We start from the raw sequence: 57671 nt of genomic DNA, 5'->3' as shown, positions 1-57671 counted from the left end.
CATATCTAGTTGGGACTATACCCATCAGGAATTAATGCCAGTTACCTACCAGCAGGGGTGGAATGATGCAGAAAAGTACCTGTTGGCAGGAATGTTTAATAGTTAGGGTTTTTCAATCTAAGCCGGTCTTGTAAGGCTAGAAATAGCCCCAAGTGGTATCCTTACGGTATTCCAATCACACTAACAGAACCATGAATCAACCTACGATGAAGGGTGTGGCCGCCCTTAATGTGCCATCTTATGTTAAACATCAGAAATTAATTGATTGGGTGGCTGAAATTGCTGCTTTAACCCAGCCAGACTCTGTTTATTGGTGTGATGGCTCTCAAGAAGAATATGACCGTCTTTGTGCCGGTATGGTTGCTGCGGGAACTTTAAAAAAATTAAATCCAAGTAAGCGTGAAAACTCTTATTTAGCCTGTTCTGATCCTAGCGACGTAGCTCGCGTTGAAGATAGAACCTATATTTGCTCAAAGAACAAGGCAGACGCTGGCCCAACAAATAATTGGATGGATCCAGCGGAAATGCGTCAAACGCTAAAACCATTATTCACAGGTTGTATGAAAGGCAGAACGTTGTATGTTGTGCCTTTTTCTATGGGGCCTTTAGGTTCTCCAATTGCTCATATTGGTGTTGAGTTATCTGATAGTCCGTATGTGGCTATCAATATGCGCATCATGACGCGTATGGGCAAAGGTGTTTTTGATGTTTTGGGTACAGATGGCAATTTTGTTCCTTGCGTTCATACAGTAGGTAAGCCATTGCAAGCCGGTGAAAAAGATGTTGCTTGGCCATGCAATTCAACTAAATACATTGTTCATTACCCAGAAACTCGCGAAATTTGGTCATATGGTTCTGGTTATGGTGGCAATGCATTATTAGGTAAGAAATGTTTTGCTCTACGTATTGCATCAACTATGGGTCGTGATCAAGGTTGGCTAGCTGAGCATATGTTGATTTTGGGTGTGACATCTCCAGAAGGTAAGAAATATCACGTGGCGGCGGCGTTCCCATCAGCATGCGGCAAAACAAACTTTGCTATGTTGATTCCACCACAAGGATTTAATGGTTGGAAAGTAACCACGATTGGTGACGATATTGCTTGGATTAAACCTCGCAAAGACCCTGTAACAGGTCAAACTCGATTGTTCGCTATCAATCCTGAGGCGGGCTATTTTGGTGTTGCGCCAGGAACAAACACATTAACAAATGCCAATTGCATGGCGTCTTTAAATAAAGACGTTATTTTTACAAACGTTGCTTTAACAGATGATGGTGATGTTTGGTGGGAAGGCATGACTGATAAAGCTCCAGATCATTTAATTGATTGGCAAGGTAAAGATTGGACGCCTGCTGATTCAGCAAATGGTCGCAAAGCATCTCATCCAAATGCGCGTTTTACAGTTGCGGCAACAAATAATCCAGTTATTGATCCAGAGTGGGACAACCCTGCTGGTGTTGCGATTGATGCCTTTATTTTTGGTGGTCGTCGCTCAACAACAGTACCTTTGGTGACAGAGGCTCGTAATTGGGTTGAAGGTGTTTATATGGCGGCTACGATGGGTTCTGAAACAACTGCTGCGGCAGCTGGTCAGCAAGGTGTTGTTCGTAGAGACCCATTTGCGATGTTGCCATTCGCAGGCTACAACATGAGCGATTATTTCCAACACTGGTTGGATATGGGTAAGAAGTTGGAAGCCGAAGGCGCTAAGTTACCAAATATTTATTGCGTTAACTGGTTCCGTAAAGATGAGAATGGTAAGTTTGTTTGGCCAGGTTATGGTGAGAATATGAGAGTTCTTGCCTGGATGTTGGGCCGTATTGAAGGCAAGTCTTCAGGACAAGAAAACATTTTTGGTACAACGCCTTCTCACGCTGATATTAACTGGTCTGGCTTAGACTTTAGTACAGCACAGTTTGATAAAGTAACTTCTATTGATAAAGCAGCTTGGCAGGCTGAGATGAAATTGCATGATGAGTTGTTTGATCAACTTTCATACCATTTACCAAAAGAGTTAGCTGAAACAAAGAATGCTTTAGAGGCTCGATTAGCCGGTTAATAATGAAGTGAATGAAGAAGTAAATAAAAAAGCCCTGAAATAGGGCTTTTTTATTGCGTGAAATTTGCTTGAATGCTTGTTGCTCGAGGGAGCATGTTGCTAGGGTTGATATTGGTTCCGGCGCGCAATATTTCATAGTGCAGATGGGGGCCACTTGAGCGCCCTGTATTGCCAACCTTCGCAATTAAATCACCGCGTTTTACTGTTTGCCCTACGCGAACGAGTAGCTGGCTAGCATGGGCGTATCGAGTTTTAAATCCTTCGGCGTGATTAATTTCAACCACATTACCGTATTGGGAGTCCCATCCCGATTTACTAACAACACCATTTGCTGAGGCAATAATGGGGGTTCCAACCGGCGCTGAGAAATCAATACCATCATGGCGTGCCATATTTTGTGTAAAAGGGTCAATACGCAAACCATATCCACTTGATAGTGAATACTCACCCTTCATTGGGATGCTAGTCGGAAGACTTGATAACCAAGTTGCTTGTTTTTGCCAAATTTGATTCGTTTCAGCAATGCTTTTTTTGAACTCACTAATATCTGCTAAAGAGTTATCTAGCGTTTCAATTAAATCAGCGCCGCTATCAACTTTTTGAGCGGGAAGTTTTAATGGGCCACCCTTACCGCTTCCACTGGGTATTTGAGACTTAACAGCGCTGGGCGTGGCTAAGTCCATAAAGTGATCTTTGAGCTTTTGCATTTGGGCAACTTCGCTTGCAGTTGACTGAAGTTTCTCTTGAATTTTTTCAAGACGCTCAAGATAACCGGCTTCAATTTTGTCTTGCTCGGCCTGGGTTAATACACCACCCATAACTCTAGCTAGCTCGGGACGTTTTTCAATGGCAATTCTTAGACCAACAAAATGCAATGCGCCACCAATAGCGATTAAACAAAGCGCAAAAAAGCAAACCGCTATGGAGACAGTTCTGAGGGTAATAGAGATTTTTCTAACTCGGCCCGTTGGACCGGAAACCCACATTAATTGCATGAATAGATATTCAAGTTGGTCAGATATGCATTATAAAGGCAGCCATGCATAAGCCAAATCTTGAACATGAGTACGACGCAATAGTCATTGGTGGCGGGATTGCGGGTACGGCGATTGTTAAGTCATTGAAAAATAACGGTATAAATAATTTTTTATTGATTGATGAGGGAGTTTCTCCGGCAACCGGGACAAGTAATCACTTTGCAGCGCTTTGTCATCCTTATATTGGTCGGGGGGCTTCGAGATTACAAAGATTAACCCACTTGGCTTTTGATGAAGCTAGGCTTGTTTGGGCAAATAATTGGTGCCAAGGAGGGGTATTTCATTTGGTCAAGAAAGGGGTGTCATTTAATAAATTCAAATTAAGTGAGCACTTGCTGTCTTTGGGATTCAATAATGATAATGCAATTGCATTAAGTGAAGATGAGTCAAAGCCTATTATTGGTATTCAAGCAGCTGGGACATGGTTCCCTAGTGGCGGGTGGGTCAATCTTAAAAAATCATGTGAAGAAGAGTTAAGTCGGCTGCTTCCTAGGCAGGTAATGTGGCAGACCAAGCTTACAAAAATAGATCGAGATGGAACGCTTTGGGTGGTTTTCGACCAGGATAAAAATCCCTTGGCGAAAGCTAAGAGAATTTTTTTAGCCGCTAGTTTGGGGACCAAGGGGTTAGCTGAAACGGCAGGGATTCATCTGCCTTTAAAACCGGTTCGGGGGCAGTTATCTACATTTGGATTTTCAAAGACAACTCCTTGGGCAGAAAATTTGCCTAAGGTGGCTTTATCCGGGAAAGCATATTGTTTACCTCCAACCCAATTATCGGGTGATGTATATGAGTGGCAGGTGGGTTCGACTTACGATGAAGAAGTGAGTGATTTAAGCCCCTGGGCTGTTAGTCATGAAGAAAATAGACATCAGCTGGCAGAGATGATTGGGGCAGAGCTAACAGAAGAAACACTCATGGCAAAGGATGCCTTTGTTGGTATTCGATGTGTCGCTAAAGACCGGCTTCCCATGATGGGACCAATCCCTGGCTATCCAGGTATTTATGTTCTTACGGCGTTAGGATCTAGAGGAGTGATGTGGTCAGCGCTTGCAAGCCAAATGTTCACGGAACACTTGGCTTACGAAATGGCTCAATCAGCTTTCTTAGATGCGCGTTTTTTTGCTGGTGCGCGTTTAACGGCGGCTGGTTTAACCGATGACTTAGCAGGAGCTTTATCCCCAGCACGCTTCTTAGCGGGCGTTTCAAATTCGAAACCAATTTTGCCATCAGGTTGCTTAGCTAAATAAGCTTTAAACCCTCTGCCTGTTCGCATAGATTTAAAGTTGCTGAGTAAGTCCGTCTTACCTTCATTTAACAACTTAGTTACTTGCTCTCGAGAAATTTCTTGCTGAAGAACAACTTTACCTGTTGAGAAATCGCAAGCCTTATTCGGCCCTACGCTTCGTTCACAAAGATATTTCATGCCATGTTCATAAACAGCAGCTGAACATTTAGGGCATGGACCCAACGCTGTTTGGCCCGTGAAATCAACTTCCTCGCCATCATCATCTTGGCTATTACCGAAATCAAATTCGAGTTTATAACCAGCGTTTGGATAATCTTTATCGTCTTCGGGGATAGATACCAACTTAATAATGGCTGCAAATGGGCGTCCCATTTTGCTGCGGAAGCCTTGCAGTGGACCAATTTCTTTATTAGCAATTAGCGTTTCGGCTTCTTCAGTTTCAAAGGCTCTGCCGCCTGGAATTTTGCTAATAGAAAAACCGCACTTTTCACAGGCAAATCGTCTGTAATTTTCTTTTACCAGGCCGCCACAGTGTGGGCATGGTGTTGCAAGGTCAGCATAATCACCCGGAATCGTATCGCTGTCATATTCTTTTGCGCGTTTAACAATTCGCTGGGTCATTTGTGCAATTTCTTGCATAAAGCTATTACGATCAATTTGCCCTTTTTCCATGAGAGTAAGTTTATGTTCCCAGTTACCGGTAAGGGCGGGATGCGTTAATTCTTCAACGCCTAACCCGCGTAACAACGTCATGAGCTGGAATGCTTTGGCTGTCGGAATTAATTCTCTTGCTTCACGAACCATATATTTTTCAGCGAGCAAGCCTTCAATAATGGCCGCTCTTGTCGCCGGCGTTCCGAGACCTTTTTCAGACATGGCCTCTCTGAAGTCATCATCATCAATTAATTTACCTGCGCCTTCCATGGCAGACAAAAGCGTTGCCTCGGTATATCTAGCAGGCGGTTTTGTTTTAAGAGCTACAGGCGTAATAGATTCCGTTTGAACTGTTTCATTAGGAGCAACTGCCACTAACTCTTTATCGTCTTGTATTGATTTGCCGTAAACAGTTAACCAGCCAGGGCTTGTTAAAACCTTGCCCTCAGTTTTAAATTGGTGGCCACTTACTTCTGTAATACGCGTTGTAACTTTAAATTCAGCGGATGGGAAAAAAATTGCCATGAAGCGTCGAACAACTAAGTCATATAGCTTTTGTTCAGGTTCTGAAAGATTTTTTGGCGCTTGTAGTGTTGGAATAATCGCAAAGTGATCAGATATTTTGCTGTTATCAAAAATCTTTTTATTTGGTTTAACCCAAGAATTTTTTAATATTTGAGAAGCAAATGGATAGTAATTGTCAGAGCTATCCGCCAACATTTCTAGCGTGTCTTTGACTGTTGGTAAATAGTCTTCAGGTAATGCTCTTGAATCAGTTCTTGGGTAGGTTAATACTTTATGTCTTTCATAAAGCGCTTGAGCCAAACCTAAAGTATTTTTTGCTGAAAAACCAAATCTAGCGTTTGCCTCACGTTGCAAACTTGTTAAGTCAAATAAATGAGGGGCTGCTTGCGTACTTGGTTTTGATTCTTCTGTTACCTTGCCGGGCTTGTCGTGACAGGCTGCGACAATGCTTGCAGCAGCAGCATCACTCCATAAGCGACTATCTTTTCTTTCAGGATCAGCGGCAACATCTTTGGATTCTTTTTTAAATTTAGGGTCAAACCATTTCCCTTGGTAAATGCCGGCAGCGCAAATAAATTCAGCGCTAACTTCCCAATAATCACGAGAAATAAATTTACGAATGAGTTCTTCACGCTCAACAACGATTGATAGTGTCGGTGTTTGAACGCGGCCAACCGTTGTTAGAAAAAATCCACCAGCTTTACTGTTAAAGGCAGTCATGGCTCGTGTGCCATTAATACCTACCAACCAATCTGACTCAGATCGACAGCGCGCGGCATTGGCTAAGTTAAGAAGCTCTTCATCACTGCGTAAATGTGCAAAGCCATCACGAATAGCCTGGGGAGTCATCGACTGCAACCATAGGCGCTCAACTTTTTGAGGTGCTTTGGTGTGTTGTGCAATCAGTCTAAAAATTAATTCGCCTTCACGTCCCGCGTCACATGCATTAATTAGGCGATTGACATCTTTTCTTTTAATTAACTTCTGTAGAACTTTTAAGCGAGCTTCTGTTTTTGGTATTGGCCGTAAGTCGAAATGAGGAGGGATAACCGGTAAGTTGGCAAAAGACCATTTCCCACGCTTAACTTCATAAGCATCTGGCGCAGCTATTTCAAGTAAATGGCCAACAGCAGATGACACAACGAACTCATCGCTTTCAAAGTAGTCCTCGTGCTTCGTGAATCCACCTAAAGCACGGGCAATATCCGCCGCTACGGAGGGTTTTTCAGCAATGATGAGGGCCTTGCTTGGGCCGGTTTGTGCACTTGTTTTTGCCACGTTACAGCTTTCCCAAAGGGTCAAATTAATTAAATTTCCTTTTTTTATTATTAACCGATAAATGAAAAATTAGGAAAAATTTCAAAAATTAGGTAATTAAGCCCCTGTTTTTAAAACCATTTTGCGCATCTAACCCCTTGATAAGGCTTAAGTTCATCTAATATGTCTGCGGTGTTTTGGGTTAGTTTGGCGCCATCCTTAATAAGATAGTGGCACCCTTCGCTTCCTTTTTCTTCAATAGATCTCGGGATGGCAAAAACCTCCCTCCCTAGCTCGGCAGCCTGCTTCGCTGAAATTAAAGAGCCCGATTTAATAGTGGCCTCAACGACCAAGGTGCCAATGGATAGTGCTGCAATCAGACGGTTTCTTTTGGGAAAGTGGAAGGGTTTTACGCCAGTTCCTAGGGGGTACTCGGATAAGAGGAGGCCTTTTTGAGCTATTTGATCAAATAGAGCCTGATGGTGTTTGGGGTAGCAAATATCTAATCCTGCACCGCAGATGGCTATTGTTGGGTAAAGAATATCGGCGCTAAGAGCGCCAAGATGCGCTGCCGCATCAATGCCCTCTGCAAGACCGGAGATGATGCAGAAACCTTCTTTAGACAGCTCCTGAGAGAACCTAAACGCTTGTTTTAAGCCTTGCCCACTTGCTTTTCTCGATCCTACAATGGCCAAGCCAACTTTGCTGAGAGTTTCCAGGTGGCCTAAGCAGTAAATTTGTTTAGGGGCATCGGCCAAGTCTAGCAATCTCCTTGGATAATAGGGGCTTAATTGATTGATGGTGATAATAGAGGGCATGGCTAATTGTCAAAGCTCTTTGTTCAACCCTCAATCAGCATTAACTGATTTTTTTGTAAGATATTTCTGAAATGGCTGTATTACCAATTCTTCATTACCCAGACCCTCGCCTACATACTGTTGCAAAGCCGGTAGGAGAAATTAATCAAAAAGTTCGCCAACTTGTGGCGGACATGGCTCAAACTATGTATGAGGCTCCGGGAATTGGCTTGGCTGCAACACAGGTTAATGTTCATTTGCAAGTTGTTGTTATTGACTTATCTGATGAGCGTAATCAGCTTCAAGTATTTATTAACCCTGAAATTATCTGGGCAAGCGAAGAAACTAAAGTTTGGCAAGAGGGGTGTTTATCTGTGCCAGATTTTTATGATGAGGTGAATCGTCCAGCTGAAGTTAAGGTTAAGGCGCTCAACTTGGATGGCGAGACGTTTGAGCTGCATGCCGATGGATTGTTAGCTGTTTGTATTCAACATGAAATGGACCACTTAAAAGGTAAAGTATTTGTCGAATATCTTTCAGCCCTAAAGCGCATGAGAATCGCTGGAAAGTTAAAAAAGAAATTAAAGGCGGGTGAGCTGTAATGCTAAAGGTTGTTTTTGCTGGAACACCTGAATTTGCAAAAATAGCATTGCAAGCGATTATTGCTGCGGGACATGAGGTTGTGCTGGTAATGACACAGCCTGACAGGCCTGCAGGTAGAGGTATGCAATTACAGGCGAGCCCCGTGAAAGCGCTTGCACTGACAAAAAATATTCCCGTATTACAGCCGACATCTTTACGTATCAATGGTAAATATGCAGATGAAGCTAAAGAGGCTTTAAAAGTTTTAAACGACACCAGTTTTGATGTGATGGTGGTTGCTGCTTATGGATTATTGTTACCCCAAGAAGTTTTTGATATTGCAGAAACATCAGGTCGAGCAGGATGTCTAAATATCCACGCATCTATATTGCCTAGGTGGCGAGGCGCTGCACCAATACATAGAGCAATAGAGGCCGGCGACAAAGAGACCGGTATATCCATTATGCAAATGGACTTAGGTTTAGATACTGGGGCCGTTATTGCAAAAAAAGCTATCGACATTTCTGAAGAAGACACGACTGAATCATTGCATGATCATTTGGCAATCTTGGGTGGAGAAATGATTGTGAATGCTTTGGCGGATTTTGAAAAAAATAAAGTATTGCCAAGCACACCCCAAGAGGAAGCCGGAACAACTTACGCCAATAAAATTTTGAAAGAAGAGTCTCGAATCAATTGGTCCGAGAGCGCGCAAAAAATAGATTTAAAAATTCGGGCATTTAATCCATTTCCCGGGGCAACGTTTCAAAATGGTGAAGAGTTAATAAAGGTTTGGCACTCTAAATATTTGGGTGATAAAACAAACGCCCCATCAGGAGCTCTATTAGCTATTGAAAAATCAGGGGTTGTTGTTGCGGCCGCGGGTGAAACAATACGATTAACTGAATTACAAAAACCGGGTGGAAAAAGAGTGGCTGCTTATCAGTTAGCGCAGTCAATGGGTTGGCAGGTTGGCCACCAATTTATTTAATTCCCACTTGAATATATCAACCATTCAACACATATATAGTTTTGTTAGACGTTTGAAACTAGAATGCTCCAAATAAATTATTAAGGACATAAATGTTTAATTGGTTTAAAACAGCTTTATTAATGGCAGCAATCACTGGTTTATTTATTGTGGTTGGTGGCATGCTTGGCGGTGAGCAAGGCATGCTCATGGCGCTGTTATTGGCCTTTGGCATGAATTTTTTCAGCTACTGGTTTTCTGACAGCATGGTTTTAAAAATGATGAATGCGCGTGAGGTTGATGAAACTACCGCACCGCATTTTTATCGCATGATTGCTGAACTTGCACAAAAAGCAAACTTGCCAATGCCACGTGTTTATTTAATTGAAGAAAGTGCACCGAATGCTTTTGCAACAGGAAGAAATCCTGAGAATGCTGCCGTAGCTGCAACAACGGGTATTTTGCAAATTCTTTCCGAAAGAGAAATTAAAGGTGTTATGGCCCATGAGTTGGCACATGTAAAACATAGAGATATATTAATTTCAACGATATCTGCGACTATGGCTGGCGCATTATCTGCTTTGGCAAATTTTGCAATGTTTTTTGGTGGTAGAGATTCTGAGGGTCGTCCAAGCAATCCGATTGCAAGCATATTGGTCATGATATTGGCGCCTTTGGCAGCCAGCTTAATTCAAATGGCTATATCTCGTGCGAGAGAATATGAGGCAGATAGAGGAGGCGCAGAAATTTGCGGCGATCCATCAGCACTTGCTAGTGCGTTAGAAAAAATTCATAACTACGCAACTGGTCGACAATTCGACGCTGTAGAGCATCATCCTGAAACAGCTCAAATGATGATCATGAATCCATTGTCAGGTGGCGGCATCGCTGGTCTATTCTCAACACATCCGCCAACTGAAGATCGCGTATCTCGTTTGATGGAAATGGCAAGAACAGGAATGTATCCTGTCTGAAATTAAACCCCAAGGCGTTAGCCTATCGAAAGCCCTCCTTGCTTCTGCAAAAGTACTTGAGCAGGTGCACGAGGGCGCCTCATTAACCGTAGCAATTCAGTCTGCACCTATAGCGTTAAGGCCCGCTGTACAAAGTATTACTTTTCAAGCATTAAGGCGTGGTTTTTGGGTGCAGGAAGTTCTTAATCAATATTTGCAAAAAACACCCCCAGGTCTAACCAAGTATTTACTTTGGGCAGCCATCGCATTGGTGCCAGAAAAAGATCGCGAGCCCATGTATGCGACGCATACATTAGTCAACGAAGCGGTGAATGCCACGCATTTAGATAAAACAATGTCTTATGCTAAAGGACTTGTGAATGCGATTTTGAGACGCGTTCTTAGAAGCCCTGATATTTACAAAGAAATTTCCGAGGATGAGAACCCGTCTTACCCTGATTGGTGGTTGGAAAAATTAAAACGAGCTTATCCATCCGAGTATCAAGAAATAATTCGTTGTTCTAGAGAAAAGCCACCACTAATTATTCGGTTGAATCAGCGACAGTTAAATACGCCGGAGAAAATGCAAAGTTATCAAGAGTCTTTGCGGGAGGCAGCAATTAATTTTGAACCTTTAAATAAGGTGGCAGGTTCTAAATTATTAAATGCGTTACATATTACAAAACCAGTTCCTGTAAATCAGTTACCGGGATTTTTTGAGGGAGCCTGTTCTGTGCAAGATGCGGGTGCTCAATTAGCTGCTTATTTGTTGGCTCCCAAAGCTCAATCAAGGGTATTAGATGCTTGTGCTGCGCCAGGTGGAAAAAGTGCTCATTTGTTAGAGTTATTTGATATCCAATTAGACGCTTTAGAAATTGATCCAGCCAGGGCTAAAAGAATTGAGGAGAACTTCTCTAGACTCTCTTTGTCAGGTGGGAAAGTATTGGTGGGCGATGCATCGAATCCGAAGCCTTGGTTTAGTGGTGAGCCCTATGATGCCATTTTGGCGGATGTGCCTTGTTCTGCCTCAGGAATTGTTCGTCGTCATCCGGACATTACTTATTTAAGGCAAGAGGCAGACATTAAGAATTTGCAAATTACACAAAGAAAAATATTGACTGCTTTGTGGGCTTTGCTTAAGCCGGGTGGTAAATTGCTATACGTAACCTGCTCAGTTTTCCCTGAAGAGGGTGAGTTGCAGGCTCGGTGGTGGTTAAATAGTGTGCCGGATGCTGTACGATTGGAGGCACCAGGGCAATTGTTGCCGTCAATGAACCACGATGGCTTCTTTTATGCGTTGTTTGAAAAGTCAAAAACACACTAATTGGTGAAAGATGCGCCAGATTAATAACTGGATTGCTAAGGTTGTATTTTTGATGGTCATCATGACCAGTGTCGCCTATGGTGATGATATTAAGTTTAAGAAAATAACCTTATCGCCAGGCGATAAAACTTGGTTATTGAATGCTGAAATTAATTTGGAATTAAGTCCTGCTTTGGAGCAATTAGTTAAAAAGGGGGTCACGCTTCATTTTGTTACAGAGTTTCAATTAACTAAGGGGCGGTGGTATTGGTTTGATGAAAAAATTGTTGATGTTCAGAGAACTTCAAAAATTTCTTATCAGGCATTGACCGACCAATATCGTGTCACGCTTGGTAGCGTGACACTAACGGCCGCTAATTTAAAACAAGCCATGGCAGCGGTTAGCACAATAGATGACTGGGCCGTAGTAGATCAGTCCGCGGTTAATCAAAACCAGAGTTATATCGCTGCGATTCGTATGAGGCTGGACACTAACCAATTAGCCAAGCCCTTTCAGGTTAATGCAATTAATTCAAAAGCATGGAATCTGCAAAGTGAGTGGAGTAGATTTGAATTTACGCCTAAAGCGGTGCCATTAACTCATGGGGTAAATGCTCAATGATGCGCTTTTTGGCTAAACCCATTTTGGTGGGGGTCGTTGTTCTTCTAGCGCTTATTTTATTGGTATTGTTGGCCACCGCATCAGCCAATACTTCTTTCTTTGAAGAGTATTTCGCCATGTTGTTTGCGGCAAATATATTTATTGGTATTTTATTTTTTGCCGTTATTGTCGGCTTAATCATTAGCATTGCTATGCGTTGGCGCAAAGGATATTTTGGAGCCAAACTTATTGCTAAATTGGCCCTGTTCTTTGCATTGGTTGGAGTCTTGCCTGGTGCTATTTTGTACGGTGTTTCGCTACAGTTCGTGTCGCGAAGTATTGAATCTTGGTTTGATGTGAAGGTTGAGCGTGCGTTAGAGGCGGGGCTTAATTTAGGCAAAGCTAGCATTGAAGTATCAAAAGATGATTTGTTGGGTAAGGGAAGAGAGCTAGCAAACTTAATCGGATCAAACTTAAGAACGCAAGGTGAGGGTGGATTAACCTTATTGCTTTCTCGGCAACGCCAGCAAATGGATTTAGAAGAAGTTGCTTTATTTGGCAGTGGCGCTAAATTAATTGCAAGTGCTAGCTTAGGTTTGACTTCGGCTGTTTCTGAGATGTCATCACAAGACAAGCTCAATCAGGCAAAGACTGTTGGAAATTTCACCCAAGTTGATGAGCCTAATAAAGCTGATAAACATCCAAGCTATGCAGTAAAGATCATTATCCCGATTCAGAGTGGCGCTTCACAAGGCAATCTAACTTCATTTAACTTGCGAACTCAATCGGAAGACAAATATCTATTGTTGGTTAAATATATGCCTGAGAGCATCAGTAACAATGCCTTATCTGTGCAAGAGGCTTATATCGAGTATCAAGAAAAGGCCTTAGGTAGATCGGGCCTTCGAAAAATGTATATCGGGACATTAACGATTACATTATTTTTAGCGCTCTTCATTGCAGTTACCTTAGCTTTGTTGCTGGGTCGCCAATTGGCCTACCCCTTATTGATGTTGTTAAAAGGTACAAAAGCGGTTGCTGAGGGAGACTTATCGCCAAAACCTGAAATTAATACGGGTGATGAGTTGGGCATGCTCACCAAGCAATTTAATGTCATGACTAGACAATTGCTTGAAGCAAGAAACTCGCTTCAAGAATCTAAAGCATTGTCTGAAAGTGTTTTATCTAATTTAACTGCGGGAGTTTGTGTTTTAGACGAATCCTTTAAATTGGTTATTGCTAATGCTGGCGCATCAAGAATTTTTGAAATTCCTTTAGAGAATTATGTTGGTAAGAGTTTAGGCTCGATTGATAAGCTTTTATCTTTTGAGCGTGAAGTTAAACAGGAGTTTGAGGCGTATCAAATTTCAAGCCAAGACCCTGATGAGCACTGGCAAAAACAAATTATTCTGGAAGACCAGGTGGAAATTGATCCACAACATAAGCAAGGTATTACTTTGTTGGTTCGAGGTACCCATCTTGCGAGCGGTTTATATATCGTTGTGTTTGATGATATTTCTGAGGTGATTACCGCTCAGCGTTCCATTGCGTGGGGTGAGGTTGCCAGACGACTTGCTCACGAAATTAAAAACCCATTAACACCCATTCAGTTGTCAGCTGAACGCTTACAGTTAAAGTTGGAAAATAATATTGCACCGGAGCAGCAAGAGTTATTAACTAAGAGCACTAGAACCATCATTGCTCAAGTTGAGGCCATGAAAAAAATGGTCAATGACTTCAGAGACTTTGCGAAAACTCCGGAAGCTAATTTACAGGCCTTGTCATTAAATGATTTGATTACAGAAATTCTTTATCTCTATGAAGGCAGTCCGGTATCTGCTGATTTAGATATTAAGTGTCCAGAGATTATTGGAGACTCGATTCAGTTAAGGCAGGTCATACATAACCTTATTCAGAATGCGATTGATGCAAGCATGGAAGCGCATGCGAATGCGGACTTTTCAATATTGGTTAAAACAGAGTTGCTGCCATATCCCAAAAATAGCGAAGTGGGAGTGGGTATTGTGAAGTTAAGCGTGATTGACTCTGGAACGGGATTTTCAGCAAGAATATTAAGTAGAGCTTTTGAGCCTTATGTCACGACAAAAGCAAAAGGTACTGGATTGGGCTTAGCAATGGTTAAAAAGATCGTTGATGAGCATGGTGCAAGAATTGAGTTACGTAATCGCATGAAAGAAGATGTGGTGATAGGTGCTGAGGTATCTATTTATTTCAATCAATTAGTGAAGCAAAGTTAGCCATGGCAAGTATTTTGGTAGTAGATGATGAAATGGGCATTCGTGAGTTGCTCAATGAGATTTTGACTGACGAGGGTCATTCGGTAATCTCTGCGCAAAATGCTCAAGAGGCTAGAAACGCTAGAGACAACCTAGAGCCAGATTTGGTTCTTTTAGATATTTGGATGCCGGATGTTGATGGTGTTACTTTATTAAAAGAGTGGTCGGTTGGTGGTCAGTTAACCATGCCTGTGGTGATGATGTCTGGCCATGCAACGATTGACACAGCCGTTGAAGCAACAAGAATTGGTGCAGTTAATTTCTTAGAAAAACCTATTGCACTTCAAAAGCTTTTAAAAACTGTAGAGCAAGCTTTAGAAAAAGCACCGCCTAAAGAATTATTTCAGGCAGAGATAAAACAAGAGGTTGCAGTATCTGCACCTAAAGTTGAAGAATTAGAAATTTACGAATCAAAAGATGTAAAAGATATGCCAGGTAATTTTGATTTGGCATATATTGATTTACCGCTTAGGGAAGCTCGGGATCTTTTTGAAAAAGCCTATTTTGAATATCACCTAGAGCAATTAGGTGGCAATATGACAAAAGTGGCTGATAAGACTGGCCTAGAAAGAACCCATTTATACCGCAAGCTCAAAATGCTAGGTATAGATGTCGGTAGTTACAAGGGAGATTAACGAGTAATTGGAGGCCTAGGGCAAGTTATTGGGCTTTCTAACACTTTCGTATATAATCTTGCTTCTTGGCCTGGTAGCTCAGTCGGTAGAGCAGAGGATTGAAAATCCTTGTGTCGGTGGTTCGATTCCGCCCCGGGCCACCAAGAAATACCAAAACCACCTTCGGGTGGTTTTTTCATTTGGTCTAGCGGGCTAGTTATACGATTGACAAGACGTACGTTATTACGTACTATGACCAAAAGAGGTGAAATTATGTCAACACTAACAGTCACGGAAGCAAGAGCAGATCTCTATCGCTTAATTGACCAAACGGCAGAAACACATAAGCCTGTGGTTATTTCAGGTAAGCGTACTAATGCTGTTTTGGTTTCTGAAGAAGATTGGAGCGCTATTCAGGAAACGCTACATCTATTGGCGATTCCAGGGATGCGTGAGTCTATTAAAGAATCCATGGCTGAGCCTTTGGCTAAGAGTAAAAGGACATTGAAGTGGTAACTTGGAATTTAGCCTATTCCAAATTTGCTCTTAAAGATGCTAAAAAACTCTCAGCCGCGGGATTAAAAGATAAAGCACAGGCGTTGTTGGATATATTAGAAGTAGATCCATTTCAAAATCCTCCGCCATATGAAAAATTAGTTGGTGATTTAAAGGGCTCTTATTCTCGGAGAATCAATATTCAACATCGTTTGGTATATGAGGTTTTCCGCAAAGAAAAGACGGTACGTGTTTTAAGAATGTGGACTCATTACGAATAAATTAGCTATTAACACTAAGTTGGTAGCTTAGCTGGTAGAGCAGAGGATTGAAAATCCTTGTTGTTGCTCAAATCCCCAGGGTCCTGTAATGTCTTTTAAAGTCACATTTAATTTAATGACATGTTTAATTTTTCAAAATTAGAAATTCCAATCATTCAAGCCCCAATGGCGGGCGGCATTAATAATCCCAAATTGGCTTCAGAGGTTACCAATGCCGGAGGTGTTGGTAGTTTTGGATTTGCTTACAGCGCACCGCAAAAAATTAGCGAAGACTTGGTAGCTACACGAGCTTTAACTAAAGGGCCCATTAATGCAAATTTCTTTGTCTTTAGTGCGGTTGATTTGCCCGCACAAGCAATTCAAGCGCAAGCAATAGATGCATTAAGAAATTTACCTATTGCCGGTGATTGTTCGGTATCCATACCGCAAGCCCCTTTTTATCCTGATGTTGAAGAGCAGCTCCATCCTGTATGGGAGCATTGCCCTGAAATTGTGACATTTCATTTTGGGATTCCCCCGCTAAGGGTGATAGAGAAAGCTCATTCACTAGGCATAGCAGTTGGTGTTACAGCTACCAGCGCTGAAGAAGCAATTGCTATTGAAACAGCGGGCGCTGATTTTATTGTGGCGCAAGGCATTGAGGCTGGCGGTCACCGCGGCATATTTAACCCAAGTGCTGCTGATGAAAAATTAACGGCAATTCATTTAACTAAAAAATTAGTTAAGTGTTGCTCTATACCAATAGTTTGTGCTGGCGCAATCATGGATGGGACAGATATAGCCAATGCTCTGAACGCGGGTGCTGTAGCTGCTCAATTGGGAACAGCATTTTTAAGTTGCGATGAGTCTGGCGCATCACCAGCCCATAAAAATTACTTGCTCAACCAACATGGCAGAGGCTCAGTATTTACGAAAGGTTTCTCAGGTAGGCTTGCTCGAGGCATTGAGAATGAATTCATTCGCCTCATGGAAGACAGGGTTACTTTGCCATTTCCGATACAAAACACAATGACAGCGTCTTTACGCCAATTGGCTGGAAAAACCAATAACGGTGAATATCAAAGTCTTTGGGCGGGTCAAGACTATTCGAGAGCCAGAAATCTTAGTGCCAAGGATTTAATGCTGACCCTAAAGAACGAGTTTTTAGTTGCTATGGGTTGATGTTGAGTCGAGCGCCTATATGCGCTTCCAGAAGGGTTTCATTTTTATCATCTAAAAGCCCCCTTTTTCTTCTGTAGAATGGTTTCATGACCAATCTTAATCAGCTGCCTATAGATCTTCCTATTCCAGAGGATGATGGTGCTACTGCTCATCTAAAAGGCATGCGCTTGCCTAATGTTTCTTTGCTGGCAACTAATGGTCTAAGTATCGATATAGGAGCAATTCAAGGCTGGTTAGTTATTTATTGTTACCCAATGACGGGCCAGCCTAATGTGGCATTGCCGGATGGTTGGGACCAAATTCCTGGGGCAAGAGGTTGTACGCCACAGAGTTGCTCATTTAGAGATCACTATCAAGAGTTACAAAATTTGGGCGCAGAAGTTATTGGTTTGAGCGTTCAAACAACTGAATATCAAAAAGAGATGGTTGAGCGACTGCATTTGCCATTTCCTGTGGTGAGTGATGCGAACTACCAATTTCAGAAGGCATTGAACATGCCAACGTTTGTTGCGGCAGGGATGACGCTTCTAAAGCGCGTAACATTAATTGCACATAACGGAGTGATTAAGGCTGTGCATTACCCTATTTTTCCAAGTGATAGTGATCCAGCATGGGTCATTAATTATTTGCAAACACAGCAGGCCTAGCCTTTGGTGGTATGAAGTGATGACGAATAAAAATCCAAAAATATTTGTAATGGGTGCAGGCTCTGTAGGATGCTTTTTTGGCGGCATGTTAGCGCGCGCCGGAAAAGATGTGACATTAATAGCACGACCCAATCATGTGGAAGCCATTCGTGAAAAAGGCTTATATATGGAGTGCATTAATTTTCAAGAATATGTTCCCGTTAAAGCCACAACAGATCAGTCTGTTGTAAAAGAGGCCGATATTATTTTGTTGTGTGTTAAGTCTCCTGACACTCAAAAAACAATAGAAGCGATTTATGGGTTTTTGAAAAAAGACGTCATTATTTTGAGTTTGCAAAACGGCGTTAGCAATTGCGACACTATTTCCCAAAAAGTTCCTAAGCATGTTTATCCAACGGTTGTGTATGTCGCGACGGGTATGGCCGGGCCTGGCCATTTAAAACACTTTGGTCGAGGCGAGTTATTAATTGGAGATTTAAATAACGAACATCTTGTTAATGACTCAATTCAAGATGAGCTTCAAATGTTGGCTGAGATATTTGGTTCATCAGGTGTTCCTTGTGACATATCAAAAAACATTAAACATGAGTTGTGGAGTAAGTTTTTGGTGAACTGTTGTTATAACGGTATTTCTGCGATTGGCCAGATTCAATATGGCAAGATGGCTGCGCAAGCGGAAGTGAGAGCACTCATTGAGCAGATAACAAAAGAATTTTTAGCAATAGCTCTTAAAGAAGGGGTTGATATTAGTCCTTCACAAGCAGCTAGTCTCAATTACCAAATAGCCACTAGTATGTCGGGGCAGCGCTCCTCTACTGCCCAGGACTTATCTAGAAAAAAACCTACTGAGATTGATTATCTTAATGGCTTGATTGTTAAAAAAGGGCAAGACTATGGCATAGACACGCCGGCGAACCAGAGCGTCTATGCCTTAGTCAAAATGATGGAATCCAATTATTGAGGCGTTGCCGGTACTACTTGCCAGCCTTCGTTACAACTAGCTGCATATGGATAGTATGTTCTGCTAGATTGGCAGTAATACCAAACAGGCGGTAAGTTTTGCGCCACTATTGGAGCTGGTGGCATCGGCGCTGGCACATGCATGGGCATAGTTTGAACATAAACAGGGGGTTGTGCCACATAAACAGGCCTAGGCTGCAATATGGAATACGTAATTAGACCTCCAATGATGGCTGGCCCTACCCAATAGTCACCATGACCACCGCCTCTGTATCCATAACCGCCATGTGCGCTAGCGTTATTTGATAGCATTGCCATAGTAGATAGGCTGAGAGTAAAGGCTATCAATTTAATAATTCTTTTCATATCATCATCCTTTAGCTTGATGTACCTCTATAACGCGGCAAAAGTAGTAAAGATGACAACAATAAGATGAATGATTTAGCGGTTTTGTATTCTTATCGACGTTGCCCTTATGCAATGAGGGCCAGAATGGCTTTAAGTTATGCCGGCATTCCTGTGGAAATACGAGAAATTTCTTTACGGAATAAGCCATTAGCCATGTTAGAAATTTCACCAAAAGGAACGGTGCCGGTATTGCAGGTTGGTGAATTAGTTATTGAACAAAGTTTAGAAATCATGAAATGGGCTTTGTCGCAGTCGGATAAAAATGGCTGGTTAAATAATTTGGCTGCTTCGGAAGCGTTAATCGCTACTAATGATGGGCCTTTTAAAAGGCTTTTAGATCAATATAAATATCCTGATCGATATCCGCATCAAACAATTACAGACACCCTCAATCAAGCATTAGAAATATGTTTATTGCCATTTGAGCAACGTTTGCAAAGTTCACGTTATTTATTGGGTGATCAAATGAGCTTGGCTGATGTGGCGACCTTCCCATTTATTAGGCAATTTTCAATGGTTGATGCCGCGTGGTTTGAAAAATCCTCTTTAGACCATCTTAAAAAGTGGTTAAATGAACGGATAGAATCAGATTTATTTTTAGGCGTTATGCAAAAGCATCCAACTTGGCATGACAAATAATTGGAGAAAAAATGAAGCGTTTCATGGCATTTTTGGTGGTAATAGCGGCTCTATTTAGTGCTTACACTTGGTTAACATTGAGCTGGAGTTATTCAAAGGGTGAGCGCGCTGGTTATGTGCAAAAATTTTCTAAAAAAGGGTGGGTTTGTAAAACTTGGGAAGGTGAGCTTGCCATGATTAATATTCCAGGAACCCTCACAGAGAAATTTAACTTTACTGTTCATGATGAAGCACTTGCTCAGAAAATTAATGAGAGCATGGGTAAACGTGTGGCCTTGGTGTATGAAGAGCACGTGGGCGTGCCGTCCAGCTGTTTTGGGGACACTGGACACTACGTTACCAACATCATGATTGTTGACTAAATTTATTTAGTCAAAATTAGCTTCTTAAGCTTTGTGATGCGAAGGCGATAAATTTCGCCTTCATGAGCAATATCTAAATAGTTAGATTGCCCCAGCAAAGACTTGCTGTTTACAGGGGATTGATTTTTTGATTTGTGGTCTTCCCTTTTGGGAAAGTTGATTTCATTTGTTGTCATGATGATTTCTTCTTTTGAAAGAAATTTCATCATAACAAATCAAAACCATTACTCATTACATGGGATTTGCCACGCATAAGACATGAGTTATTTTGCGCGTCGCTTTAGTTGGGAAATGATGATTTTCGCTAAATAAATAATAATTAAAATACCTACTAAATCACCAATAAACATCACGCCAACATGCTCAACAAAGTTATCGTTAATGCCGCGCGCAAAAAACCATAATTGATGTAACAGTGGGCTAATTAGTGAATAGATAAAGATGCAATTTAATAGCTTGTGGCCATCCAAGTTTTCTAGATTAGATGTTAAATCCATATTTTTAAAAACAAAGATTCTTGCTAAATAAGGTCCTAAGCCTCCAATTAGACCAGCGCCCAGCCCAGAAACGATGTCATGTTGAAAGTAAAAATTAAGCGCAATTAAGACCGATGCTAATGAAACCCCGAGTGCACCACTGAACCCAAAAAGTAGAGTTAACAAAAGCCTTAAACCTGCCGGTAAAAAAATCCAATTAACACCCAGTGAAAATGTCAGCGAGGACATAAGAAATGAATTGATACCAAAACACGCGCCATATAACAGGGCTGAAATTAAAATAAGCGTTGGATTGAAGGCGTTTTTTAGCATGGCGGATAATTAACTTTGCACTAGACGACGATGTCTGTGGATACTCATCAAGATACCAATACCAACGCCAAGCGTTACTAAGGCCGTTCCGCCGTAGCTAATGAAGGGGAGTGGAACTCCCACAACAGGCAAGATGCCACTAACCATGCCCATGTTCACAAAAGCATAGGTAAAGAAAATCATAGTGACTGAGCCACCCAAAAGGCGTGTAAATAAAGTTGGCGCATTAGACGAAATGGCTAACCCTCTTTGAATAAGTCCAAAGAATAGGGCGAGTAAAACAAGGTTTCCAATTAGGCCAAATTCTTCAGAAAAAACTGCAAAAACAAAGTCCGTATGTTTTTCGGGGATGAATTCTAAGTGCGCTTGTGTGCCTTGTAACCAACCTTTACCAAACAAACCACCAGAACCAATAGCAATCACAGACTGAATGGTATGAAAGCCCTTGCCTAATGGATCGGTACTGGGGTCTAACAGTGTACAAATGCGATGCTTTTGATAGTCGTGTAAGAATGGCCAAGACACATCGGGATCGCAAATAAAGCTACCAAAAATAATTACCAGCAATATGGCAACGCCGCCGACAGAGACGACGGGAACAATATATTTCCAGGGAAACCCAGCAAGAATAATCACATAAAGGCCTGCCGCTAAAACTAAAAGAGCGGTTCCTAAGTCAGGTTGTCTTGCAATTAAAGCTACTGGCAAGATAAGTAATATGGCCGCTATGCCATAGTCTAAATTTCTAAGAACACCTTCTCTTTTTTGAAAGTACCAAGCCAACATTAATGGCATAGCAATTTTCATAAGTTCTGATGGCTGAATTACTACCCCTATATTTACCCAGCGGCGCGCACCTTTTTTAATTAAACCAAAAGCTGCCACAGCTAACAGTAATGCAACACCAAAGCTATAGATCCAAACGGCTGATCGTTGCAACCATTTTGGAGGCACTCTAGAAACAAGCCACATCACAGAATAAGAAAGTAATAGATTTCTTAATTGATCGATTAATTGAATTGGGGTGCCACTACTAGCAGAGATAAAAGTAACAATGCTAATTAAAGCCAAGCCAAGAACAATAAGACCTAAGGTTTTATCGAAGCCCGACCATAAAAAATCAATGCGCTGAATTAAGGGGCGCTTTTCCATTCTGGAACCTCCTTCGGCCAGCGGCCTTCAATGAAATAATCAAGCGCTCTTCTTGCAATCGGCGCTGCTTGTGCAGCACCAAAGCCTGCATTTTCAACTACCATGGCAATAGCAATTTTTGGTTTGTCCGCTGGTGCAAAAACAATAAATAAAGCATGGTCTCTTAAAAATTCTGGGGTTGCACTATGACTATAGTTTTTAGAGTTCAAGCTAAATACCTGAGCGGTGCCAGTTTTGCCAGCTGCTTGGTAGGCCACCCCTGCAAAGGCTTGCGCTGATGTACCAAATTTGTTTACATCAATCATTGCATTTTTAATGACCTCAATGTTTTGAGGTTTTAAATCAACCCGATAACTTTCTTTAGGAGTTGTTAATTTACGTTCTTTAGTAATTGGATTCTCAATCGACTTAACTAGGTGTGGTTTCATTACGACACCTTTATTAGCTAAGTTGGCAGTGGCGTGAGCTAATTGAAGAATCGTGAAACTGTTATAGCCTTGGCCGATACCTAAAGAAATGGTTTCTCCGTCGTACCATTTTTGTTGTTCAGGTTTTTTAAATGTTTTTTCTTTCCAAGCGGTAGACGGTAGCGTTCCTCTTACTTCACCATCTAAATCAATACCGGTAATTTGTCCGAAGCCTAGCGGTTTCATGAAGTCATGCATCATGTTTACGCCCATGTCTCTTGCGAGTAAGTAGTAGTACGTGTCACAAGATTCAACAATTGATTTGGCCATATCGACCATGCCATGACCGCCTTTTTTATCATCTCTGAAAGTGTGGTTGCCAAAGGTGAAGTAGCCTGGATCCGAAATTGCTTGGCTTGGTGTTCGCTTGCCGGTCTCTAGTGCAGCCAAAGCCATGAAAGGTTTATAGGTAGAACCTGGCGGATAAATACCTTTAAGTGGCCTGTTATAGAGCGGCTTTTCTAAAGACTCGTTTAATGCTTTCCACGTAGTTGGATCAATGCCCTCTACAAAATCATTAGGATTGAAGTTGGGCTTAGAAACAAATGCTAATACGTCGCCAGATTCTGGTTCGATAGCAACAAAGGCACCTCTTCTCTTTCCATAGAGTTCTTCTACGAGGTGCTGTAGTTTGATATCAATGGATAGCACCAAGTTATTGCCAGGCGTTGATGAAGAAGTTGTGAGTGTCCGAACGGCTCTTCCACCGGCTGTGATTTCTACTTGCTCAAATCCTGGCGCACCACGCAGCGCGTATTCATAACTCTGCTCTAGGCCAATTTTCCCAACATATGGAGTGCCTAGTAAATTAATGTTTCTTCTTTGAGTACTATCGCTACCAGTTCTATTGTCGTCTAGTTCAGCAATTAATTTTTCGCGGTCACGTTGAGAAACTCGACCAATGTAGCCAATGACGTGAGAGCCTAATTCTCCATATGGATATTGTCTAAATAAGCGTGCGCGAATTTCGACACCGGGAAATCTAAAGCTTTGAGCTGTAAATCTTGCAACCTCAACATCGCTTAATAGAGTTCTAACCGGAAACGCGTCAAAAGTTTTTGATTCGTTTAAAAGTTTTAAAAAATTCTTTCTATCTTTTGGTTGAATATCCACAACGCTAGATAGTTCATCTAACAAATCATTCACATTGCCTTCAATTTGCGATGGATTGATTTCTAAGGTGTAAGCAGAGTAATTTCTAGCAATAACAATGCCATTTCTGTCGATAATTAATCCACGGCTAGCAGGTACAGGTACCAAGGCAATGCGATTGTTTTCAGCCGCTAAAGAGTGCCTGTTGTGTGTAATTATTTGTAACCAAACAAATCTAAGTAGCAATAGGCCAAAGCAGACCAATACAAATACCATGGCAACAGATAGCCTGTCTTGGAAAGACTTAACGGTCGGCTGAGTATTTTTAAAGCGATCCATAGAGTCGTCTAATTACAGAGGACGATTTAAATCGACATCGGTTGGTCTTCTTTGAGGCGCTAAAAGAATCCAAACTGCAATAGGCCACAGTGCAGCTTCAATAAATCCAGAAAACAGACTCGTCCATGCCCAAAATGGGATTTCTCCTGAGGCGATCCATTGAACGATTAGCGGCCAAATAGAGGCAGCTAAAAATAATGGAAGAAGGTGCAAGGATTGTTCTGGGCGAGAAAAGCCAAGAACACGACGCTGCCAGTTAATGCCGAAATACGCGATGATGGGATACATAAGCGCGTGCTGCCCTAAAAGGGTTGCACTATGAATATCCATTACTAAGCCTAGGCAAAATGCCCAAACAACGCCCACTTTTCTAGGTTGGTAAATCGTCCAAAAAACGATACAAATTAAAACCCAGTCTGGCACCCAAGGGGAGTTGCCTAGCGGTAAGAAATTTAGCAACAACGCACCTAACAAGCTAGCCCCAATAAATAGGGGATTAGCAGGTCGAAGTATGTACCCACTCTCGATCATTGCTTACCTCTATATAAGCGATTGGATTTTGTTTCAGAGGTCTTATTGTTTCGATCATTAGCCGGTTTAGGGCCAAATGCCGCATCATAAAACAGCACCATGACATGACGGAATCGGTTAACGCCGCCTACTGGAGAGCAGTAAACATAGGCAAAATTCTTATCAACATTACGGTCGATTTTGTCGATAGTAGCCACGGCAAATCCTGGGGGATAAACACCATCGATACCTGAAGTCATCAGGATATCGCCCACCTGTAAATCACTCACTGCAGCCATATGTCTTAATTCAAGAGGCTTACCCCTGCCGTTACCGTACAAAGCAGCTCTTAGGCCGTTTCTGGCCACTTGTACGGGAATCACCATATCTCTGTCATCTAACAAAGAAACTTCGGATTTGTTTTCCATGACCCGAACAACTTGACCAACAATGCCTTGGTGATCGGCAACCGCCTGGCCAGCCGTGATGTTGCTGCTAGCACCTCTATCAATAATGACCTTTTGAGAGAGAGGATTGGGCGGGTTATACAAAATTTGGGCAATGAGAATCTTGAACCTGGTTTGCTCTTGAATGCCGATTAATTTTCTAAGTTGAGCATTTTCAGACATGAACAGCTCAGATTGATTAGCTAAGAGGGTAAGTTCAGCAACCCGTTTTTCCAAAGCTTCGTTTTGTTGCTCAAGAGTGCCTTTGGTGGTGAGATAGTCGTAAGTACCCCTAATAAGGTCCCTGGGCCACAACATGACCGTTTCAACAGGCGTTAACAAGAAGCTAGCAATAGAGCGAACTTGATCAATGGTTCTGTATTGATAATCTAAAACCATTAAAGTCAGGCTAGCCAAAAGACAAACCGCCAGCTTGATTAAAGCTGGCGTGCCTTGTTTGAAGAGTGGTGGCGGACTAAGCTGCAATTAATGCTCGTGCTGCTTAGGGGCTTATTCTTGTGAGAAAACGCCGCCTAACTTATCCATGCGCTCGAGGGCCATGCCTGAGCCTCGGGCAACGCAAGTTAGAGGATCTTCAGCCACATGAACTGGCAAGCCAGTTTCTTCCAAAAGTAAGCGGTCAAGGTCTCTTAGTAGAGCGCCACCGCCTGTCAACATCATGCCTCTATCGGCGATATCTGAGGCCAGTTCTGGTGGAGTTTGCTCAAGAGCCACTTTAACTGCAGTAACAATTTGATTAAGTGGGTCTGTTAGGGCTTCAAGGATTTCATTGCTTGTCACCGTAAAGCTTCTAGGAATACCTTCTGATAGGTTGCGGCCGCGAATTTCCATTTCTTTTACTTCGGAACCTGGGAAGGCTGAACCAATCGTTTTCTTGATAGCTTCAGAAGTTTGTTCACCAATCAACATGCCGTAGTTACGGCGGATGTAATTGATGATGGCTTCGTCAAATTTGTCGCCGCCAACACGAACAGAACCCTTGTAAACCATACCGCCTAGGGACATAACACCCACTTCAGTTGTGCCGCCACCGATGTCTACAACCATTGAGCCTGAAGCTTCAGAAACCGGTAAGCCGGCGCCAATAGCAGCAGCCATTGGCTCTTCAATTAAGTAAACTTGAGACGCACCTGCGCCAAGAGCTGATTCACGAATAGCACGTCTTTCAACCTGGGTTGATCCGCATGGTACGCAAATAATGATGCGTGGACTTGGTTTTAGCAGTTTCGTTTCATGCACCATCTTGATAAACTGCTTCAACATTTGTTCGGTAATCGTGAAATCGGCAATAACACCGTCTTTCATAGGGCGAATCGCCTCAATATTGCCAGGAACGCGACCGAGCATCTGTTTGGCTTCTTTACCGACTGCCAAAATGGTTTTTTTGCCGTTGGGGCCGCCTTCTTGGCGAATCGCCACAACAGACGGTTCATCAAGGACAATACCCCTGTCACGCATGTAAATAAGGGTGTTAGCTGTGCCTAAGTCAATGGCTAAATCATTGGAAAAGTAGTTGCGAAAGAGACCAAACATAATTTAAGTAGGAAAATAGATTAATTAATACGTTAATGAACCCTTTAATGATACCGTAGCAGGCCAAATGAATCTTGAAGATGTTAAGCGCATAGCGCAATTATCCCGCCTAGCCATCACTGATGATGAGGCAGCTAGTACCTTGAATCAATTACAAAAAGTATTTGATTTGGTTGAGCAAATGCAGGCTGTAAATACAGATGGTATTGAGCCTTTAGCTCATCCAATTGAGCAAATTATGTCTATTGCCCAACCATTACGTGAAGACGTCGTGACTGAAATCGATCAAAGAGATGCTTATTTACAAAATGCACCCGCTCAGCATGAGGGATTATTTTTAGTGCCAAAGGTGATTGAATGAGCTGGCATACCAAAACAATTAAACAAATTTCAGACGCACTTAAAGCTAAACAAATTAGCAGTAAAGAATTAGCAGATTATTTTTTACAAAGAATTGCCAATGCGAAAGATTTGAACGCGGTTATTGATTTAAATGAAGCAAAAACTATTGAGCAAGCGAATCATGCTGATACGTTAATTGCGAAAGGTGCGGCATCTCCATTAATAGGCGTGCCAATTTTGCATAAGGATGTTTTTGTAACGAAGCATTGGAAATCAACGGCATGTTCAAAAATTTTGGGCGACTACGTTAGCCCATTCGATGCTCATGTAGTGGCTAAGCTAGGACCTGATGGTGCTGGCATGGTGTGCTTGGGTAAAGCCAATATGGATGAGTTCGCGATGGGCTCTTCTAATGAAAATTCTTACGTAGGCCCTGCTTTAAATCCGTGGGATAAAACTCGTGTACCCGGTGGATCATCTGGTGGTTCTGCTGTAGCAATTGCAGCCGGATTAAGTCCTGCTGCAACAGGCACAGATACGGGCGGATCCATTCGTCAGCCAGCATCATTGTGTGGCATTACAGGTATTAAACCCACATATGGCCGCGTATCGCGTTACGGGATGATTGCTTATGCATCATCTTTGGATCAGGGTGGGCCCATGGCGAAAACCGCTGAGGATTGCGCTATCTTGTTAAATGCGATGGCTGGTCATGATCACAAAGATTCAACAAGTTTGGATCGGCCCTCTGAAGATTACACAGCAAAATTAGGTAAGTCATGGACTCCTGGCGAAGCACAACTTTTAAAGGGTTTAAAAGTTGGTCTACCGAAAGAATATTTTGGTGATGGTTTAAGTTCTGATGTGCGTGCTGCCGTAGAGGGCGCGCTGGAACAATTTAAAAAAATGGGCGCTGAATGTGTGCCTGTTTCATTACCTAAAACAGAGCTATCCATTCCTGTGTATTACGTTATTGCGCCAGCAGAGGCATCAAGCAATTTAAGTCGCTTTGATGGTGTTCGTTATGGGCGTCGTGCCGACCAATATGGTGATTTGTTGGACATGTACAAACGTACGCGTTCAGAAGGTTTTGGCACCGAAGTAAAACGTCGCATCATGATTGGAACTTATGTGTTGTCACACGGCTATTACGATGCGTATTACTTGAAGGCGCAACGTATTCGCAGAATCATTGCGCAAGATTTTCAAGAAGCATTTAAACAATGCGACATCATTGCTGGACCGGTGGCACCAACAGTTGCTGGCAAGATTGGTGAGAAAACATCTGATCCAACGCAAATGTATTTAGAAGATATTTATACCTTATCACCTAATTTGGCTGGGTTACCTGCCATGAGTGCGCCTTGTGGTTTTGGTGACAATGGCATGCCTGTTGGCATACAGCTAATTGGTAACTATTTCTCAGAGGCAAGCTTATTGCAATTGGCACACGCATATCAAATGGAAACGGATTGGCACCAACGTCTTTCACCGGCTGCGCAGAAAGGTGGTGCAGCATGAAATGGGAAGTGGTGATTGGTCTTGAGACCCATGCGCAATTAAGAACTGTTTCTAAAATTTTTAGTGGAGCGTCTACTGAGTTTGGCGCAGAAGCAAATCGTCAGGCTTGTGCTGTTGACTTGGCTCTTCCAGGTGTTTTGCCTGTCTTAAATAAAGAGGCTGTGGCGCATGCTATTCGTTTTGGCTTGGCCGTTGGTTCAACGATTGCGCCATTTAGCGTGTTTGCACGTAAAAATTATTTCTATCCTGATTTACCAAAGGGTTATCAAATTAGTCAATTTGAAATACCAGTGGTGCAGGGTGGCAAGTTGGATATTCAAGTTGATGGCGTTGTAAAAACAGTCAATTTAACGAGGGCCCACTTAGAGGAAGATGCTGGTAAATCGCTGCATGAAGATTTCCGTGGCCCACATGGCGAATCATCTAGCGGTATTGATTTGAATAGAGCTGGCACGCCACTTTTGGAAATTGTTACTGAGCCGGATATGCATAGCGCCGCTGAAGCAGTTGCTTATGCAAAAGCGTTGCACACCCTGGTGGTTTGGCTAGGTGTTTGCGATGGCAATATGCAAGAAGGTTCTTTTAGATGTGATGCCAACGTTTCTGTGAGACCAGAAGGTCAGGCTGAGTTTGGCACACGTTGCGAAATTAAAAATTTGAACTCTTTCCGTTTCTTGGAGGAGGCTATTCAATACGAGGTGCGTCGTCAAATAGAACTCATTGAAGATGGTGGAACCGTTGTTCAAGAAACAAGGCTCTATGATCCAGATAAAAAAGAAACTCGTAGCATGCGCAGTAAAGAAGATGCTAACGATTACCGCTATTTCCCAGACCCAGATCTATTGCCTTTAATTATTTCTGAGGAATGGATTGCAAAAGAGCGCTCTGAGATGACTGAGTTGCCAGCAGAGAAGGCCGAACGTTGGCAGAGTGAGTTTGGGCTGTCTGCTTACGATTGCCAAGTGTTAACGCAAGAGCGTGCTACAGCTGACTTTTATGAGGCTTTGGTGGCGGAGTTGGGTAAAGATAATGCAAAAGCCGCAGCTAATTTAATGGCAGGAGATTTTGCTTCAGCACTAAATCGTGATGGTCTTAGTGCAACAGAGTCTCCTTTAACGGCTAAGCAAATTGCAAAATTAATATTAAGAGTTTCTGATGGAACAATTTCTAACAAAATTGCCAAAGAAATTTTTATGGCTATGTGGGATGAGCGTGCCACTGATTTAGATGCTGTTGATCGCATCATTGAATCAAAAGGTCTAAAGCAAATTAGCGATACCGGGGCATTGGAAGCAATCATCGATCAAGTATTGGCGGCCAATCAAAAGTCAGTTGAGGAATTTAGATCTGGAAAAGAGAAAGCCTTTAACGCGTTAATTGGCCAGATCATGAAGGCGACGCAAGGAAAGGCGAATCCTCAACAGGTTAATAAATTACTAACAGAAAAGCTGAGTTAAACATGTCTGATATGGAACAGTTGCAAGCAGATCAAATGGAGCGCGAAAACTTGGTGGCCGAGTGGTTAAAAGCCACGCCAGGGTTTTTTGAGCGCCACGCTAGTCTGTTGGCTGAAATTTCTCTTAAAAATCCACATGGCGATCGAGCCATTTCATTGCAAGAGAGACAGTTAAGTGTTTTGCGTGAGCAGAATCATGCATTGAACAAAAGACTTTCTGACATGCTTCGTTTTGGCAGTCAGAATGACAAGACTCAAACCCTGATGATTAATTGGTTAAAAAATTTACTTCAGGCAAAAGATGAAGTACAAGTGAATCAAATCATCACAGATGGCTTAAGTGAGATATTTGGCGTTGAGTTGGTAAAGCTTACGCAAGAAATATCTGAGCCTGATTTCTGTGGTGGTATTAGCGCTGCCCCAGAAAGTTTGAAAAAACTATTGCCCGAAAATATTGCAAGTCTTGCCTTAATTAATTTAACGGCCATTGGCACGCAGCTGATTTTGGGCAGTCAATCCATTGAAAAATTTACTGCTGATATGGGGCATTTTTATTTGTCTCAAATTGGTCAGTTAAGTGAAGCTGCTATTGGCAGAGTTAAAGGCTAAAGATACTTGCCATGAATGACGCTCTCGCGCAAGAATATCTTCGCGAACTGCATGTTGTTAGGCAGGTATCTAAAAATACGCTTGAAGCTTATCAGCGCGACATTTATGTTCTTTTGAAAAAGCTGGAAGAAGGCGGTTTTAAGGTTACAGAATTGAATTCTGATCAAGTGCGCGTTTGGGCTGCTAGATTGCACGCACAAGGTAGCTCACCTAGAAGCATTGCAAGAATACTTTCAGCTTGGCGTGGTTTTTACACCTGGCTTGCTAATCAGAAAGGCTTAATTCAAAGTAATCCCTTAGACGATGTTAGGCCGCCTAAAAGAACAAAACCTTTGCCTAAGGCGCTCTCCGTTGAGAGTGCGATTAGCTTGGTAGAGCAATCATCTCAAGACAATATTCAGGCGGATTCTTTTTTAAGAGCCAGAGACCGCGCAATCGTGGAATTACTGTATTCATCGGGGCTACGTTTGTCTGAGCTGTTAGGTATTGATGTTGCCCCATTAGAAAGTAAAGACTATCAGTCTGCAGGGTGGATTGATTTTGATTTGTCTGAGGTGATGGTTTTAGGTAAGGGCAATAAACGTAGGACCGTGCCGGTTGGTTCCGCAGCTATTGCCGCTATTAAAGAGTGGTTGATTGTTAGGGCGGCCAACGTGAAAGAAGTCAATGCTCTTGGTCAGCCATTATTTATTAACAAGCAGGGGCGAAGAGTTTCTGCGAGAACAATACAAAAACATTTAGCGGCTTTAGCTTTGAAAGCGGGATTGCCAACGCATGTTCACCCGCATATGTTGAGGCACACATTTGCAAGCCATGTTTTGCAATCTTCAGGCGATTTGCGAGCCGTCCAAGAGATGCTTGGTCATGCAAGCATCTCTAGTACTCAAATTTATACTGCGTTAGATTTTCAACATTTGGCTCAGGCATATGATCAGGCGCATCCTCGCGCAAAAGGTAGAAAATAAAGCAATGCAAGCAACTATAGTTTTAAAAGCCGGTAAAGAACGCCCTCTTCTTAGGCGCCATCCTTGGATCTATTCAAATGCTGTTGACTCCGTAGAGGGTAAAGTTTATCCAGGTAGCACCGTACATGTGGTGGATCATGGCCGAAAATTTATTGCTAAAGCTTTGTATAGCCCGAGCTCTCAAATTCGCGCTCGAGTTTTAACTTGGGATGAAGCCGAGCCAATTGACCATGCTTTTTTTAAGCGCAGAATTTCTAAGGCTATTGAACATCGTCGGACATGGATAAAAAACACCAATGCAATTCGTTTAATTTTTGGCGAGAGTGATGGCTTGCCCGGGTTGATCGTTGATCAATACAACGATACCTTGGTGTGTCAATTTTTATTTATAGGCGTTGAGTATTGGAAAGATGCAATTGTTGCGGCACTTGCGCAACAAACTAATTGTTCAGCTATTGTTGAAAGATCTGATGCGGCGGTGCGTGCACGTGAGGGTCTAGAAAAACATATCGGTGCGCTTAAGGGGGATTTGCCTGCCGAGCCAATACAAGTTAATGAGTGCGGGGTGCTTTATACCGTTGATGTCTTGCAAGGACATAAAACAGGTTTTTATATTGATCAGCGCGATAGCCGTGAGTTGGTTGGGCAGTTATCAAAAGATAAAGAAGTGCTCAATATGTTTTGTTATACCGGGGGCTTTTCCTTGGCGGCACTTAAGGGCGGCGCCAAACATGTAGCCTCTGTTGACTCATCTGGTGAGGCTTTAGCAATGGCTCAGCGTCAGATGAAATTAAATCAATTTGAGGAATCTAGGGCCACTTGGATAGATGATGATGCTTTTAATGTTTTAACTAAATTTAGAAAAGAAGAAAAACGTTTCGATCTAGTAGTGTTGGATCCGCCTAAATTTGCCCCTTCATCACATCACTTGGACAAGGCTTTGCGCGCGTATAAAGAAATTAATCGCGCTGGCATGCAGTTGTTAAATCCAGGCGGATTATTATTTACATTCTCTTGTTCTGGTGCAGTAGATGCTGCATTGTTTGAAAGAACCATTGCTATGGCATCGGCTGAGGCGATGAGTCATAGTGGCGATAAGAGTATGGATTTCAGGGTTTTAAAGCGATTATCTTCAGGTTTAGATCATCCTTTGTTGGCGAGTTTCCCAGAGGGGGACTATTTGAAAGGCCTTTTGTTGCAAAGGGTATAGCGCGAAATCTTTAGCGAGAAGATAATTCAAGGTTAGTTAATAAGGAATTTAATCATGGCATTAATACCAGTCACCATACTTAGTGGTTTTTTAGGAAGCGGTAAAACGACGCTTTTAAAGTACATCTTGAGTGAGAATCACGGCAAAAAAATTGCAGTGATTGAGAATGAGTTTGGCGAAGAAAATATTGATAACGATATTTTGGTTCAAGACTCTAATGAACAAATTGTTCAAATGAGCAATGGTTGTGTTTGTTGCACGATTCGTGGTGACTTGGTTGAGGCGCTCAATAATTTATGGGAGCAACGTCATCATAAGAAGATTCAATTTGATCGCGTTGTGATTGAGACAACCGGTGTTGCAAACCCAGGTCCGGTGGCGCAAACCTTTTTCATGGATGAAGAAGTTGCTAGCCATTACATCTTAGATGCTGTGGTTACCTTGGTGGATGCAAAGCATGGTAATCAACAGTTAGATCAACATGAAGAAGCTCAACAACAAGTGGGATTTGCCGATAGAATTTTTATTACAAAAACAGATTTGGTTGGTGAGCAAGATGTGGCTGCTCTGAAGCATCGTTTGATGCATATGAATCCAAGAGCACCAATTATGGGTATTAGCCAAGGGGTTGTGCCGTTGGAGAAGGTTTTAGATTTGAGGGGCTTTAATTTAAATGACAAGCTTGAAATCGACCCTCATTTCTTGGAGCAGGAAGATCATGACCATGAAAACTGCGGACATGACCATCATGAGCATGGCCCAGATTGTGGACATGACCATCATCATCATGATCACGCAGCTCCTCAAGTGGTCCAGTTTGCTCGTAAAAACCACACAGATAAGATTCAGTCCTTTGTTTTTAGAAGTGATAGACCGTTTGACTCTAAAAAATTGGAAGATTTTTTGGGTGGTATTTTGTCTGTTTTTGGCGCTAAGTTGTTGAGGTATAAGGGAGTTTTGTATATCAAGGGCGGCGCCCGTAAAGTGATTATTCAAGGCGTTCATGAAATGATGGGTTCAGATTTGGGTGCGCCGTGGGGTAAAGATAAAAAAGAAACCAGAATGGTATTTATTGGAACAGACCTACCTAAAGATGTTTTATTGGGGGGGCTTGAAACATGTTTGGTGTAATCTATTGAGATTAGGGTAGAATCCGCGCCCGAGGTTGTTTATATATTTAAGTAGTTTTTTTGGTGCGCGGAATTAAGCGTGAAAAACAATAAGTCCCGAAAGGACAGGAAATGAGCAAGAAACCATTGACCGAAGCAGATCTTTTAAAAGCTCCTGAAAAGGATTACATGAATGCTGCTCAATTGGAATTTTTCAAAGAAAAATTATTGGCTTTGAAATCTGATTTGTTAAAACATGCCAACGAAACAACTGAGCATCTTCGCGAAAATGTTTTAGTGCCTGATCCTGCGGATAGAGCTACGATTGAAGAAGAGCATGCTCTTGAATTGCGTACTCGCGATCGTGAGCGTAAGCTTCTTAAAAAGGTTGAACAATCACTAGCAAGTATTGAGTCTGGTGATTATGGTTGGTGCGAGGAGACTGGTGAGCCAATCGGTATCCCACGTTTATTGGCACGTCCAACCGCGAATTTATCGCTTGAAGCTCAAGAGCGCCGTGAATTACGTCAAAAGTTATTTGGCGATTAATTAGATGAGCGAATCACTGACACAGTTGCATGATGTTTCTCCAGCCGTTAAAGCGGAGGTTCTAGCTCAAGCTTTGCCCTATATTAAGAAATATCACGGCAAAACAATTGTTATTAAGTACGGCGGCAACGCTATGACTGAGGAGCGCCTAAAAGAAGGTTTTGCTCGCGATGTTATTTTGTTAAAGCTTGTTGGCATGAACCCTGTGGTTGTGCATGGCGGTGGCCCGCAAATTGACGATGCTTTGAAAAAAGTTGGTAAGGCTGGAACTTTTATTCAAGGCATGCGTGTAACAGATGAAGAAACCATGGAAGTGGTTGAGTGGGTTCTTGGTGGAGAAGTTCAGCAAGATATCGTTATGCTCATTAATCATTTCGGTGGTCAGGCTGTTGGATTAACGGGTAAGGATGGCGGTTTAATTCATGCTCGCAAAATGATGATTCCCAATAAAGAAAAACCAGGCGAAATGCTAGATATTGGTTTTGTTGGTGAAATTGACTCGATTAATCCCGCGGTTGTTAAAGCGTTGCAAGACGATGCGTTCATTCCAGTCATCTCCCCAATCGGTTTTGGTGAAGATGGTCAGGCATACAACATCAATGCTGACTTAGTTGCCGGAAAAATGGCAGAAATTCTGAAGGCTGAAAAATTAGTCATGATGACTAATATTCCAGGTGTGATGGATAAAGATGGCAAATTGTTGACTGATTTAGCAGCTAAAGAGATTGATGCTTTATTTGCTGATGGCACTATTTCGGGTGGTATGTTGCCTAAGATCTCTTCTGCGTTAGATGCGGCAAAGAGTGGCGTTAACTCTGTGCATATTATTGATGGTCGCATTGAGCATTCATTGCTTTTGGAAATTTTGACCGAGCAGGCATTTGGCACAATGATTCGATCACATTGAGGATGGCATGCGCCAGCCTTTGTGGTTTTTTGATTTAGACAATACCTTGCATGACGCTTCAGGCGTCATATTCCCTTATATCAATCAAGCGATGACGACTTATGTCGCCCATCGCTTAGGCTTAAGCCATCAAGAAGCCAGTCAAGTGCGTGAAGGCTACTGGCGTCGATATGGCGCAACTTTGTTAGGGCTGGTGCGCCATCATGAAATCGATCCCCATGAGTTTTTGAGAGAAACTCATAAGTTTGATGAGGTAACAGGCCGGCATTTGCATGATTTGGCACACATTATTTCTGGTGAGAAAAATTTACGTTTTGTGCTTAATCGTTTGCCTGGTAAGAAAGTATTATTAACAAATGCCCCCAAGGCTTATGCTGAAAAAATCATGAAAGAGTTGGGGATTCATCAGTGCTTTCATGCGGTTGAGGCCATTGAGGATATGGTAATTCATCACAAATGGCGACCTAAGCCAGATACCCTGATGCTTCGGAGAGTGCTTCAAAAGTATAGGGTGGCACCCTCAAAAGCGGTTCTAGTGGACGATACCCTAGGGCATTTGTTGGAGTACTCTAAACTAGGCTTAAGGACCGTATGGTTTAAAAGACATGTTAGGACTCACACCCATAATCGAGGTAGAGTTTCTCTAGAAGTACAATCCATACATCAATTATTTAAAAGATGGCAAAAAATCCGATGAATTCACCATTTAATCAAACATCTTTGGCAGAAAATGTAGACCAAGAGGCGGTTGTTGCTCGCAAGCGCCCAAAGCCGGGTGAGCGAAGAGTTCAGATTTTGCAGGTATTGGCAGAAATGCTCGAGAACCCAAAGGGTGAGCGTGTGACTACTGCTGCACTCGCAGCTCGTCTAGAAGTGTCAGAGGCGGCTTTGTATCGACACTTTGCTAGCAAAGCCCAGATGTTTGAAGGATTAATTTCTTTTATTGAACAGACGATTTTTGGGCTTATTAATCAAATTACTGAAAGAGAAGAAGCTGGCGATCGCCAGGCTCAAGAGATTCTGATGATTTTGTTGGGTTTTGGTGAGAAAAATCCAGGTATGACAAGAGTTCTTTTGGGCGATGCTTTATGGCTTGAAGATGATCGTTTACAAGATCGAATTGCGCAAATTTTTGAGAGAGTAGAAGCATCATTAAAGCAGTCGTTACGTATTGCACAAACGCAAGGTCGTTTGCCACAGTCTGCTGATGGCAATGAAGTGGGCGCTCGCGCTGCCATGATGCTGAGCTATGTGATTGGACGTTGGCACCGTTATGCAAGAAGTGGCTTTAAGAAGATGCCAACGGAGTTGAGTGAATTACCAATGAGGGTTTTATTCTCCGTATGAGTTTAGGAGTTGTAACCCCTGTTCGTTTGAGCTTTGCAGAACCATTAAGTTTGCAAAGTGGGACAAGTATTGCCAATTACGATTTGGTCGTAGAAACCTATGGCCAATTAAATGAGAAAAAAGATAACGCAGTTCTTATTTGTCATGCTTTAAATGCATCACATCACGTTGCTGGTATCAGCGCTGAAAATCCTGAGAATATTGGTTGGTGGGACAACATGGTTGGCCCAGGCAAGCCAGTAGATACGAATCGGTTTTTTGTTATTGGCGTTAATAATTTGGGATCCTGTTTTGGTTCAACGGGTCCAATGAGTATTAATCCAGCAACTGGCAAGCCATATGGCGCTAGTTTTCCCGTAGTAACAGTGGAAGATTGGGTGAATGCTCAGGTGAGGGTTGCTGATCATTTTCAAATTAAAAAGTTTGCGGCTGTCATGGGTGGAAGCCTTGGCGGTATGCAGGCGATGGCTTGGGGCATGATGTATCCAGAGCGCGTAGCGAACTGTGTTGTAGTTGCATCAACGCCCAAATTATCTGCGCAAAATATCGCATTTAATGAGGTTGCTAGAAGTGCTATTTTGAGTGATCCTGATTTCCATGGTGGTGATTACTACGCTCATGGTGTCGTTCCTCGCCGCGGCCTTAGAGTTGCTCGCATGATTGGACATATCACTTATTTATCTGATGATGATATGGCTGAAAAGTTTGGCCGTGAATTGCGCCGCCCTGAAGGCGCTTCAGATGAGTACAACTTTAGTTTTGATGTTGAGTTTGAAGTAGAGAGTTACTTGCGATATCAAGGTGAAAAGTTCGCTGATTATTTTGATGCAAATACTTATTTACACATTACCCGCGCGCTTGATTATTTTGATCCAGCTAGAGCCTATGGCAATAACTTAAGTAAAGCCATGGAAAACGTTAGCGCTAAGTTCTTAGTAGTTAGTTTCTCGACGGATTGGAGATTCTCTCCTGAGCGTAGTAGAGAAATCGTGAAAGCTTTATTGGATAACAAGCTAGATGTGACATATGGTGAGATCGATGCACCCCATGGCCATGATGCATTTTTGCTAGATGATTCACGTTATCACAATCTTGTTCGAGCTTATTTTGAGCAAATTGCGGGAGGGCTTATTAATGCGCGCTGATTTTTCTGCGATTGCTAAATGGGTTGCTCCTGGAAGTCAGGTGCTTGATGTCGGTTGTGGTGATGGTGAATTGCTAAGTTATTTAAAAACACTCAAGCATGCTCATGTGTATGGTGTTGAGTTGGCCGATGACAAGGTATTAGCTTGTGCTGAAAAAGGTCTAAATGTTGTTCAGCAAAACCTGGAAAGTGGTTTAGCTCTATTTGAAGATAATAGCTTTGACACAGTAGTCCTTTCTCAAACTTTGCAAACGATTCATCAAACAGCGCGTATCTTGAGCGAGATTGCTCGGGTGGGGAAAGAGTGTGTGGTTTCATTTCCGAACTTTGGACATTGGTCGCACCGTGCTGCTGTGGCTTTGGGTCGCATGCCTGTCTCAAAATCTCTACCTTACCAGTGGTATGACACGCCTAACGTGAGAGTTTTAACGATTGCCGATTTTGAAGCATTGGCACCCGCAGTTGGGCTAAAGCTCTTGGATCGTGTGGTTTTGCATGATGGCGAGCCCATTCAATTTTTACCTAATTTAAGAGGTAGTCTTGCTATCTACAGAGCGCGTAGAGCCTAGTAAAGCGAAAGCTCTACTTGTATGTGTTTTCCTTGGATTTTCTAGTGGCCTGCCGCTATTTATTCTTTATAACCTCTTGTCCGCATGGTTAAAAAGTGAGGGCGTTGATTTAAAGGCCATTGGCTTATTTGCTTTAGTCGGCATTCCTTATACATGGAAGTTTTTATGGTCTCCGGCGATGGACCGATTCCAGTTGCCCTTCTTGGGGCGCCGTAGAGGCTGGATGGTTGCCACTCAAATAGCCGTGATGTGTGCCGTGATATTGATGGGGCAATTTAATCCTAAGTCTGATATTTGGATTGTGGTGATGTTAGCGGCAGTGGTTGCCTTTTTTTCAGCCAGCCAAGATATTGTTATCGATGCTCACAGGCGTGAGTGGTTAACTGAAGAGCAAATGGGTTCAGGCACTGCGTTATTTGTTAATGCTTATAAGCTGTCTACTTTAGTGCCGGGGTCTTTATCCCTCATTCTTTCGGATGTTATTTCTTGGCAGTGGGTTTTTTTTATTACCGGGTTATTCATGTTGCCAGGAATTCTGACAACACTGTTGGTGCCGGAACCAAAGCTTTATGGGCCAGCACCTAACTCTTTGCGTGAGGCGGTCATTGAACCCTTTAATGAATTTATTCATAGAGAAGGTTGGAAGCATGCGTTATTAGTGCTGGCATTTATCTTTTTATATAAGTTGGGCGATTCGATGGCAACGGCTTTAGCAACGCCGTTTTACATAGAGTTAGGATTTACGCGCACTGAAATTGGTTTGGTCGCAAAAAATGCTGGTTTATGGGCAAGTATTTTGGGCGGCATTTTGGGCGCCTATTGGATGTTAAAAACAGGGGTTAATAAAGCCTTGTGGTTATTTGGCTTTTTGCAGGCTCTGGCCATATTAGGTTTTGTGGCGTTATCAACAACCGGCGCTAATCTTTGGGTGTTAAGTTGGGTGATTGGTTTTGAAGCCTTGTCTGTGGGCCTTGGGACCGCAGCCTTTACGTCTTATATCGCGTTAGAAACAAATCCAAGATTCACCGCTACCCAATTTGCGTTATTTACAAGTTTGTCTGCAGTACCAAGGACATTTATTAATGCTTTAACAGGGTACATTGTGGAAGTTACTGGATGGACTAATTTCTTCGTGCTTTGTTTTATTTTGGCGATTCCTGGATTATTGTTGTTACCTAAGATTGCTCCTTGGGCACAATCAAAAAAATCCCAATTTAATTAAGTTACATAAATAATTTTTACAACATATAGCCGCTATATTTTCAAAATGAAAAAATATCTTTTAACGCTCACTTTTGTTTTTTTAGGCGCTTGTGCATCGAGTGGCCCAAAACATCTTGCCCCAACAGATGGGGTGAAGGTGGGTGAATCATCGAGCTTAAGAAATCTTGTGCCGGCGAGTCAGTTGGAGCAAACAGCCGCGCGCCAATATCAAGATATGAAGAGGCAAGCAGCTAATAAAAATGGATTAGCACCTGACAATAATCCGCAGGTTATTCGTTTGCGTGCGATTGCTAAAAAAATATTACCTTATGCCCAGGTATGGAATCCTGATGCCCAAAATTGGAAATGGGAAATCAATTTATTTGTTTCTGAAGAGGTGAATGCTTTTTGTATGCCAGGTGGCAAGATTGCCTTTTATACGGGGATCTTGGAAAGGTTAAAACTTAATGATGATGAAGTGGCAACTGTGATGGGGCATGAGGTTGCCCATGCTTTACGTGAGCACGCCCGTGATCGCTTAGCCAAATCTCAATTAGGTAATTTGGGGGCTAATGTTTTATCTCAGGCATTAGGTTTGGGAAGCTTAGGTAGTCAGGCGATTAACCAAGGAGTTCAACTGGTGGGCCTGAGTTTTTCTAGAGCGGATGAAAAAGATGCGGACTTGGTGGGCATGGATTTAGCAGCAAGAGCTGGATATGACCCTCGTGCGGGAGTATCTCTATGGCAAAAAATGGGTCAGTTATCTAAAGAGCGACCTGCTGAATGGTTATCTACCCACCCATCTGGCGAATCTAGAATTTATGAAATACAAAGAAATTTATTTGACGTTTTGCCGCTTTACGCTAAAGCAAAAAATACAACCGTTGATCAACTGCCTGATTACAAGCCATAAGGTTTAATAGATTTATGTTTCGTAATCAATGATGAGCGGGGCGTGATCTGAAAATTTTTCAGATTTATAAATTTCAGCGCGTTTAGATTTTTTCGCTATGCCTGGCGTGCCAATTTGATAATCGATTCTCCATCCAACATTCTTGGCGTAGGCTTGCCCTCTTTGACTCCACCAGGTGTAACACTCATCTTCTGTGAGAGGGTGTAGCTGCCTATATACATCCATGTATCCAACTTGATCAAACAGATGGGTCATCCAATCGCGCTCTTCTGGCAGGAAGCCAGAATTTTTAATATTGCCCTTCCAATTCTTTAGATCAATTTCTTTATGGGCAATATTGATATCGCCACATAGCAAGATTTCTAAATTTTGCTCTTTAAGTTCTTTTAGATGCGGCAAAAATACATCTAAAAATCTAAATTTAGCTTCTTGTCTTTCGGGGGCGCTAGAGCCAGAGGGGAAGTAGGCGGAAATAATAATGAGGTTTCCAAATTTAGCCTCCACATATCGACCTTCAGCATCGAATTCTGGGCAGCCAAAACCAATTTTTACCGCATCGGGCTTTTGTTTTGAATATAAGCCGACACCGCTATAGCCTTTTTTGGCCGCATATTGAAAAAATCCGTGGTATCCGGGAGGGCTTAATAAATCTTGCTCCAAATCAGCTTCCTGAGCCTTAAGTTCTTGAATACAAAGGACGTCAGGGCTTTGTGCTTGTACCCAATTAAAGAAGCCTTTTTTAGCGGCTGAACGAATACCATTGAGGTTGGCGGTAATGATGCGTAACATCTCGGTTATGACTTCCAATCAAGAAAACTTTAAAAACGAATTTATTCACTTTGCTTTAGATGCCAAAGTTTTGGCTTTTGGAGAATTTACAACAAAAGCAGGCAGATTATCGCCATACTTTTTTAATGCCGGTGGATTTAATGACGGCGCCTTGTTAAAGGCTTTAGGCGAGTTTTATGCAAAAGCGCTTATTGATTCAGGCATTGAATTTGATATGTTGTTTGGCCCGGCCTATAAGGGCATTACATTGGCGGCTACCACGGCGATTGCTTTGGCCGCTATGGGTAGGCCAGTACCATTTTGTTTTAACCGCAAAGAAGCTAAAGATCATGGCGAAGGCGGCACGCTGGTTGGCGCGCCATTAAAAGGCAAAGTCGTCATTATTGATGATGTGATTTCTGCTGGTACCTCTGTACGCGAATCAGTCAATATTATTAAGTCAGCAGGCGCTACGCCAGGTATGGTGTTGATTGCCTTGGATCGGATGGAGCGCGCAGGTACAGCTACCGAAATTGCGGATAGCTCAGCTGTCCAAAATGTTGAAAAAGAGTTTGGTATGCCAGTGGTTTCAATTGCTAACTTGGCTAGCTTGATGAGCTTTTTACAAGAAAGCCAAGACCCATCATTGCAAAAGTATTTACCAGCTGTGAAGGCTTACCGAGATAAGTACGGTGTTTAAACCATAACTAGGTGTGGTTTAAACGTCTAACGTTACTTCACCTTCAAATACAGTTTGAGCTGGCCCTGTCATCATGACGGGGCTTTCTTTTTGGCTCTGGCCTTGCCAGTCAATAGATAGATCTCCGCCGCGCGTATGGACAAGTACTGGTGAACTTAAGAGACCTCTACGAATACCTGCCACAACGGCAGCGCAAGCACCTGTGCCGCAGGCGAGTGTTTCGCCTGAGCCGCGTTCGAATACTCGTAATTTAATTTCATGAGGATTTACTATTTCCATAAATCCTGCATTAACTCGTTTAGGGAATGATGTGTGATTTTCTATTTGTGGGCCATCTTCAGCGACAAAAGCTTTGTTTACATCTTCAACCACTTGAACAGCATGAGGGTTGCCCATTGAAACTACTGAGATCCAAACGGAACGGTTTAAAAGGGGTAATTCGTATAGCGTATCGTCACCCTCTGGTTTTGTATTGAGATGACTTGGAGCGAATGGAATTTTTTCGGCATCAAAAATAGGCGCCCCCATATTGACGGTTACTTGCCCATCATCGTTTTCGGTCAGGCTCAAAATGGTATGTGCCACTTGTACCAAAACAGTGGAATTTTTAGTGAGGCCTTTTTCGCGCACAAATCTTACAAAGCAACGGGAGCCATTGCCACACTGTTCAACCTCTCCGCCATCCGAATTAAAAATTCTGTAGCGAAATTCAGCATTTGGTACGGTTGGTTTTTCCACTAGGAGGATTTGATCTGCGCCAACGCCAAATTGTCGATGCGCTAACTGTTGCCATTGGGCTTTAGTTATTTTTGATAAATCTTGAGAAATGCCATCTAAAACAATGAAGTCATTGCCAGCGCCGTGCATTTTCGTAAAGCGTAATCTTGTGCTTGTCATAGGGGTAAATATACAGCCTTGTGCAATAAAACGAGAATGTTATAAAATTTAGGGTATTCGCCGAGTTAAGACAACTTGCGGGGCGAATTAAAAATATCCGCTAAAGCGTCGCCGTAGTTAGTAGTCGGCACGTGTTGTCGGCAAACTTAAGGAAAGCTAACTATGTCAAACAATTATTTTTTTACTTCAGAGTCTGTGTCCGAAGGACATCCAGACAAAGTCTCAGATCAAATTTCAGATGCCATTCTTGACGCTATTTTGGCGCAAGATCCTACTGCGCGCGTAGCAGCTGAAACCCTATGTAATACAGGCTTGGTTGTGTTGGCGGGCGAAATCACAACAACTGCAAACGTGGATTACATTCATGTGGCGCGCGATACGATTCGCCAAATTGGCTATGACAATACTGAATACGGTATTGATTACAAGGGTTGCGCCGTATTGGTGGCGTATGACAAGCAAAGTCCAGATATCGCGCAAGGTGTTGATAAAGCCCATGATGATGGTTTAGATCAGGGCGCGGGTGACCAAGGCTTGATGTTTGGTTATGCCGTTGATGAGACCCCTGAGTTGATGCCTTTGCCAATTCATTTGTCACACCGTTTAGTGGAGCGTCAAGCAGACTTACGACGTGATGGCCGTTTAAATTGGTTGCGTCCAGATGCAAAGTCTCAAGTAACTTTGCGTTATGTAGACGGTAAGCCGGATTCAATTGATACGATTGTTTTATCAACGCAACATTCACCAGATATTGGCTTAGACACACTTCGCGAAGCGGTTATCGAGGAAATTATTAAGCCAGTTCTTCCAAAAGAACTGATTAAGGGCGAGATTAAATACTTGGTGAACCCAACTGGTCGTTTCGTTATTGGTGGCCCGCAAGGTGACTGTGGTTTAACAGGACGTAAGATTATTGTTGATACATACGGTGGTGCCGCTCCCCATGGCGGTGGCGCGTTTTCAGGCAAGGATCCATCTAAGGTAGACCGTTCTGCGGCTTATGCTGGTCGCTATGTCGCTAAAAATATTGTTGCGGCAGGTTTAGCAAGTAAGTGTTTGGTGCAGATTTCTTATGCGATTGGTGTGGCTCAACCAACGTCTGTGATGGTTAGCACTTTTGGTACGGGCAAGATTTCTGATGAGAAAATTGCTGAGTTGGTGCGCACTCACTTCGATTTAAGGCCAAAAGGTATCGTTAAGATGCTAAATCTTTTACGTCCTATTTATCGTAAAACTGCCGCTTATGGTCACTTTGGTCGTGAAGAGCCTGAGTTCACATGGGAAGCAAGGGATAAGGCTGCGGCATTAAAAGCTGCTGCTGGTTTATAATTTTTCAAAACCTCTAAGGAGCGTTGCGAGGTATTTGGTTCAACCAAGTACCCTAGGCTTAGAGGGAGGCATTAGCCTTTAGCAACGACGCTCGCTAACCTGAGAAGTGATTGGTTGGCGAGCTTTTTTTTGCTCTCCAAGATCTTCTTTACTAGCTTGGAGTGCAAATGAATAAACCTACTGATTTAACTATTCCACAAGATTGCGCAATCGCAGATATTTCTTTGGCGGCCTGGGGTCGTAAAGAAATTGCTATTGCTGAAACAGAAATGCCAGGTTTAATGGCAATTCGTGATGAATTTGCTGCCAGCCAGCCATTGCGTGGCGCACGCATTACTGGTTCGTTGCATATGACGATTCAGACGGCCGTATTAATTGAAACATTAGAGGCATTGGGTGCTGATGTGCGTTGGGCCTCATGCAATATTTTCTCTACACAAGATCACGCTGCTGCGGCAATTGCAGCAAATGGCACGCCAGTGTTTGCAATCAAGGGTGAGACTTTAGAGCAGTACTGGGAATTTACGCATCGCATTTTTGAATGGCAAGATGGTGGTTATTCAAACATGATCTTGGATGATGGTGGTGACGCTACGATGTTGTTGCATTTGGGTGCTAAAGCTGAAAAAGATCAGTCAGCCTTGCATCATCCAACTAGTGAAGAAGAAACAGTACTGTTCGCTTCAATTAAAGCTAAATTAAAAGTGGACCCAACTTGGTATTCTGTTCGCCTAGAAAAAATTAAAGGTGTTACAGAAGAGACAACAACAGGCGTGCATCGTTTATATCAAATGCACGCTAAAGGCGATTTAAAGTTTCCAGCAATTAACGTTAATGATTCAGTAACAAAGAGTAAATTTGATAACTTATACGGATGTAGAGAATCGTTGGTAGACGGTATCAAGCGTGCTACAGATGTAATGGTGGCTGGTAAGGTTGCTGTTGTTGCTGGTTATGGTGACGTAGGTAAGGGTTCTGCTCAAGCCTTGCGCGCTTTATCAGCCCAGGTTTGGGTAACAGAGGTTGACCCTATTTGCGCATTACAAGCAGCAATGGAAGGTTATCGCGTTGTGACCATGGATTACGCTGCTGATAAAGCTGATATTTTTGTTACGGCAACTGGTAACTATCATGTGATTACACATGATCATATGGCTAAGATGAAAGATCAGGCGATTGTTTGTAACATCGGCCACTTTGATAACGAAATTGATATTGCCGGTATTGAAAAATACAAATGGGAAGAGATCAAGCCTCAAGTAGATCATGTTATTTTCCCAGCAAGCAATGGCCAACCAGAAAAACGAATTATTGTTTTGGCTAAGGGCCGCTTAGTTAATTTGGGTTGCGGCACAGGCCACCCTTCCTACGTGATGAGTTCATCATTTGCTAATCAAACAATTGCTCAAATCGAATTGTGGACTACCGCTGGCACGAATAAGTATCCGGTAGGTGTCTATACTTTGCCTAAGCACTTAGATGAAAAAGTTGCACGTTTGCAGTTGAAAAAACTAAATGCTCAATTAACAGAGTTGACTGATCAGCAGGCGGCATACATTAGCGTGAACAAAGAAGGCCCTTATAAGCCTGAAACTTACCGTTATTAAAAGTAAGGACAGATGAAATGGAATTGAGCGTTGAGTTTTTCCCACCTAAGACCGTAGAGGGCGCGGCTAAGCTGCGTGCCGTGCGCGAGCAGTTGGCGGCAACGCTCAAGCCAGCGTTTTTCTCTGTAACTTTTGGTGCTGGTGGTTCGACACAAGATGGAACTTTGTCGGCCGTTAAAGAAATACATGAAGCCGGAGAAGCAGCTGCGCCTCATTTGTCTTGTGTTGGCAGCTCAAAAGGTAATGTGCGCGATTTGCTAGCCCAATATAAATCGATAGGTATTAAGCGAATCGTGGCTCTGCGTGGCGATTTGCCTTCAGGTATGGGGCAATACGGCGAGTTTCATCATGCGGATGAATTGGTGAGTTTTATTCGTGCTGAAACTGGGGATCATTTTCATATTGAGGTAGCTGCTTACCCTGAGATGCACCCACAGGCTAAATCAATGAATGATGATATTTTGAGATTTGCCAACAAAATGAAAGCAGGCGCCAACTCAGCTATCACACAGTATTTTTTTAATAGCGATGCTTATTTCAAATTTGTGGAAGAGGCGGGTAAGGTTGGCGTGACGCAGCCGATTGTTCCAGGGATCATGCCGATTACTAATAGCACGCAATTATTGCGCTTCTCAGAGGCTTGTGGAGCAGAGGTTCCTCGTTGGATTCGTTTGAGACTGCAAGCATTTGGTGATGATGTTGCATCTATCAAATCATTTGGTTTAGATGTTGTGACGGATTTATGTGATCAATTGCGTAGCGCTGGAACTCCCGGGCTGCATTTTTATAGCTTAAATCAAGCTGAAACAACTATTCAGATTGCTAAAAATTTGAACTTGGTTTGATTAAGCTTTTAGCAAATCACTCAGTGGGTGATCATGGGTTTGAGGGCGCCAGTCGCCCTCTTTTACTTCTTGCGCCTTAAATGCTAAGCCAAGAGCCTTGGTGGGCAATTGAAGTTGGGCATAGCGTTCTAAGGTTCGATCATAGTAGCCTCCGCCGTATCCAATACGCCAAAACTGATTGTTTTGATAAGACCAACCTAAGCAAGGTAACAAAAGCAAATCTGGGATGATTTCTTTAGAAGATTCTCCAAGGAGAGGTTCTGGAATAGACGCGTGGCCTTTTACAAGCGTTGTATCTTGCTCCCATGTGCCGTATGTCAAAGGTTTTCCAACAGTAACAATTGGTAAGGCCAGTTTTCTAGATGCGGATTTTTCCACCCACTCGAGTGCGCAAGGCCTGGGATCAAACTCACCTTTGATGGGCCAGTAAATTCCAAGACAGCTCACTTTATGCGTGGCCAAGTAGTCAGAAAGCATTTTTTCAAGTGACTGGTGAAGCTCTGCGTGATGACTCAGAGCCAGTCTCTTTTCCAATAACTCTTGTCTTAAGGCGTTGAAAGTTTTCACGGGGGGTTCAAAAATATGAAAAATAAGGCATGATTAGGGATATGCTACATCGAAAAAATATGAAAGTTCTAAATAAATTATTGATAGCCACTTTTGTGGGGCTTGTGGTTGTTTCCGCACCTGGTTTTTCTAAAGTGAAAAGTGGCTCTAATGGCCCAGTTAAATCTACAAAAAAGATAGAGCCAGATAAATCTCTTAGCGAGCGAGATCGTTTATTTGTTGAATTAAGAGAGGCGGCTAAAAATAATGATGCCGCTCGAGTAAATGCATTGGTTCCTAAATTAGAGGACCACGATTTGGCTGACTATGTTATTTACTTTCAATTAAAGCCACAGCTTTATGACAAAGGCGGACAAATTAAGGCTGATGCTTCAATGGATGCCGCTGTTGAGGGTTTTTTAAGAGTTCATGCAGGTAGCGCTATTGCTGATCGACTAAGGAATGATTGGCTACTATCGCTTGGCAAAAGGAAGGCTTGGAGTGTATTTGATCGAGAATATGCCCAGTTTGTCTTGGACGATGACACCCAGGTGAAGTGCTATGCCATGCAATCAAAGCTTGCTAAGGGGGAGGATGCTAAAAAAATTGGTGTGGATGCGAGAAATGCATTATTAGACCCACAGTATTTTGGAGAGGCTTGCCCTGAGCTTGTTCAATCATTAGTTCAATCTGGCGGGCTTACTAAATCTGAGGCTGCCGCAATTGGCAGAATTGCTTTAGAAAATAATTTGGAAACGCTTGCAAAAAAAACAGGTGGTGATGACTCAATCGCCGATGTTGTTCGTAAAGCCAGAACGGACCCTAATCAAGCATTTAAAGATTTTGATAAAAAGGCTTGGCGTACCGGTCGGGAAAATACGGCCGCTGCTTGGGGTGTTATTGGCCAATTCTTGGCAAAAAAATTAGATAAAGATGCCATCAAGGCCTATCGTTTACAGCATGAGCAAGGGCATCACCAACTTTTATCACCTGAATCTCAAGAGTGGAAGGTGCGTGTTGCTTTGAGAGAGGGTGACTGGAAGTTGGTCAAAGAGTCTATTGAGACTATGACGCCAAGTGTTCGCAAACGTGATCCGGCGTGGTCATATTGGTTTGCGCGCGCGCAAAAAGAATTGGGGGGTGAGTCTCTTGCGAAAGAAACATTCCAAGCGTTATCGGAGCAATTTAATTTTTATGGTCAATTGTCTCGAGAAGAATTGGGCTTACCTATTTATGTCCCGAAAAAACAGTCGGCAGATGAAGCAACCGTTAAACAAATGGCTGCAAAAAAAGGTTTTGCGAGGGCTGTTCGTTTTTATGACATGGGGCTTCGTTTTGAGGGAAATAGAGAGTGGAATTGGGAATTAAAGGGTTTAACAGATAAGCAACTCATTGCTGCTGCTGAATATGCTAAACGGATTAATTTATATGATCGTGCAGTTAATACAGCGGATAGGACGAAGGTTGAACATGACTTTAGCCTGCGTTACCCAACACCATTTAAGGATTCTTTATCTCCAATTGCACATGACATAGGATTAGATGTTAATTGGGCATATGGTTTGATTAGACAAGAGTCTAGATTCATCATGTCGGCTAAATCTAATGTTGGTGCATCAGGTTTGATGCAAGTGATGCCTACGACTGCTAAATATGTGGCCAAAAAAATTGGCATGAATAATTTCAAAGTAACTCAGTTAAGTGATATGCATACCAATTTAACCTTGGGTAGCAATTACTTGAATATGGTGCTTCAAGATCTTGATGGTTCTTGGGCTTTGGCATCTGCCGCTTATAACGCTGGTCCTGGTAGGCCCAAGGCGTGGCGAGAGAAATTAGTTAGACCTGTTGAGGGGGCTATTTTTGCAGAAACAATCCCATTTAATGAAACAAGAGGCTACGTTAAGAATGTTTTAGCCAACGCTAATTACTATGCTGCGTTATCAAGTTCTAAGCCGCAATCTTTAAAGCAGCGTTTAGGTGTTGTGGTTCCCAAGACTGCGGTCTTGTCCGAGTTGCCTTAATGAGATTGGAATATAGCTAAGTGAAGATTTATGTTGTTGGGGGTGCAGTCAGAGATAGGTTGCTCGGGCTTCCTGTCAAAGATCTCGACTATGTTGTTGTTGGGTCGACTCCTGAAGAAATGATTCAGAAAGGTTTTAGACCAGTTGGTCAAGACTTCCCTGTGTTTTTGCACCCCATTACAAATAGCGAATATGCATTAGCAAGAACGGAAAGAAAAACAGCTCCAGGTTATAAGGGTTTTATTTTTCATGCCGATGCCGAAGTTACGCTTCCCCAAGATTTAGCCAGGCGAGATTTAACAATCAATGCTATGGCACAAGAGATTGATGAGCGTGGCGAGTTGGTTGGTCCTGTGATTGATCCATATGGGGGTCAAGCGGATCTCAAGAATAAAATTTTTAGACATGTTGGCCCGGCTTTTGTGGAAGATCCTTTACGTGTTTTGCGGGTGGCTAGGTTCGCTGCAAGATTTGTTGATTTTTCAATTGCGCAAGAGACATTAGATTTGCTGAAAAAAATTAGCACGAGCGGAGAGCTAAAGGCATTAGTTAAAGAGCGCGTGTGGCAAGAGTTAGTTAAAGGACTGAGTGCCGAGAAACCGTCTAAGATGTTTACGACGTTAGCATCTTGTGGGGCTGATGGCGAACTATTTGAGAGAGCTTTTGATTCTGGATATTCAGAAAAGTTTTTTAAGTATTTGGATGCTTCTGCTAAGCGGAGCATGAAATTGCCGCAACGCTACGCTGCTTTATTGCATGGTTTAAACAGTAACTTGATTGAAGAGTTATCTGCTAAGTTAAGCGCCACAGTTGAATGTAAAGACTATGCTGTTTTAACAAATCAATTAGTTGATGGACTATCTCGTTACAAGGCATCTCCTAGTGCAGAAATTCTTTTGTCGATATTAGATCGTATTGATGTTTGGAGAAAGCCGGAAAGATTCTTGGAGCTACTTGAGATTGTGAGGTTGGTGCCTTGTGAAACATCTTCACTGCAAAAAGCATATGAGCTTGCTAAAACGGTTGATGTTGCGAATATTGCCAAATCAGTTCAGTCGGGCCCTGGTGCAGGCGATATGATTAAGTTGGCGATTCAGCAGGCTCGAGTTAATGCGATAAAGGCAGGAGAGGACCTTGCTTAAGGTGCCTAAGCACCAAGTACCTAAAGTGCTCTAGGTCTGCCTCTAAAGCCAGGTAGATCGCCCTCAGAAAATGGTAGATCAATGCCTAGGCACATCACTTTAAATAGCTCACCCATTTCAGCTTCTGAAAGTAATTTTTGAAGAGCGTTTGATATAGGCATAAATTTCAAAGTGTCACTTGGGTCTGTCATTGCTAACATTAATTGGCTAATGCCTGCATCCAACAGATAGCTGGCTTGGTTGGTGTAGCCCAATAAATTAAATCCAGCAGCATGTGCAGAGTTAGCTATAGAGCTCCACTCTACGTGAGCAGTTAAGTCGCAAACGCCTGGGTAGAAAAAAGGGTCTTGTATCGCATGATGTCGATAGTGGCCCATTAATGTGCCTTGGGTTCTTTGAGGATGGTAATACTCATGTCCAGGAAACCCATAGTCAAAGGTAAGTAAGGCGCCTTTTTTAAGGCATGTGGCAAGACTAGCAACCCAACCCTGCGCATTTTGATGAATTTCTGTTGTGTAGCCGTCTAGCAAAGATTGCTTTTGGAGTGACTCTGGCAATAACGAGGTTTTTATTTTTTCGCCATCGCAAAACATAAACCGAATATCTTTTGTTGAGGATGGATCAATGGTGACATCACGGTAATGCCAGGCACCATTTTTTAAAGTAACGATATCTATAGGCATAGCATCCAAAACCTCATTGGCTAATATGATTCCAACAAAATCAGTCGGAAGTTGATTTAGCCAATGGATATTTTCTTTGCGATTGCTCAAGCGCTCTTGTTGGCGCTTGGAGAGGTCAGCAGATAGGTCGAGGATGTTATAGGCATCAATAGAGATGCCCGCTTGGTGAAGGCCATCTAAAACAGATTCGGCTAATGCGCCTGAACCCGCTCCAAACTCTAAAATTTGTAGTGGTGCCCCTGTTTTTTCTAGCTCATTAAAAATAGGGATTAATGTCTCTACAAGGGTATAGCCAAATAAGGGGCTAATTTCTGGTGCCGTAGTGAAGTCTCCGGCAGTACCTAGCTTGGTTTTTCCTGACGAGTAATAGCCTAACCCTGGCGTATAGAGCGCCATTTCCATATACTTAGCAAAAGGAATATGGCCCGCTTGGGCTTTGATTTCTTGAGAAATTTTATGAGCCAAAAGCTGGCTTTGAGACGTTTCTTCTAGGCTAGGGGTAATATCCATACCTTGTGAGTCTACAACTCTTATAAGTGAAGTTGCAAAAATGATTAAAACTAAGAAGGTTGCCTTGGTGACTGGGGCTGCCAAACGTGTGGGACGAGCTATTGCGCTAGCTTTGGCAAAAGATGGCTGGGATGTTGCTATTCATTATGGAAACTCAAAGGATGCAGCCGAACAGACCGTTAGAGATATCGAAGCGACTGGGCAAAAAGGCATAGCATTACAAGCAAATTTGGCGGAAGAGTCCGAGGCAAACAAATTAATTGCGCGTTGCACTGAAGCATTAGGGTTACCTGTTTGCTTAGTTAATAACGCATCCTTGTTTCAGTATGACGTCGCTTCAAGTTTTAGTTATGCGGCATTAGATCGACATATGTTGACGAATGTTGCAGCTCCTTTGATTTTGTCTCGAGACATGTATCGTCAGCATGCAAAAGCGCGAGCTGAAGATGCTGATGCACCTTCTGGCGTTATTGTTAATTTGCTTGATCAAAAACTGGCAAATTTAAATCCTGATTTTTTATCTTATACCTTGTCTAAATCAGCCTTGCACTCAGCCACAACCTTATTGGCACAGTCATTTGCTCCAGTTCTAAGGGTCGTTGGTGTCGCGCCAGGTATCACAATGGTTTCTGGTGAGCAAAGTGAGGATGGATTTATGAAAGCTCACGCTATGACGCCTCTTGGGAAATCATCTACACCTGATGACATCGCTGGAGCGGTTGTTTATTTAGCCAACTCTCAAGCGATAACAGGAACAACACTTTATGTGGATGGTGGTCAACATTTGTTGCCAACTGATCGTGATGTGATGTTTTTAACGGAGTAATTATGCAAGCCCTACTTTCCCACCCACGCTTGATGGATTGTCGAAGACTTTTCTTAAGTAACTATGAGGTGTATATCAATATTGGCGTCCATGATTTTGAAAAACGTGGTGAGCAACGCGTATTAATTAATGTTGATTTATTTGTTCCGTTAACCGAAAACACGCCTAAAAAAGACAGCTTAGATGAAGTAGTTGATTATGACTTTATGCGCCAGAGTATTGTGCAAAGAGTTGCAAAGGGACATATCCATTTGCAGGAAACCCTTTGCGATGATGTTGCCAAAATTATGTTGGCGCACCCAAGCGTTCGTGCTGTACGTGTATCAACAGCTAAGCCAGATGTTTACCCAGATTGTGACGCCGTGGGCGTAGAAATATTTCTGATTAAAGAATGAAAGATCCTCGCAAAATCGCTTACGAAGAAAATAAGTTAGACAAGAAGCTTTGTCGTCTAACAGGGCAGGCTATTGTTGACTACAACATGATTGAAGATGGCGATAAGGTCATGGTTTGTCTATCTGGTGGTAAAGATAGTTATGCCATGCTCGATATCTTGATGAAGTTGCGTGATCGGGCGCCTATTCATTTTGATTTAGTGGCTGTTAACTTAGATCAAAAACAGCCTGGCTTCCCAGAAGATGTATTGCCTAATTATTTAAAAAAATTGGGTATTCCTTTTCATATTGAAGAGCAAGATACTTATGGGATTGTGAAGCGGGTGGTACCTGAGGGTAAAACAACTTGCGGATTGTGTTCTAGATTGCGAAGAGGTATTTTGTATAGGGTTGCCGGTGAGCTTGGGGCTACTAAAATTGCCTTGGGGCATCATCGAGACGATATTCTTGAAACACTTTTAATGAACATGTTCCATGGGGGCAAATTAAAAGGTATGCCGCCTAAATTGAAGTCTGATGATGGCAAACATATTGTGATTCGTCCGTTAGCTTATGTGCCTGAGCGTTATCTGGAACGATATGCTGAGCAAATGGCTTTCCCAATTATCCCTTGTAATCTTTGTGGCAGCCAGGAAAACCTACAAAGAAATGCGATGAAAGCTTTGTTGCGTGAGTGGGAGAAAAAATATCCTGGTCGTGTCGAAAGTTTATTTAGCTCATTGCAAAATGTGGTGCCATCTCATTTGATGGACGGAGATGCTTTTGACTTTAAAAACTTAACGGATACAAGCGGTTCTGCTGATTTGGAAGAGCAAATTTCTTGGCAGCCAGTTCAGATGATGCTTAAAGAAAAATCTGCTTTAGTTAAGGTGGATGATGAGGGGGCGTAGTTAAAGTAAGTGTTTACCAGTCGGGATTCATTAGATTCAAATGGTCGCGTCATAAACACATATAATTATTATCATGAATATCGTTATATTAGCTGCTGGCCAAGGAAAGCGTATGCGTTCCGCCTTGCCGAAAGTCTTGCACCCCATAGCGGGTAAGCCGATGCTTGCGCATGCTATTGCGAGCGCAGAAGCCATCCCAGGCCAACATCAATCGATTGTTGTTATTGGGCATGGTGGTGATGCGGTTAAAGATTATTTAGAGAAGAATAATATTCAAGCAAAAACAGTGTTTCAGGCCGAGCAAAAAGGTACTGGTCATGCGGTGCTTCAGGCCAGTGATCTTTTGGATGAATCACAGAACACATTAATACTTTATGGGGACGTGCCATTAATCCGCACCTCAACCCTTGAAACATTAGCTAATTTAGCAGGTCAAGGCGCGCTTGGTTTGTTAACGCAAAAAATGTCTAATCCAACGGGCTACGGACGAATTGTTAGAAATTTAGATGGCAATGTCGCCGCTATCGTTGAAGAAAAAGATGCTAGCGCAGAAATTAAATTAATTAATGAAATTAATACGGGTTTAATGGCCGTGCCAACAAAGCACCTCAAACGTTGGTTGTTGGCGCTTAAGTCTAACAATGCGCAAGGCGAATATTATTTAACAGACATTATTGAAATGGCTGTTAGTGAAGGCGTACCGATTTACACAGCAAACCCACAAGCAGAGTGGGAGACTATTGGTGTTAATAGTCGAGCTCAATTGGCATCTCTTGAGCGTACTTGGCAACTGGAGTTAGCTAGTCAGCTATTGGAGTCAGGGGTCAGTTTGGCTGATCCTGCACGTATTGATATACGCGGCCAATTATCCTGCGCGTCGGATGTTGTTATCGATGTGGGTTGTGTTTTCGAGGGCGAGGTTACTTTGGGCGCTGGCGTGAGTGTTGGCCCTTATTGTGTGATTCGCAATGCTGTTATCGAGGCTGGCGCAGTCATTCATGCGTATACCCATATTGATCAAGCTAAAGTTGGCTCAAGAAGTGTGATCGGTCCTTATGCAAGATTGCGCCCAGGTACGGAGCTGGCAGCAGAGGTGCATATTGGCAACTTCGTTGAAGTTAAAAATAGTCAGATAGCTAGTCAAAGTAAAGCAAATCATTTGGCTTACATTGGTGATGCAACCATTGGCTCAAAAGTCAATGTGGGTGCTGGGACAATTACTTGTAATTACGATGGTGTTAATAAACACCGCACAATCATTGAAGATGAAGCATTTATTGGCTCAGACACGCAATTAGTTGCACCCGTGACTGTTGGCAAGGGAGCAACCTTGGGGGCTGGCACAACTTTGACAAAAGATGCTCCTGCTGGACAGTTAACGGTGACAAGAGCAAAACAAGTTTCTCTTAATTGGCAGCGACCAACCAAGAAGCCAAAATAAGTTATTAAAAACATATTAAAGATAAATAGGAAATAGCCATGTGCGGCATTGTTGGAGCGATTGCTAAAAGAAATGTTGTAGATATCTTGGTCGAAGGTTTGAGACGATTAGAGTATCGCGGCTATGACTCTTGCGGATTTGCTTTATTAACGGAAACTGGTTTAAAGCGCGCGAGAACTACTGCACGTGTTTCTGATTTAGTCGAGCAAGGCAAACAAATGTCAGGTAACTTGGGGATCGCTCATACTCGTTGGGCAACACATGGCAAGCCTGACACTGTTAATGCACACCCACATTTTTCAGGTGATTTGATTGGCCTAGTGCATAACGGCATTATTGAAAATTACGAAATATTGCGTGACGAGCTAAAAGCTGCCGGGTATGAATTTGTTTCTCAGACAGATACCGAAGTTATTGCGCATTTAATTCATCAAACTTATACCCAAATGAGTCAAAGAGATTTGCCTCAGGCTGTAAGAGCGGTTCTTCCGCGGTTACATGGCGCTTATGCAATTGCTGTGATTGCTAAAGATGCTCCTGGTATTTTGGTTGGAGCAAGGGCTGGGTCTCCTTTGGTGGTTGCTTTTGGCAAGGATGAGAACTTCTTGGCATCTGATGCCTTGGCTGTGGCTGAGCATGCGCAGTCTATGACCTATTTGGAAGAAGGCGATGTTGCAGTTCTCACAGTGGATGGTGTGAAGGTAACCAATGCTGCTGGCGTTGCTCAAGAGAGGCCTAAAAAAGCAGTACCAGCACAAATAGCCGCGGTTGATTTAGGCCCTTATCAGCATTACATGCAAAAAGAGATTTTTGAGCAGCCTAGGGCTATTGGCGATACTGTTGGGCATATTGAGAAAATCGAGCCACAAGTTTTTGGTGCCACTGACGCTGACCTTAACAAAGTTGACAGTATCTTAATGTTGGCTTGCGGTACTAGTTATTACGCCGCCTGCACTGCTAAATATTGGTTGGAAGATATCGCTGGAATTGCCACTCAAGTTGAAATTGCTAGTGAGTACCGATATCGTAAAACAGTCCCTAATCCCAATGCATTAGTAGTTGTGGTGTCTCAGTCTGGTGAAACAGCAGATACCTTAGCCGCATTACGTCATGCTCAATCATTAGGTCATACTGAAACATTGGCTGTTTGCAATGTGGCAACTAGCGCAATGGTTAGAGAAACAAAGTACCGTTTCTTAACTCATGCTGGTACAGAAATTGGTGTGGCATCCACCAAAGCATTTACTACGCAGTTAGTCGGCCTGTATTTAATGACATTGATGTTGGCGAAGCACCGTGGAAAGTTATCCGATGCGGCTGAGCGTGACAATCTTAATCGTTTAAGACACTTGCCAGCAGCGATTAATGCGGCATTGGCTTTGGAGCCGCAGATTATTGCCTGGAGTGAGACATTTGCTAAATGTGAGAACGCTTTATTTTTAGGACGTGGGTTGCATTACCCAATAGCCTTGGAAGGCGCTCTTAAATTAAAAGAAATTTCATATATTCACGCGGAAGCTTATCCTGCGGGTGAGTTAAAACATGGCCCTTTGGCATTGGTTACGGAGCAAATGCCAGTTGTGACAGTGGCACCCAATGATGCTTTATTGGAAAAATTAAAATCCAATATGCAAGAAGTTAAAGCGCGTGGTGGCAAGTTATATGTATTTGCGGATTCTGATACTGCTATCGTTGCGAGCGAAGGAATACATGTCATTCGTATGCCGGAGCATTATGGTGATTTGTCTCCAATTTTGCATACGATACCGCTACAGCTATTGGCGTATCACACAGCATGTGCTCGTGGTACAGATGTCGATAAACCTCGTAATTTAGCGAAATCGGTTACGGTCGAGTGAGGCCTATTGTTGTTTTAGATACCAATATCCTTTTGGATATTTTGGTGTTTGATGATCAGCGGGCACACCCTTTGCGCACTGCGTTAACTGATAAAAAAATTGATGCGGTTGCTACCGCGAAAACTATTGAAGAATTTGTTGACGTTATTGGGCGCCCTCAATTCAAATTAAGCGTCGATCAATAAGAAGAAATTTGTCTCCAATGGCAAGCTTGGTCTAGGCTGCTTGATGACACTTCGTTGGTGTTGGCGCCTTGGAAATGTAAAGATCGGGATGATCAAGTTTTTATCAATTTGGCGTATAGCTTAAGACCGGCCATATTAATCAGCAAAGATAAGCTCGTTCTTAAAATTGCCAAACGAGCTCTCAAAGAGGATGTGGTTATTACATCCGATCACAATAAATTTGCTTTTGCTTGAATATATTCTTGTTCTAATTTAGCAACAATCTCAGCAACTGATGGGGCGTCATTAATTAAGCCAACCCCTTGGCCTGCGCCCCAAATATCTTTCCAGGCCTTTGCCCCAGATTCTGGTTTAGTTGCTTTTGAAAAATCCATTTTGCTTGGATCTGCATCAGGCAAATTTTTAGGATCAAGCCCTGCCTTCAAAATGCTTTCTTGAATATAGTTACCATGAATACCTGTGAAGTAATTGGTATAAACAATGTCTGATGCATTTGCGTGAATGATGGCTTGTTTATAAGCGACAGAGGCATTTGCTTCTTTGCTCGCAATAAATCTTGTGCCTATATACGCAAAGTCCGCTCCCATCGCTTGAGCCGCAAGAATAGATTGGCCATTAGAAATTGAGCCAGATAAAGCAATGGGGCCCTTGAATATTTTTCTAACTTCCCCAACCAAAGAAAATGGCGACATGGTTCCTGCATGTCCACCGGCTCCAGCCGCAACTAAGATCAACCCATCAACACCAGCCTCTAGAGCTTTTTCTGCATGCCTGATATTGATGACATCGTGCAAGATAATTCCGCCGTAACTGTGAACGGCATCAATGATTTCTTTAACAGGGGCTCGAAGACTGGTGATGTAGATGGGTACACGGTGCTTGACGCAAGTTTTTACATCCTGTTCGAGCCTACTATTTGATGCGTGAACAATTTGATTGACAGCAATTGGGCCAACTTT

At 42.6% G+C, this 57671-nt stretch carries 59 protein-coding genes, 1 tRNA gene, 1 pseudogene and 1 riboswitch (2 of these 62 running past the window's edge); of the genes and pseudogenes, 45 read left to right on the top strand and 16 right to left on the bottom strand.

What is annotated here, in order from left to right; genetic code table 11:
* Both ICV01_RS09060 and ICV01_RS09055 read left to right on the top strand, forming a co-directional pair.
* Positions 1-106, top strand: partial view of a patatin-like phospholipase family protein gene (locus tag ICV01_RS09060; RefSeq protein WP_215287636.1) — the final stretch only. The gene continues 773 nt to the left of window position 1, outside the view; only the last 106 of its 879 coding nucleotides appear in the window; its start codon lies off the left edge, out of view; the stop codon is at positions 104-106.
* A gap of 85 nt (positions 107-191) precedes the next feature.
* Positions 192-2060, top strand: a complete 1869-nt coding sequence (locus tag ICV01_RS09055) for a phosphoenolpyruvate carboxykinase (GTP) (protein WP_215287635.1) — start codon at positions 192-194, stop codon at positions 2058-2060.
* A 50-nt stretch (positions 2061-2110) separates the two neighbouring features.
* Here ICV01_RS09055 and ICV01_RS09050 read toward each other — a convergent pair whose 3' ends face one another.
* Entirely contained in the window at positions 2111-3055 is a 945-nt protein-coding gene (locus tag ICV01_RS09050; RefSeq protein WP_215287634.1) for a M23 family metallopeptidase, read from the bottom strand.
* Positions 3056-3099: 44 nt separating this feature from the next.
* Here ICV01_RS09050 and ICV01_RS09115 point away from each other — a divergent pair.
* Positions 3100-4158, top strand: a pseudogene (locus tag ICV01_RS09115) (FAD-dependent oxidoreductase); the annotation flags it as partial.
* A gap of 32 nt (positions 4159-4190) precedes the next feature.
* Here ICV01_RS09115 and ICV01_RS09045 read toward each other — a convergent pair.
* Both ICV01_RS09045 and dprA read right to left on the bottom strand, forming a co-directional pair.
* Complete coding sequence (locus ICV01_RS09045) at positions 4191-6803, bottom strand: DNA topoisomerase III (protein ID WP_215287632.1); 2613 nt, start codon at positions 6801-6803, stop codon at positions 4191-4193.
* Positions 6804-6913: 110 nt separating this feature from the next.
* Entirely contained in the window at positions 6914-7600 is a 687-nt protein-coding gene (dprA, locus tag ICV01_RS09040; protein ID WP_215287630.1) for a DNA-processing protein DprA, read from the bottom strand.
* 71 nt (positions 7601-7671) lie between these two features.
* On the opposite strand from dprA, the gene def reads away from it, so the two are divergent.
* The 13 genes from def (at position 7672) to ICV01_RS08975 (ending at position 18444) form a co-directional block, all read left to right on the top strand.
* Positions 7672-8181 carry a peptide deformylase gene (def, locus tag ICV01_RS09035; protein ID WP_215287627.1) on the top strand — a complete coding sequence of 170 codons (510 nt, stop codon included), beginning with the start codon at positions 7672-7674 and terminating at the stop codon, positions 8179-8181.
* Positions 8181-9152 carry a methionyl-tRNA formyltransferase gene (gene fmt, locus ICV01_RS09030; protein WP_215287626.1) on the top strand — a complete coding sequence of 324 codons (972 nt, stop codon included), beginning with the start codon at positions 8181-8183 and terminating at the stop codon, positions 9150-9152. The genes def and fmt overlap by 1 nt, the downstream gene beginning before the upstream one ends.
* Positions 9153-9244: 92 nt before the next feature.
* On the top strand, positions 9245-10105 hold the full coding sequence (gene htpX / locus ICV01_RS09025) for a zinc metalloprotease HtpX (protein ID WP_215287624.1): 861 nt from the start codon (positions 9245-9247) through the stop codon (positions 10103-10105).
* A complete protein-coding gene (gene rsmB, locus ICV01_RS09020; RefSeq protein ID WP_215289203.1) occupies positions 10095-11408 on the top strand; it encodes a 16S rRNA (cytosine(967)-C(5))-methyltransferase RsmB in 1314 nt (437 codons plus the stop codon). Before htpX ends, rsmB begins: the two co-directional genes overlap by 11 nt.
* Positions 11409-11418: 10 nt before the next feature.
* Positions 11419-12009, top strand: a complete 591-nt coding sequence (locus ICV01_RS09015) for a DUF4390 domain-containing protein (protein WP_215287622.1) — start codon at positions 11419-11421, stop codon at positions 12007-12009.
* Entirely contained in the window at positions 12006-14246 is a 2241-nt protein-coding gene (locus ICV01_RS09010) for an ATP-binding protein (RefSeq protein ID WP_215287620.1), read from the top strand. The genes ICV01_RS09015 and ICV01_RS09010 overlap by 4 nt, the downstream gene beginning before the upstream one ends.
* Before the next feature lie 2 nt (positions 14247-14248).
* Positions 14249-14920 carry a response regulator gene (locus ICV01_RS09005; protein ID WP_215287618.1) on the top strand — a complete coding sequence of 224 codons (672 nt, stop codon included), beginning with the start codon at positions 14249-14251 and terminating at the stop codon, positions 14918-14920.
* Positions 14921-14987: 67 nt separating this feature from the next.
* Positions 14988-15063, top strand: a tRNA-Phe gene (locus ICV01_RS09000).
* 109 nt (positions 15064-15172) lie between these two features.
* Positions 15173-15415: a type II toxin-antitoxin system Phd/YefM family antitoxin gene (locus ICV01_RS08995; RefSeq protein WP_215287616.1), complete on the top strand. Its 243-nt coding sequence runs from the start codon at positions 15173-15175 to the stop codon at positions 15413-15415.
* Positions 15409-15675 (top strand): Txe/YoeB family addiction module toxin, encoded by a 267-nt coding sequence (locus ICV01_RS08990; RefSeq protein ID WP_215287614.1) that lies wholly within the window; start codon positions 15409-15411, stop codon positions 15673-15675. Before ICV01_RS08995 ends, ICV01_RS08990 begins: the two co-directional genes overlap by 7 nt.
* 120 nt (positions 15676-15795) lie before the next feature.
* Complete coding sequence (locus tag ICV01_RS08985) at positions 15796-16836, top strand: nitronate monooxygenase family protein (protein ID WP_215287613.1); 1041 nt, start codon at positions 15796-15798, stop codon at positions 16834-16836.
* A gap of 86 nt (positions 16837-16922) precedes the next feature.
* Positions 16923-17483: a peroxiredoxin gene (locus ICV01_RS08980; protein WP_215287611.1), complete on the top strand. Its 561-nt coding sequence runs from the start codon at positions 16923-16925 to the stop codon at positions 17481-17483.
* 19 nt (positions 17484-17502) lie between these two features.
* Complete coding sequence (locus tag ICV01_RS08975; protein WP_215287610.1) at positions 17503-18444, top strand: ketopantoate reductase family protein; 942 nt, start codon at positions 17503-17505, stop codon at positions 18442-18444.
* Here the strand turns inward: ICV01_RS08975 and ICV01_RS08970 are convergent.
* Complete coding sequence (locus ICV01_RS08970; protein ID WP_215287609.1) at positions 18438-18809, bottom strand: hypothetical protein; 372 nt, start codon at positions 18807-18809, stop codon at positions 18438-18440. The genes ICV01_RS08975 and ICV01_RS08970 overlap by 7 nt on opposite strands.
* Before the next feature lie 66 nt (positions 18810-18875).
* Between ICV01_RS08970 and ICV01_RS08965 the strand changes: the two genes are divergently transcribed.
* Positions 18876-19490 carry a glutathione S-transferase gene (locus ICV01_RS08965; protein ID WP_215287607.1) on the top strand — a complete coding sequence of 205 codons (615 nt, stop codon included), beginning with the start codon at positions 18876-18878 and terminating at the stop codon, positions 19488-19490.
* Between the two features lie 11 nt (positions 19491-19501).
* The gene (locus ICV01_RS08960; protein ID WP_215287605.1) at positions 19502-19852 is read left to right on the top strand and encodes a hypothetical protein; all 351 of its coding nucleotides are present in this window, start codon (positions 19502-19504) and stop codon (positions 19850-19852) included.
* Positions 19853-19854: 2 nt separating this feature from the next.
* On the opposite strand, the gene ICV01_RS08955 is transcribed toward ICV01_RS08960, so the two are convergent.
* From ICV01_RS08955 to ICV01_RS08925, 7 genes are all read right to left on the bottom strand, one after another.
* Positions 19855-20028, bottom strand: a complete 174-nt coding sequence (locus ICV01_RS08955; protein ID WP_215287603.1) for a hemin uptake protein HemP — start codon at positions 20026-20028, stop codon at positions 19855-19857.
* An 87-nt stretch (positions 20029-20115) separates the two neighbouring features.
* The gene (locus ICV01_RS08950; RefSeq protein ID WP_215287601.1) at positions 20116-20349 is read right to left on the bottom strand and encodes a hypothetical protein; all 234 of its coding nucleotides are present in this window, start codon (positions 20347-20349) and stop codon (positions 20116-20118) included.
* Between the two features lie 321 nt (positions 20350-20670).
* The gene (gene rodA, locus ICV01_RS08945; protein WP_215287599.1) at positions 20671-21813 is read right to left on the bottom strand and encodes a rod shape-determining protein RodA; all 1143 of its coding nucleotides are present in this window, start codon (positions 21811-21813) and stop codon (positions 20671-20673) included.
* Positions 21795-23711 carry a penicillin-binding protein 2 gene (gene mrdA / locus ICV01_RS08940; protein WP_215287597.1) on the bottom strand — a complete coding sequence of 639 codons (1917 nt, stop codon included), beginning with the start codon at positions 23709-23711 and terminating at the stop codon, positions 21795-21797. The genes rodA and mrdA overlap by 19 nt, the downstream gene beginning before the upstream one ends.
* A 12-nt stretch (positions 23712-23723) precedes the next feature.
* Positions 23724-24242: a rod shape-determining protein MreD gene (mreD, locus tag ICV01_RS08935; protein ID WP_215287595.1), complete on the bottom strand. Its 519-nt coding sequence runs from the start codon at positions 24240-24242 to the stop codon at positions 23724-23726.
* A complete protein-coding gene (gene mreC / locus ICV01_RS08930; RefSeq protein WP_215287594.1) occupies positions 24239-25153 on the bottom strand; it encodes a rod shape-determining protein MreC in 915 nt (304 codons plus the stop codon). Before mreC ends, mreD begins: the two co-directional genes overlap by 4 nt.
* A 24-nt stretch (positions 25154-25177) precedes the next feature.
* Entirely contained in the window at positions 25178-26221 is a 1044-nt protein-coding gene (locus tag ICV01_RS08925) for a rod shape-determining protein (protein WP_215287593.1), read from the bottom strand.
* Positions 26222-26288: 67 nt separating this feature from the next.
* Here ICV01_RS08925 and gatC point away from each other — a divergent pair, with 67 nt between their 5' ends.
* The 15 genes from gatC to ICV01_RS08850 all read left to right on the top strand — a co-directional run bounded on the left by gatC (position 26289) and on the right by ICV01_RS08850 (position 40065).
* Positions 26289-26582, top strand: coding sequence for an Asp-tRNA(Asn)/Glu-tRNA(Gln) amidotransferase subunit GatC (gene gatC / locus ICV01_RS08920; RefSeq protein WP_215287592.1), 294 nt, complete (start codon positions 26289-26291; stop codon positions 26580-26582).
* Positions 26579-28084, top strand: a complete 1506-nt coding sequence (gatA, locus tag ICV01_RS08915; protein ID WP_215287591.1) for an Asp-tRNA(Asn)/Glu-tRNA(Gln) amidotransferase subunit GatA — start codon at positions 26579-26581, stop codon at positions 28082-28084. The genes gatC and gatA overlap by 4 nt, the downstream gene beginning before the upstream one ends.
* Positions 28081-29541 (top strand): Asp-tRNA(Asn)/Glu-tRNA(Gln) amidotransferase subunit GatB, encoded by a 1461-nt coding sequence (gene gatB / locus ICV01_RS08910; RefSeq protein WP_215287590.1) that lies wholly within the window; start codon positions 28081-28083, stop codon positions 29539-29541. Before gatA ends, gatB begins: the two co-directional genes overlap by 4 nt.
* 2 nt (positions 29542-29543) lie before the next feature.
* A complete protein-coding gene (locus ICV01_RS08905) occupies positions 29544-30149 on the top strand; it encodes a DUF484 family protein (protein ID WP_251369352.1) in 606 nt (201 codons plus the stop codon).
* Between the two features lie 11 nt (positions 30150-30160).
* Entirely contained in the window at positions 30161-31114 is a 954-nt protein-coding gene (xerC, locus tag ICV01_RS08900) for a tyrosine recombinase XerC (RefSeq protein ID WP_215287589.1), read from the top strand.
* Between the two features lie 4 nt (positions 31115-31118).
* Complete coding sequence (locus ICV01_RS08895; RefSeq protein WP_215287587.1) at positions 31119-32324, top strand: class I SAM-dependent rRNA methyltransferase; 1206 nt, start codon at positions 31119-31121, stop codon at positions 32322-32324.
* A 51-nt stretch (positions 32325-32375) separates the two neighbouring features.
* On the top strand, positions 32376-33455 hold the full coding sequence (locus tag ICV01_RS08890) for a GTP-binding protein (protein WP_215289201.1): 1080 nt from the start codon (positions 32376-32378) through the stop codon (positions 33453-33455).
* 110 nt (positions 33456-33565) lie between these two features.
* Positions 33566-33982 (top strand): RNA polymerase-binding protein DksA, encoded by a 417-nt coding sequence (dksA, locus tag ICV01_RS08885; protein ID WP_215287585.1) that lies wholly within the window; start codon positions 33566-33568, stop codon positions 33980-33982.
* A gap of 4 nt (positions 33983-33986) precedes the next feature.
* Positions 33987-34889, top strand: coding sequence for an acetylglutamate kinase (gene argB, locus ICV01_RS08880; RefSeq protein WP_215287584.1), 903 nt, complete (start codon positions 33987-33989; stop codon positions 34887-34889).
* 7 nt (positions 34890-34896) lie between these two features.
* Positions 34897-35586, top strand: coding sequence for a pyrimidine 5'-nucleotidase (locus tag ICV01_RS08875; RefSeq protein ID WP_215287582.1), 690 nt, complete (start codon positions 34897-34899; stop codon positions 35584-35586).
* Entirely contained in the window at positions 35583-36236 is a 654-nt protein-coding gene (slmA, locus tag ICV01_RS08870; protein WP_215289200.1) for a nucleoid occlusion factor SlmA, read from the top strand. The genes ICV01_RS08875 and slmA overlap by 4 nt, the downstream gene beginning before the upstream one ends.
* On the top strand, positions 36233-37381 hold the full coding sequence (locus ICV01_RS08865; protein ID WP_215287580.1) for a homoserine O-acetyltransferase: 1149 nt from the start codon (positions 36233-36235) through the stop codon (positions 37379-37381). Before slmA ends, ICV01_RS08865 begins: the two co-directional genes overlap by 4 nt.
* Entirely contained in the window at positions 37371-37949 is a 579-nt protein-coding gene (gene metW, locus ICV01_RS08860) for a methionine biosynthesis protein MetW (RefSeq protein WP_251369351.1), read from the top strand. The genes ICV01_RS08865 and metW overlap by 11 nt, the downstream gene beginning before the upstream one ends.
* Complete coding sequence (locus ICV01_RS08855; protein WP_215287576.1) at positions 37921-39171, top strand: AmpG family muropeptide MFS transporter; 1251 nt, start codon at positions 37921-37923, stop codon at positions 39169-39171. Before metW ends, ICV01_RS08855 begins: the two co-directional genes overlap by 29 nt.
* A 45-nt stretch (positions 39172-39216) precedes the next feature.
* Positions 39217-40065 (top strand): M48 family metallopeptidase, encoded by an 849-nt coding sequence (locus ICV01_RS08850; RefSeq protein ID WP_215287574.1) that lies wholly within the window; start codon positions 39217-39219, stop codon positions 40063-40065.
* A gap of 12 nt (positions 40066-40077) precedes the next feature.
* Here the strand turns inward: ICV01_RS08850 and ICV01_RS08845 are convergent, their stop codons facing one another.
* Entirely contained in the window at positions 40078-40854 is a 777-nt protein-coding gene (locus ICV01_RS08845) for an exodeoxyribonuclease III (protein WP_215287573.1), read from the bottom strand.
* A gap of 7 nt (positions 40855-40861) precedes the next feature.
* Between ICV01_RS08845 and pyrE the strand changes: the two genes are divergently transcribed.
* Entirely contained in the window at positions 40862-41533 is a 672-nt protein-coding gene (gene pyrE, locus ICV01_RS08840; RefSeq protein WP_215289199.1) for an orotate phosphoribosyltransferase, read from the top strand.
* An 18-nt stretch (positions 41534-41551) separates the two neighbouring features.
* Here pyrE and dapF read toward each other — a convergent pair whose 3' ends face one another.
* A complete protein-coding gene (gene dapF / locus ICV01_RS08835; protein ID WP_215287565.1) occupies positions 41552-42430 on the bottom strand; it encodes a diaminopimelate epimerase in 879 nt (292 codons plus the stop codon).
* A gap of 162 nt (positions 42431-42592) precedes the next feature.
* Here dapF and metK point away from each other — a divergent pair, with 162 nt between their 5' ends.
* The 3 genes from metK to metF all read left to right on the top strand — a co-directional run bounded on the left by metK (position 42593) and on the right by metF (position 46211).
* Positions 42593-43759 carry a methionine adenosyltransferase gene (gene metK / locus ICV01_RS08830; protein WP_215287563.1) on the top strand — a complete coding sequence of 389 codons (1167 nt, stop codon included), beginning with the start codon at positions 42593-42595 and terminating at the stop codon, positions 43757-43759.
* Between the two features lie 9 nt (positions 43760-43768).
* Positions 43769-43859, top strand: a riboswitch (S-adenosyl-L-homocysteine riboswitch).
* 67 nt (positions 43860-43926) lie between these two features.
* Positions 43927-45366 carry an adenosylhomocysteinase gene (gene ahcY / locus ICV01_RS08825; protein WP_215287561.1) on the top strand — a complete coding sequence of 480 codons (1440 nt, stop codon included), beginning with the start codon at positions 43927-43929 and terminating at the stop codon, positions 45364-45366.
* Between the two features lie 17 nt (positions 45367-45383).
* A complete protein-coding gene (metF, locus tag ICV01_RS08820) occupies positions 45384-46211 on the top strand; it encodes a methylenetetrahydrofolate reductase [NAD(P)H] (protein WP_215287560.1) in 828 nt (275 codons plus the stop codon).
* Here metF and ICV01_RS08815 read toward each other — a convergent pair whose 3' ends face one another.
* A complete protein-coding gene (locus ICV01_RS08815) occupies positions 46212-46778 on the bottom strand; it encodes a 5-formyltetrahydrofolate cyclo-ligase (RefSeq protein WP_215287558.1) in 567 nt (188 codons plus the stop codon).
* A gap of 41 nt (positions 46779-46819) precedes the next feature.
* Here ICV01_RS08815 and ICV01_RS08810 point away from each other — a divergent pair, with 41 nt between their 5' ends.
* Positions 46820-48781, top strand: coding sequence for a lytic transglycosylase domain-containing protein (locus ICV01_RS08810; protein ID WP_251369350.1), 1962 nt, complete (start codon positions 46820-46822; stop codon positions 48779-48781).
* A gap of 20 nt (positions 48782-48801) precedes the next feature.
* Positions 48802-49923, top strand: coding sequence for a multifunctional CCA tRNA nucleotidyl transferase/2'3'-cyclic phosphodiesterase/2'nucleotidase/phosphatase (cca, locus tag ICV01_RS08805; RefSeq protein ID WP_215287556.1), 1122 nt, complete (start codon positions 48802-48804; stop codon positions 49921-49923).
* Between the two features lie 20 nt (positions 49924-49943).
* On the opposite strand, the gene ICV01_RS08800 is transcribed toward cca, so the two are convergent.
* Positions 49944-51116, bottom strand: coding sequence for a class I SAM-dependent methyltransferase (locus ICV01_RS08800; protein ID WP_215287555.1), 1173 nt, complete (start codon positions 51114-51116; stop codon positions 49944-49946).
* A gap of 40 nt (positions 51117-51156) precedes the next feature.
* Between ICV01_RS08800 and ICV01_RS08795 the strand changes: the two genes are divergently transcribed.
* From ICV01_RS08795 to ICV01_RS09110, 6 genes are all read left to right on the top strand, one after another.
* Positions 51157-51942, top strand: a complete 786-nt coding sequence (locus ICV01_RS08795) for an SDR family oxidoreductase (protein WP_215287553.1) — start codon at positions 51157-51159, stop codon at positions 51940-51942.
* Positions 51943-51944: 2 nt separating this feature from the next.
* On the top strand, positions 51945-52337 hold the full coding sequence (locus ICV01_RS08790) for a dihydroneopterin aldolase (protein WP_215287551.1): 393 nt from the start codon (positions 51945-51947) through the stop codon (positions 52335-52337).
* A complete protein-coding gene (ttcA, locus tag ICV01_RS08785; RefSeq protein ID WP_215287549.1) occupies positions 52334-53227 on the top strand; it encodes a tRNA 2-thiocytidine(32) synthetase TtcA in 894 nt (297 codons plus the stop codon). Before ICV01_RS08790 ends, ttcA begins: the two co-directional genes overlap by 4 nt.
* A 73-nt stretch (positions 53228-53300) precedes the next feature.
* Complete coding sequence (gene glmU / locus ICV01_RS08780; protein WP_215287547.1) at positions 53301-54668, top strand: bifunctional UDP-N-acetylglucosamine diphosphorylase/glucosamine-1-phosphate N-acetyltransferase GlmU; 1368 nt, start codon at positions 53301-53303, stop codon at positions 54666-54668.
* Positions 54669-54706: 38 nt separating this feature from the next.
* On the top strand, positions 54707-56527 hold the full coding sequence (gene glmS / locus ICV01_RS08775) for a glutamine--fructose-6-phosphate transaminase (isomerizing) (protein ID WP_215287545.1): 1821 nt from the start codon (positions 54707-54709) through the stop codon (positions 56525-56527).
* Complete coding sequence (locus ICV01_RS09110) at positions 56524-56712, top strand: PIN domain-containing protein (protein WP_251369349.1); 189 nt, start codon at positions 56524-56526, stop codon at positions 56710-56712. Before glmS ends, ICV01_RS09110 begins: the two co-directional genes overlap by 4 nt.
* A gap of 209 nt (positions 56713-56921) precedes the next feature.
* Here the strand turns inward: ICV01_RS09110 and ICV01_RS08765 are convergent, their stop codons facing one another.
* On the bottom strand, positions 56922-57671 hold the 3' portion of the coding sequence (locus tag ICV01_RS08765) for a nitronate monooxygenase family protein (RefSeq protein WP_215289197.1). Its footprint extends 225 nt past the window's final position; 750 of the gene's 975 nt are visible here — the last part of the coding sequence; its start codon lies off the right edge, out of view; it ends in the stop codon at positions 56922-56924.

This window comes from Polynucleobacter sp. MWH-Spelu-300-X4 (assembly GCF_018687515.1).
Lineage (GTDB): Bacteria > Pseudomonadota > Gammaproteobacteria > Burkholderiales > Burkholderiaceae > Polynucleobacter.
This window is presented reverse-complemented; position numbering and strand designations above follow the sequence as displayed.

Bases quoted from the DNA above. Each gene is read 5' to 3' on its own strand.
- ICV01_RS09055 (WP_215287635.1), top strand. From the start codon at position 192: ATGAATCAACCTACGATGAAGGGTGTGGCCGCCCTTAATGTGCCATCT.
- ICV01_RS09050 (WP_215287634.1), bottom strand. From the start codon at position 3,055: ATGCAATTAATGTGGGTTTCCGGTCCAACGGGCCGAGTTAGAAAAATC.
- dprA (WP_215287630.1), bottom strand. From the start codon at position 7,600: ATGCCCTCTATTATCACCATCAATCAATTAAGCCCCTATTATCCAAGG.
- def (WP_215287627.1), top strand. From the start codon at position 7,672: ATGGCTGTATTACCAATTCTTCATTACCCAGACCCTCGCCTACATACT.
- fmt (WP_215287626.1), top strand. From the start codon at position 8,181: ATGCTAAAGGTTGTTTTTGCTGGAACACCTGAATTTGCAAAAATAGCA.
- htpX (WP_215287624.1), top strand. From the start codon at position 9,245: ATGTTTAATTGGTTTAAAACAGCTTTATTAATGGCAGCAATCACTGGT.
- ICV01_RS09015 (WP_215287622.1), top strand. From the start codon at position 11,419: ATGCGCCAGATTAATAACTGGATTGCTAAGGTTGTATTTTTGATGGTC.
- ICV01_RS09010 (WP_215287620.1), top strand. From the start codon at position 12,006: ATGATGCGCTTTTTGGCTAAACCCATTTTGGTGGGGGTCGTTGTTCTT.
- ICV01_RS09005 (WP_215287618.1), top strand. From the start codon at position 14,249: ATGGCAAGTATTTTGGTAGTAGATGATGAAATGGGCATTCGTGAGTTG.
- ICV01_RS08995 (WP_215287616.1), top strand. From the start codon at position 15,173: ATGTCAACACTAACAGTCACGGAAGCAAGAGCAGATCTCTATCGCTTA.
- ICV01_RS08985 (WP_215287613.1), top strand. From the start codon at position 15,796: ATGTTTAATTTTTCAAAATTAGAAATTCCAATCATTCAAGCCCCAATG.
- ICV01_RS08980 (WP_215287611.1), top strand. From the start codon at position 16,923: ATGACCAATCTTAATCAGCTGCCTATAGATCTTCCTATTCCAGAGGAT.
- ICV01_RS08975 (WP_215287610.1), top strand. From the start codon at position 17,503: ATGACGAATAAAAATCCAAAAATATTTGTAATGGGTGCAGGCTCTGTA.
- ICV01_RS08970 (WP_215287609.1), bottom strand. From the start codon at position 18,809: ATGAAAAGAATTATTAAATTGATAGCCTTTACTCTCAGCCTATCTACT.
- ICV01_RS08965 (WP_215287607.1), top strand. From the start codon at position 18,876: ATGAATGATTTAGCGGTTTTGTATTCTTATCGACGTTGCCCTTATGCA.
- ICV01_RS08960 (WP_215287605.1), top strand. From the start codon at position 19,502: ATGAAGCGTTTCATGGCATTTTTGGTGGTAATAGCGGCTCTATTTAGT.
- ICV01_RS08955 (WP_215287603.1), bottom strand. From the start codon at position 20,028: ATGACAACAAATGAAATCAACTTTCCCAAAAGGGAAGACCACAAATCA.
- ICV01_RS08950 (WP_215287601.1), bottom strand. From the start codon at position 20,349: ATGGATTTAACATCTAATCTAGAAAACTTGGATGGCCACAAGCTATTA.
- rodA (WP_215287599.1), bottom strand. From the start codon at position 21,813: ATGGAAAAGCGCCCCTTAATTCAGCGCATTGATTTTTTATGGTCGGGC.
- mrdA (WP_215287597.1), bottom strand. From the start codon at position 23,711: ATGGATCGCTTTAAAAATACTCAGCCGACCGTTAAGTCTTTCCAAGAC.
- mreD (WP_215287595.1), bottom strand. From the start codon at position 24,242: ATGATCGAGAGTGGGTACATACTTCGACCTGCTAATCCCCTATTTATT.
- ICV01_RS08925 (WP_215287593.1), bottom strand. From the start codon at position 26,221: ATGTTTGGTCTCTTTCGCAACTACTTTTCCAATGATTTAGCCATTGAC.
- gatC (WP_215287592.1), top strand. From the start codon at position 26,289: ATGAATCTTGAAGATGTTAAGCGCATAGCGCAATTATCCCGCCTAGCC.
- gatA (WP_215287591.1), top strand. From the start codon at position 26,579: ATGAGCTGGCATACCAAAACAATTAAACAAATTTCAGACGCACTTAAA.
- gatB (WP_215287590.1), top strand. From the start codon at position 28,081: ATGAAATGGGAAGTGGTGATTGGTCTTGAGACCCATGCGCAATTAAGA.
- ICV01_RS08905 (WP_251369352.1), top strand. From the start codon at position 29,544: ATGTCTGATATGGAACAGTTGCAAGCAGATCAAATGGAGCGCGAAAAC.
- xerC (WP_215287589.1), top strand. From the start codon at position 30,161: ATGAATGACGCTCTCGCGCAAGAATATCTTCGCGAACTGCATGTTGTT.
- ICV01_RS08895 (WP_215287587.1), top strand. From the start codon at position 31,119: ATGCAAGCAACTATAGTTTTAAAAGCCGGTAAAGAACGCCCTCTTCTT.
- dksA (WP_215287585.1), top strand. From the start codon at position 33,566: ATGAGCAAGAAACCATTGACCGAAGCAGATCTTTTAAAAGCTCCTGAA.
- argB (WP_215287584.1), top strand. From the start codon at position 33,987: ATGAGCGAATCACTGACACAGTTGCATGATGTTTCTCCAGCCGTTAAA.
- ICV01_RS08875 (WP_215287582.1), top strand. From the start codon at position 34,897: ATGCGCCAGCCTTTGTGGTTTTTTGATTTAGACAATACCTTGCATGAC.
- slmA (WP_215289200.1), top strand. From the start codon at position 35,583: ATGAATTCACCATTTAATCAAACATCTTTGGCAGAAAATGTAGACCAA.
- ICV01_RS08865 (WP_215287580.1), top strand. From the start codon at position 36,233: ATGAGTTTAGGAGTTGTAACCCCTGTTCGTTTGAGCTTTGCAGAACCA.
- metW (WP_251369351.1), top strand. From the start codon at position 37,371: ATGCGCGCTGATTTTTCTGCGATTGCTAAATGGGTTGCTCCTGGAAGT.
- ICV01_RS08850 (WP_215287574.1), top strand. From the start codon at position 39,217: ATGAAAAAATATCTTTTAACGCTCACTTTTGTTTTTTTAGGCGCTTGT.
- ICV01_RS08845 (WP_215287573.1), bottom strand. From the start codon at position 40,854: ATGTTACGCATCATTACCGCCAACCTCAATGGTATTCGTTCAGCCGCT.
- pyrE (WP_215289199.1), top strand. From the start codon at position 40,862: ATGACTTCCAATCAAGAAAACTTTAAAAACGAATTTATTCACTTTGCT.
- dapF (WP_215287565.1), bottom strand. From the start codon at position 42,430: ATGACAAGCACAAGATTACGCTTTACGAAAATGCACGGCGCTGGCAAT.
- metK (WP_215287563.1), top strand. From the start codon at position 42,593: ATGTCAAACAATTATTTTTTTACTTCAGAGTCTGTGTCCGAAGGACAT.
- ahcY (WP_215287561.1), top strand. From the start codon at position 43,927: ATGAATAAACCTACTGATTTAACTATTCCACAAGATTGCGCAATCGCA.
- metF (WP_215287560.1), top strand. From the start codon at position 45,384: ATGGAATTGAGCGTTGAGTTTTTCCCACCTAAGACCGTAGAGGGCGCG.
- ICV01_RS08810 (WP_251369350.1), top strand. From the start codon at position 46,820: ATGCTACATCGAAAAAATATGAAAGTTCTAAATAAATTATTGATAGCC.
- ICV01_RS08800 (WP_215287555.1), bottom strand. From the start codon at position 51,116: ATGGATATTACCCCTAGCCTAGAAGAAACGTCTCAAAGCCAGCTTTTG.
- ICV01_RS08795 (WP_215287553.1), top strand. From the start codon at position 51,157: ATGATTAAAACTAAGAAGGTTGCCTTGGTGACTGGGGCTGCCAAACGT.
- ICV01_RS08790 (WP_215287551.1), top strand. From the start codon at position 51,945: ATGCAAGCCCTACTTTCCCACCCACGCTTGATGGATTGTCGAAGACTT.
- ttcA (WP_215287549.1), top strand. From the start codon at position 52,334: ATGAAAGATCCTCGCAAAATCGCTTACGAAGAAAATAAGTTAGACAAG.
- glmU (WP_215287547.1), top strand. From the start codon at position 53,301: ATGAATATCGTTATATTAGCTGCTGGCCAAGGAAAGCGTATGCGTTCC.
- glmS (WP_215287545.1), top strand. From the start codon at position 54,707: ATGTGCGGCATTGTTGGAGCGATTGCTAAAAGAAATGTTGTAGATATC.